This window comes from Collimonas sp. GW821-FHT02H07, from assembly GCF_059421505.1.
In genome coordinates this window covers 113539-170375 of the sequence record NZ_JBWKVC010000009.1, presented here as the reverse complement: position 1 = coordinate 170375, position 56837 = coordinate 113539, and the positions used below count along the sequence as shown (strand labels likewise).

Here is a 56837-nt window from a genome sequence, read left to right as displayed (position 1 = left end):
AACAGCGCGGCGGACGCGAAGGACAGCACGATGCCTATCAGCGAAAACAGCTGCAGCGGTACGATGGAAAAGCCGGTCACAAGGTCGAAGTTCAGGCGGATCAGGCTGTACAGCGAGTATTTCGATTCGCCGGCCGAGCGTTCTTCATGCTCGACCACGATTTCCGCCTGCTTGCGGGCGAAAGTGTAAGCCAGCGCCGGCACGAAAGTATTGACTTCCTTGCACTGGTTGATCAGGTCCACCACGTTGCGGCCATAGGCGCGCAGCATGTTGCCTTGGTCGGTCATCTTGATGCCGGTGATTTTCTCGCGCAGCAGGTTCATGGCCTTGGAAGCGACGGTGCGCCAGGCCGAATCCTGCCGCTTGCGGCGGATCGAGCCTACATAATCGTAGCCTTCGCGCATCTTGGCGACCAGGTTGCCGATTTCTTCCGGCGGGTTCTGCAGGTCGGCGTCGAGCGTCACGACGATGTCGCCGCGGGTCGCTTCAAAGCCGGCCAGGATCGCCATGTGCTGGCCGAAATTGCCGTTGAACAGGACCACGCGGGTGACGTCCGGCCGCAAGCGGAACTGTTCCGCCAGGATGGCCGCCGATTTGTCGCGGCTGCCGTCGTTGACGTACAGGATTTCATAGCTGATGCCAAGTGCATCGAGCGCCGGGTAGAGGCGCTCGAACAGTTTGGCGAGGCCCGATTCCTCGTTATATACCGGGATGACGACGGAAAGTTCTGGTTTCATCAAGCGAGAGTCAATTTATTGAAGCACGGATTTTACCGCGGACACAGCGCGTTCGACATCGTTCTTGGTCATGGCGTTGAACATAGGCAGCGAGACGATCAGGCGGCCGACCTTTTCGGCAACCGGGAACATGCCTTCCTTGAAGCCGCGCGCACGGTACATGCTCAACAGATGGATGGCCGGATAGTGATAGCCGATGCCGATGCCCAGCGCCTGCATCTGTTCCATGAAGGTGGCGCGCGCCGGTTTGCCGTCCGAGCGCTCCGGCAGCACCAGCTGGAACATGTGCCAGTTGCTGTTGCCGAAATCCGGCACCGGCAGCTGGGCACCGTACTTTGCTTCAAAGTCGCTGCCGAAGCAGCTGAAATAATATTGCGCCAGCTCGCGCCGATGGGCGGTGATGGCTTCAATGTGGGCAAACTGGCCGAGGCCGATGGCGGCGGCGACATCGGTCATGTTGAACTTGCCGCCGAGGACGTCAACATCGAGTCCGTCGAAGCCGCTGCGGGTCACGCCTTGCAAGCGGTATTTTTCCGCCAGCCGTGCTTCTTCGGCATTGTTCAGCACCAGGCAGCCGCCTTCGGAAGAGGTGATGTTCTTGTTGGCCTGGAAGCTGAACGAGGCAAAGTCGCCGAAGGCGCCGATGCGCTGGCCGTTCCAGGTCGATCCCAATGCCTGCGCTGCATCTTCCACCACGCGCAGATTGTGCTTCTTGGCCAGCGCATACAGGCGGTCCATGTCGACCGGCAGGCCGGACAGGTAGACCGGGATGATGGCCTTGGTGCGCGGCGTGATGGCGGCTTCGACCTGGGCTAGGTCGATATTGCGGGTGACCGGGTCGATGTCGGCAAATACCGGCGTGGCGCCGGTTTCAATGATGACGTTGGCGGTGGCGACCCAGGAAATCGGCGTGGTGATCACTTCGTCGCCAGCGCCGATGCCGGCGATGCGCAGGGCGATTTCCATGGTGCAGGTGCCGGAATTGAAGGTGCGCACCGGGCGGCCGCCGAAATATTCCGACAACTGCGCTTCGAATGCCTGCACCTTGGGGCCGCTGGTGATCCAGCCGGAGCGCAGCACATCGCCGACTGCGGCGATGGTGGCTTCATCGATGGTGGGCTTGGCGAACGGGAGGAATGGTTGTTGGCTCATATTGTTTTATAAGTATGGGTCTTGATGAGAGAGCAGCTTAACTGGGGCGGCTTAGCTGCGGGTTAGCAATACTACGCCGACTATGATGACGCCGATAGCCACCAGGCGCTGGGCGGATACCGCCTCGCCCAGGAAGTACCAGGCGCCGACGGCGCTGATGACGTAGCCGAGCGACAGCATCGGGTAGGCAATCGTGACGTCGACCCGCGACAGGCCGATGATCCAGACGATCAGCGAGATCACGTAGCAGGTCAGGCCGCCGAGGATCGGCAGCTGGGTGGCCAGCTTGATGCCGGTGGCGAACCAGTTTTGCGGCGTCAGGCTGATGACGCCGACCGCGTTGGTGCCGGCTTTCAGCAGGAGCTGCGCCACGGCGTTGAGGCAGACGCCGGTGATGATAAAAGCAAATGTGGTGAGATTCATGTCGGTGCAGGGTTAGTAAGGGGCGCCGGAAGTTGCCGGTGCGGACGATTCCGCCGGCGCTTCGGGGTTTGCCGCAGGAGCAGGCGGGGCCGGAGTCGGGGCGGGAGCAGATGCGGCGGCGGGAATGCCCTGGTTGGTCACTACCACGCGGCGCGGATCCTGGCCGATGACGCGCATCGGCACGCCTTGCTCGGCCATTTCCTTGTACTTCTCCGGACGGATGATGGCAATGTCCTTCTTGCCGGCGGCAGCGTCGGCATTCCATTTGACCACAAATGCTTCGATCGTCGGAATCCACAGCTGCGGTTCTTGTCCGAGGCCGAATTCCAGTTCGTCCATGTGCTTGACCATGGTCATGGTGCGGCGCAGGTAGAACGGCAGCGACTGCTCATACTTGTCGACCACGTATAGCGTGGTTTGCGGCGTCATCTCGGCGTTGATCGCCGGCACCAGGTCGATGCCGGCCGAGTAGCGGCCCTGCGGATCGTGGCCGTACATCAGCAGCTGGCCGCCGATGAAGCCGGCGGCGGCGAGGGCGACGATGGCCCATTCTTTCTGGCGGCGCGCCAGCAGCAGCGCCGCGACGGCGCCGGCAAAGGCGACCGCGGAAGCGGCGAATACCCAAGGCACATGCGCTTGCAGCAGCGGCAGCGAGTAGGCATCCTTGGCCAGCGCAGGGATTTTCCAGGACAAGGCCAGGCCTGCCACCGCCGGCAACAGCAGCAGCACGGCCGAAGCGGTGACCGCCTTGCTGGACGCCTTGTCCAGATGGCAGGCAATCAGCAGCGCCAGCGCCGGGAAGATCGGCAGGATGTAGGACGGCAGCTTGGAATCCGAGATGCTGAAGAACACGAAAATGAAGATGCTCCAGATCAGCAGCATTTTCTTCGGCTGGAAGCCGGATACGGTATGGCTTTCGCGCGCGGCATTCCACAAGCTCTGGAACATGACGCCCAGCCACGGCACGATGCCGAGGATCAGGATAGGCACGAAATAGTAGGGCGGGCCATAGCGGTTATGGATCTTGCTGGTGAAGCGCTGGAACTGTTCATGGATAAAGAAGAATTGCGGAAATTCAGGATTCTTCAGCGAAATCAGCACGAACCACGGCACCGTGATGGCAAAGAACAGGATCAGCCCAAGCACCAGGTGCAGGCGCTTCCAGATCGGCCAGTCGCGTGAAAACAGGGTATACAGCACCAGCACCGCGCCGGGAATCAGCAAACCGATCAAGCCTTTCGACAGCACTGACAAGGCCATGCCGGCCCAGCACAGCAGCATCCAGTTGCGTTGTTCGCTGTTGCTGATGTCGCTGCGCTGCGCCAGCAGCAGTGCGCATAGCGCAATCGTCATCATGCCGGACAAGCCCATGTCGAGCGTGTTGATGTGGCCGAGGCCAGCCCAGAGGAAGCTGGAGCCGAGCACCAGCGCCGCAAAAAAGCCGATGCGCGGCGAAAACACGCGGCTGCCGGTAAAGGCAGCCAGCACCACGCCCAGCAAACCGCAGAGGCCGGTCCACAAACGGGCTTGCCATTCGCCCAACCCGAACAGCTCGAAGGTCAGGGCATTCATCCAGGTTTGCAGCGGCGGCTTTTCAAAATACTTGATGCCGTTCAGGCGCAGGGTGATCCAGTCGCCGGTGGCGACCATTTCGCGCGCCATCTCGGCATAGCGTCCCTCATCGGTAGGCACCAGCGTGCGCGCGCCCAGCATATAGCACCAGACGATGCAGAACAGCAGGAACAGCAGCCAGACAAAAGTTTTTGATTTATGCAGTTCACGCATCTTGGGCGGTTTCCTTGTTGGTATCGAAAATCAGGGCGAGCACGACTTTGCGTCCTTCAGCCATCAAAATATTGTAGGTGCGACAAGCTGCCTGGTTATCCATGCATTCGACGCCGACGCGGCGCGCGGTCAGCACGGTGGTCAGTTTCGGATGTACAAAGCGTTGCCGCAGTCCGGTGCCGAGGATCACTACGTCCGGCCGGGTGCTGTCTATATGGGCAAAGTGCTCGGGGGTGAGAGCGTCGAAACTGCTGACCGGCCAGATCGCCGGCGTCGATTCGGGCAGCACCAGCAAGCTGTGCTCATAGCGGATCGCATTGATTTCCACGCCCTTGTCGTCGTAGGCAGTGACAGTCTGGTACTGCTGGGTAGAGGTGGTATGTAGCTTCATTGCTTTGTCTTTAAATAGCGGAGGGCCGAGAGCGACGCCCGGTCCTGCAATTAATTAACATGTCATGACCGGCGGGGTGACAATGGGAAAAACCAAAGGATAGACCGCAGACGGCGTGCAAATTCCCGAAAAATGGAAAATAAAGTGCTGCATTGTAGCGTTTTCCGTCCATAAGCTTGCGTTATTGATTGATAAAACCCCACGCTTTCGGCAAAATGGATGGTTCTGGCAGTGTTTTGTGCACCGCCGAAAAGCTGTCTGAAAAGTCGTGAAATGCTGGGGCGCATAGCTCCGGGGCGCCCTTACAAGGGGTAGCTGCAAGCATTTATTGCGGCGCACCTACTCCCGTGTGACGATACCCCAATTTTCCAGACAGCTTTTTAAAGCTGGATAATGTTGCGTAAAATACAAGGGATTGTGCTGTGCGACCGATTCAAAAATCGAAAAAACTGGATGATGTCTGTTATGACATTCGCGGCCCCGTGCTGGAAAAAGCGCGGCAGATGGAGGAAGAGGGCCATAAAATCATCAAGCTGAACATCGGCAACCTGGCCGTGTTCGGTTTCGAGCCGCCCGATGAAATCGTGCAGGACATGATCCTGAACATGGGCAACGCCTCCGGCTATACCGATTCCAAAGGCATGTTTGCGCCGCGCAAGTCGGTCATGCATTATTGCCAGCAGAAGCGGATCCAGGGCGTCACAATCGACGACATCTACCTGGGCAACGGCGCGTCCGAACTGATCGTGATGAGCATGAACGCGCTGCTCAACACCGGCGACGAGGTGCTGGTGCCGGCGCCGGACTATCCGCTCTGGACTGCCGCGGTCAGCCTGTCGGGCGGTACGCCGCGCCACTACGTCTGCGACGAGCAGGCCGGCTGGTTTCCCGATATCGAAGACATCAAGAAGAAGATCAACAGCAACACGCGGGCGATTGTCGTCATCAATCCGAACAACCCAACCGGCGCCCTCTATCCGGTCGAATTATTGCAGCAGATCGTCGACCTGGCGCGCCAGCACCAGCTGACCATCTTTGCCGACGAGATCTACGACAAGGTCTTGTACGACGGCGAAACCCACACCTCGCTGGCCGCGCTGGCGGATGATGTGCTGTTCATTACCTTCAACGGCTTGTCTAAAAATTACCGTTCCTGCGGCTACCGCGCCGGCTGGATGGTGGTGTCGGGCGAGAAAAAGCATGCTAAGGGCTATATCGAAGGCTTGAACATGCTGGCTTCGATGCGCCTGTGCGCCAATGCGCCGGGCCAGTACGCGATCCAGACTGCGCTGGGCGGCTATCAAAGCATCAACGACCTGGTCGGGCCGCATGGCCGCCTGACGCGCCAGCGCGATATGGCATACAAGCTGTTGACCGATATTCCGGGCGTGACCTGCGTCAAGCCGAAGGCCGCGCTGTACATGTTCCCGCGTCTCGATCCGAAGATGTACCCGATCGCCGACGATCAGGATTTCGCCTACGAATTGCTGGCTGAGCAGCGCGTGCTGATCGTGCAAGGAACGGGCTTCAACTGCCCGACGCCGGACCACTTCCGCGTGGTGTTCTTGCCGAATACCGATGACCTGGCGGAGTCGATGGGGCGTATCGCCAGTTTCCTGGAAGGTTATCGCCGGCGTCACGGCCACGCTTAAGGCAGAATTTTTACACGCCGGACAGGCGCGCTTGCCGGTCCGGTATCAGCAGATTTTTTCACAGACAGCAGAGATCATGAAATCCATCAAGGTAGGTTTGCTTGGCATAGGTACGGTCGGTTCCGGCACGTTCAACGTATTGAAGCGCAATCAGCAAGAGATTGCAGCGCGCGCAGGGAGAGCTATTGAAATTACCATGGTGGCCGATCTCGATACCGAGCGCGCCAGGCAACTGACCAACGGCGACATCACCGTGGTGAACGACGCCAAGCTGGTGGTCAACAATCCCGACATCGATATCGTGGTCGAATTGATCGGCGGCTACGGCATCGCCAAGGACCTGGTGTTGCAGGCGATCGCCAACGGCAAGCACGTGGTGACCGCCAACAAGGCGCTGATCGCTACCCACGGCAACGAGATCTTCAAGGCGGCGCAAGAGAAGGGCGTGATCGTGGCGTTTGAAGCGGCGGTAGCCGGCGGCATCCCGATCATCAAGGCGCTGCGTGAAGGCCTGACCGCCAACAGCATCCAGTGGATCGCCGGCATCATCAACGGCACCACCAATTTCATCCTGTCCGAAATGCGCGACAAGGGCCTGGACTTCGACGTCGTGCTGAAGGAAGCGCAGCGTTTGGGCTATGCCGAAGCCGACCCGACCTTCGATATCGAAGGCGTCGACGCCGCCCACAAGCTGACCATCATGGCCTCGATTGCATTCGGCATCCCGGTGCAGTTCAACAAGGCGCATGTGGAAGGCATCACCAAGCTGCAAGCCACCGACATCCGCTATGCCGAACAGCTGGGCTACCGCATCAAGCTGCTCGGCATCACCAAGCGCACTGCCGGCGGCATCGAGCTGCGTGTGCATCCGACCCTGATTCCGAGCAAGCGCCTGATCGCCAATGTCGAAGGCGCCATGAATGCGGTGCTGGTGCGCGGCGACGCCGTCGGCGACACGCTGTACTACGGCAAGGGCGCCGGCGCCGAGCCGACTGCTTCGGCCGTGATCGCCGACCTGGTCGACATCACCCGCCTGGCCACCGCCGATCCCGAACACCGTGTGCCGCACCTGGCGTTCCAGCCGAACGCCATGGCCGATACGCCGATCCTGCCGATGGCGGAAATCACCACCAGCTATTATTTGCGCATGCATGTTGCCGACCAGCCGGGCGTGCTGGCCGATGTGACGCGGATCCTGGCCGATTCCTCGATCTCGATCGATGCCATGCTGCAAAAAGAGCCTGCCGCAGACGAGATCCGTACTGATATCATCATGCTTACGCACCAGACCCAGGAAAAGAATGTGGAAGCGGCGATTGCCAAGATCGAAGCATTGAGCACCGTGGTTGGCAGCGTCACCAAGATTCGCCTGGAAGAACTGGGTTGATCGATGTACCGCTTCGCCTGTCTGCCGGCCCGCCGTGCGCCGGGCAGAGCGAAGCGACTCCAAGGAGAGTGTATGCGTAAGATGTTGATGGCATTTTGCCTGGCGGTGCCTGCGGCAGCGTTTGCCCAGGTTGATCCATGTCTGTCGCAGAGCAATACCGTTGAAATGAATACCTGCGCCAAGACCGCTTTCGACAAGGATGAAAAAACCTTGAACGAAACCTATCAGCAGCTGGTCAGGCAGATCACCAAGCCGGACCAGGATGGCGTGCGCTACGGCGAGGTCAAGAAAAAGCTGATCGAAGCGCAGCGCGCCTGGGTCGGTTTCCGCAAGAAGGATTGCGACGCCGTGTACACCTACAATGAAAGCGGGACCATTCGCGATATCGAATTCCTCGGATGCATGCGCGCCCACACGGAGCAACGCACCAAGGAGCTCAAGAACTTCATCGTCGAGAAATAATCTGCTCGCCCTGGGTCCATGGCCTGAGCGGGCGATAAAAAAGCCGCAGCAGAGTGCGATCTGCCGCGGCTTTTTTATCGCCCGCACTTTTGTCCCGCAAGCGGGCGCGGCGGAATGATGTATTTATCATGAGTTCGAGCCACCGATGCTAGGCAAGGATATTGGGTATTGCATTATTGCTAGTGCTAGTGCTAGTGCTAGTTAACTTTGCCTGTAGGACCAGGCGGGGAAGATGAGGCGTTTTTCCGGGAAGGGTAGAGGGCTGCAGAAACCCGGTTTCTGCAGCGGCAAGGCGGACAGCGGGCCGTGTTTTATTCCAGGTTTTGCACCTGTTCACGCATCTGGTCGATCAGCAGCTTCAGCTCCATGGAAGCGTCGGCCAGTTCCTTGATCGCTGCTTTCGAACCCACGGTATTGGCTTCGCGGTTGAGTTCTTGCATCATGAAATCCAGGCGCTTGCCGACCTGGCCGCCTTTTTTCAGGATGTGGCGGGTTTCATTGAGGTGGGCGGCGAGGCGCGACAGCTCTTCGGCGATATCGATGCGGATGCCGTACAGCGTGACTTCCTGGCGGATACGGTCCAAGGCTTCTTCGCGCGACAGGCCGGCATTGCCGGCATCCTGCTGCGCCAGGCCGAGCGCTTCCTGCATCCGCTCTATGGCTTTTTGCTGGAATTGCGCCACTACCTGCGGCACCAGCGGCGTGATCCGCTGTACGATGGCATCCATGGCGTCGATGCGGGTGATCAGCGTAGCCTGCAGCGCCGCGCCTTCGCGCGCACGCGATTCGACAAACGCTTCCAGCGCGGTGTGCATGGTGGCCTGGACATCGGCTTGCAGCGTGTCCTGGCTGATCACAGCTTCTTCGATGACGCCGGGCCAGCGCAACAGTTCGTTGACCGTCAGCGGCGCGGCTTCGATGAATTGCTGGCGCACCGCGCTTTGCAGGTCGGCCAGGGAGGCCAGCAGCTCGGTGTTCAAGGCTTGCGACGCGCCGGATGCCGCTTTACGGCCGAAACTCAGCCGGCATTCGACCTTGCCACGGGCAACGCGGCCGATAATGGCCTCGCGCAGCGCCGGTTCGAGCGAACGCAAGTCGTCGTTGATGCGGAATTGGAGGTCAAGAAAACGCGAATTGACGCTCTTGATCTCGATGGTAATCGTGCCTGCGGCCGTCTCGCGGTTGGCAACGGCATAACCTGTCATGCTACAGATAGTCAAAATGCTGTCCTTTGTTTCTGGTTTGCAAGGGTTTTTCTTTACAAATCAGCGATTTATCAAGACAATCCTTACACCATTTACTAGGGTAGGATCGCATGGCCGCACAAAACAATGCTCCATTGCCTGATGGGCTGAAAATTGCTGGATACCGCATTGTAAAGAAGATTGCTTCTGGCGGGTTCAGTATTGTCTATCTGGCATACGATGAGGATGGCAACGCAGTCGCCATCAAGGAATATCTGCCAAGCTCACTGGCCTTGCGCCAGTGGGGTGAACTGGCGCCGGCAATTTCGCCGGAAAACCTGCCGACCTTCAGGATCGGCTTGAAATGCTTTTTCGAGGAAGGGCGCGCGCTGGCGCGCATTGCACATCCGAACGTGGTGAGCGTGATCAATTTCTTCCGCGCCAATGAAACCGTCTACATGGTGATGGCTTACGAGTCCGGCCGCTCCCTGCAGGAACATATCCTGCGCCGGCGCGACAAGGGCGAAAAGCCGCTGGTGTCGGAAAAATTCATCCGCAAGATGTTCCGCCACGTGATGAACGGCTTGCGCGAAGTGCATACGCACAAGCTGCTGCACCTGGACCTGAAGCCGGCCAATATCTACCTGCGCGCCGACGGCACGCCGATCCTGCTGGATTTCGGCGCCGCCCGACAGACGCTGCGCTCGGATTCGCCCAAGCTGTATCCGATGTATACGCCGGGTTTTGCTCCGGCCGAATTGTATGAGCGCAATGGCAACCTCGGACCGTGGACCGATATCTACAGTATCGGCGCCTCGATTTTCGCCTGCATGGTTGGCGCGCCGCCGCAGCCGGTCGACCAGCGCAAGGTCAACGACAAGATGGAAGGCCATTTCCGCAAGCTGGAAGGCCTGTATTCGCCGGAACTGATCCAGGTGGTGCGCTGGTGCCTGATGATCGATCCCCTGCAGCGGCCGCAAAGCGTGTTCGCGGTGCAGCGGGCATTGATGGAGCCGGTGCAGGAAGAGGAAGTGAGCGTGCGCGACATGGTGACGCGCAAGATCCGCAGCGTCTTTTTCACGCATATCCAGTTCCGCCGCAAGGCCGAGAGCAATCCGGATACGACCATCCAGGAAAATACCCAGTAGGCTGCCGGCTGGGCGCTTGATGCCCGCGCCGGCCGTGTTTCAGTCTTTTTGTTAGTAAGAACACCACATAGAGAAGTCATGCGATTTTCTGTTTATCAAGAAAGCCATATCGGCGGCCGTAAGGTCAATCAGGACCGGATGGGTTATAGCTTCACGCGTGACGCTTTGCTGCTATTGCTGACCGATGGCATGGGCGGCCACCTGCACGGCGAGATCGCCGCCAACATCGCGATGCAAACCATCGGCTCGCTGTTCCAGAAGAATGCCCAGCCGTATATCAAGAAGCCGGAGCGCTTCCTGGAAGACAGTTTCTATGCCGCGCACATGGAAATCCATCGCTACCGCGAAGTGCACAAGCTGTCGGAAACGCCGCGCACCACGGTGGTGGCCTGCCTGATCCAGCACAACAGCGCTTTCTGGGCGCATTGCGGCGATTCGCGTCTGTACTGGATGCGCAACGGCCAGATCCTGGCGCGTACGCGCGACCACTCGCGCATCGAAAGCCTGATCGCCCAGGGCAAGGCCGATCCCTCGGAGCGCGCCACCCATCCTGACCGCAACAAGCTGTTCAACTGCCTCGGCGCCACCAATATGCCGATCGTCGAACTGTCGCGCCGCGTCAGCCTGCAGGCCGGCGACGTCATGCTGCTGTGCTCGGACGGACTGTGGTCGATGCTGCCAGACCACGTGCTGGCGCAGCGCCTGCAAACCAGCACCATTGTCCGCGCGGTGCCGGAGCTGGTGAATAATGCGCTTGGGATTGCCGGTAAAACCAGCGATAATATTACCGCTTTGGCAATGGCCTGGGGCAGCGATCCGAATATTGACGATCCGACCAGTTCCATCGTCACCCACACGCTGCCGATCGGCAGCCTGACCACCACCATCCAGGCGCCGCGCCTGGGCGCAGTGGATGTGCCGGACGGCTTCAGCGACGCCGACATTGAACAGGCGATCGCGGAAATCCGCGGCGCTATCGAGAAAAATATTTAAGGAACTGCATGTCTACAATTACCCGTCCTAGCGGACGCGCCGCCGATGCTTTGCGCACCGTGCGCCTGACCCGCAACTACACCAAGCACGCCGAGGGCTCGGTGCTGGTCGAGTTCGGCGACACCAAAGTGATCTGCACCGCCAGCCTGGAAGAAAAGGTTCCCGGTTTCCTCAAGGGCAAGGGGCAGGGCTGGCTGACCGCGGAATACGGCATGCTGCCGCGCTCCACCAATACCCGCATGGACCGCGAAGCCGCACGCGGCAAGCAATCCGGCCGCACCCAGGAAATCCAGCGCCTGATCGGACGTTCCTTGCGCGCCGCTTTCGATCTGGAGGCTTTCGGCGAACGCACCCTGCACCTGGATTGCGACGTCATCCAGGCCGACGGCGGCACCCGCACCGCAGCCATCACCGGCGCCATGGTCGCCGCTTACGATGCGTTTTCCCGGCTGCAGGAAAATAAAGCGATTGCGGCGATTCCGCTCAAGCACTTTGTCGCCGCGATTTCGGTCGGCGTCTACCAGGGCGCGCCGGTGCTGGACCTCGACTATGTCGAGGATTCCGGCTGCGATACCGACATGAACGTGGTGATGGCCGATACCGGCCATTTCATCGAAGTGCAGGGCACGGCGGAAGGCGTCGCCTTCGACCGTCCGACCCTGAACAGTCTGCTTGATCTGGCGCAAGGCGGCATCAGCGAACTGATCCAGCTGCAGAAACAAGCTTTGGGTCTGGCTGAGTAAATAACGGGCGGGCGCAAAAACGCGCCCAGCCATGCCTGCATGTCATCGATGGCGTCTGCAAGCGATATAATCCTGCCTATGTATATCGATTCCCACTGCCATATCAATTTTCCGGAACTGTCCGCCAGGATGCCGGAAATCCTCGCCAAGATGGCGCAAAACCAGGTGACCCATGCACTGTGCGTATCGGTCGATCTGCCGGATTTTCCGCAGGTGCTGGCGCTGGCCGAGACCTATCCGCATATCTATGCCTCGGTCGGCGTGCATCCCGATTATGAAGATACGCCGGAACCCAGCGTCGACGACCTGATCCGCCTGTCCGACCATCCGAAGATCATCGCCATCGGCGAAACCGGCCTCGACTATTACCGCCTGCAGGGCGATCTGGAATGGCAGCGCGAGCGCTTTCGCCGCCATATCCGCGCCTCGCGCGCTACCGGCAAGCCGCTCATCATCCATACCCGTGCCGCCTCGGCAGACACCATCCGCATCATGCAGGAAGAGGGCGCCGGCACCGATGCCGGCGGCGCCGGCGGCGTCATGCATTGCTTTACCGAGTCGCTGGAGGTGGCTGAAGCGGCAATCGCCATGGGTTTCTATATTTCCTTTTCCGGCATCGTCACCTTCAAGAGCGCCAAGGAGTTGCAGGCGGTGGCGCTGGCCGTGCCTTTGAGCAGCACATTGATCGAAACCGATTCGCCCTACCTGGCCCCGGTGCCGCATCGCGGCAAGATGAACGAGCCGGGCTGGGTCATGCATGTCGGCGAATTTCTGGCCAACCTGAAAGGCGTGCCGGCGAGCCAGGTGGCGCAGCAAACCACCGATAATTTTTTCAATCTGTTCAAACTGGCAAAGGATCAGGCCCATGTTTAACGTGCAAATCCGCAGTCGTTCTTGTTTTTCCGCTTTCTTGTTGCTGCTGGCGGCGCTGGCGTGGCTGCCGTCGACCGGCCGGGCCAGCAACAGCGACGACTTTTTCAAGGCGGCCCAACTGGACGACGAGCGCAGCATGAAGGCTTTGCTGGCTGCCGGCGTCAGTCCCAACCTGGTGCGGAAAGAGCGCGGCGAAACCGGCCTGATGGTGGCCGTGCGCGAAGATTCGAAGAAGGTTTTCAATGTCTTGCTGAATGCGCGCGGCATCGATCTGAATGCGCGCGCCCGCAACGGCGATACCGCGCTGATGATCGCTGCCTACAAGGGCGATGTGGCGACGGTGAAGGCCTTGCTGGACAAGGAAGCCGAGCCGAACAATACCGGCTGGACGGCGCTGCATTACGCGGCCGCGATAGGCAACGATGAAATCGTGCAGATGCTGCTGGACGCTTCCGCCTATATCGACGCCGGCTCGCCTAACAATACGACGCCGATCATGATGGCGGCGCGCGCCGGCAAGATCCAGACGGTCAAGCTGCTGCTCGACAGCGGCGCCGACGTCACACTGAAAAACGATGTCGGCATGAATGCGATCGACCTGGCCAAGAAATTCGATCACGACGACATCGCCGAAGGCTTGACGCAGCGCCTGAAAAAGGCCGGCAAGCTTTAATGGATTACCCGCAGATCAGCTCAGGATCTGCGGTCCCACATCTTTAATATCTTTGGTGCCGGTCAGCGCCATGCTGACATCCAGTTCCTGCTGCAGGATCTGCAGCATGCGGGTCACGCCGGCTTCGCCCATGGCGCCCAGGCTGTAGAGGAAAGCGCGGCCGATCATGGTGCCCTTGGCGCCCAGCGCAACAGCTTTCAAGACATCCTGGCCGCTGCGGATGCCGCCGTCGAACCAGACTTCGATCCGGTCGCCGACTGCGTCGACGATCGCCGGCAAGGCTGAAATCGACGACACCGCGCCGTCCAGCTGGCGGCCGCCGTGGTTGCTGACGACGATGGCGTCGGCGCCGGTGGTGGCGGCGATCTTGGCGTCTTCCACATCCAGGATCCCTTTCAGGATCAGCTTGCCACCCCATTGCTCCTTGATCCAGGCGATATCATCCCAGCACAAGGTCGGATCGAACTGGCTGGCAGTCCATTTGCTCAAGGTCATGATGCCGTCGGCGCCGGAGACGTGGCCGGCCAGGTTGCCGAAGGACTTGCGGCCGCTGAGCGCGCGCAGGGCCCAGCCGGGCTTGGTGGCGAGATCGAGCAGATTGGCGATGGTCATCTTGGGCGGCACCGACATGCCGTTCTTCAGGTCCTTGTGGCGCTGGCCGAGGATCTGCAGATCCAGCGTCAGCACCAGCGCTGAACACTTGGCGGCCTTGGCGCGTTCGATCAGCGACTTGATGAAGCCGCGGTCGCGCATCACATACAGCTGGAACCAGAATGGCTTGGTGGTCACGCTGGCGACGTCTTCGATAGAGCAGATGCTCATGGTCGACAAGGTGAACGGAATGCCGAATTTTTCCGCCGCGATGGCGCCCAGCATTTCGCCATTGGCCCATTGCATGCCGGTCAGTCCGGTCGGCGCAATTGCCACCGGCATGGTCACCTCTTCGCCGATCATGTTGCTGCGTGTGGAGCGCTGGTCGACGTTGATGGCGACCCGCTGGCGCAATTTCAGGGCCGCGAGGTCGGTGCTGTTGGCGCGATAGGTGCTCTCGGTGTAGGAGCCGCTGTCGGCATAGTCGTAGAAGGCTTTGGGGACGCGCTTCTTGGCCAGCAGGCGAAAATCTTCAACGCAGGTGATGACAGACATAGGGCTCTCCGCAAGTCTAATATTTATAGTGTGCCGCTATATTAGATGAAAAGAATGCAGCTGAAGTGCAATTCAATTGATGTCTGGCATGAAGCTTTTTCAACTGCCCGGCCGTTACAGCTCGCTAGCGCAGCTGCAGCAGCAATTCCCTGGCCGCCTGCTGGCCGCTGCGCACCGCCGATTCCAGGGTCGCAGGATAGTCGCTGGCGGTGTAGTCGCCCGCCAGCATCAGCCGTTCCAGGCCGCTGTCGTTGGCCGGCCGCGCCAGGCCCGGGGTGCAGGCGAAGGTGGCGCGTTTCTCTGAAATCACCTTGCTCCACAAGGGTTGCGCCAGCTGCGGCTGCTTGAATACGGCGGCAATCTGGGTTGCGACCGCGCTGCCCAAAGCCTGATGGCCGTCCTGGATCGCTTCGGACGATGCGCTGATGACCACTGCCAGCAGGCCGGCCTGAGCGGGATCGAGCTGGCCGCGGTCAAACACGAATTGCCCCCAGGCCGCGTCACCGCCGACGTTGTCCGGATCGTCGACCAGGGCGAAGAAGGGCTGCGGCAGGCGTGTCGCGCTGGCATATTGCAGATAGCAGGTGGTGATCGGTTCGTAGGTAAAGCTGCGCAATGTGGCCAGCAGTTCGGCATCGGCGCAGCCATCCAGCAGCGTGGCCGCGGTTTCGGGCGGCGTGGCGATGACGACGGCGTCGAAGTTCTGGCTGGCGTCGTTGCTTTGCAATTGCCATTGCTGGCCGTCGCGCCGCACTTGCCTGACGCTGCGGCCCGATTCCAGGCTGCCGCCGCGTTCTTCCATAAAGGCGGCGGCCTGTTGCGGAAACAGGCTGCTCAGGTCGCGCCGCGGCAGCAGCATGTCGGATGCGCTTCTGCGGGCGCCGAGGCTGTCGCGCAGCACCGCCAGGAAGACCTGGGCCGAGGCATGTTCAGGGCGGGTGTTGAGCGCGGCGATGCACAGGGGGCGCCACATCAGCTGGATCAGGCGATCGGTCTGGTCGAAGCGCTCCAGCAAGGTGCTGACGCTGCAGTCGTCATTCAGGCGCCAGTCCATCCAGCGCGCCGCCGAGGAAAAGCGCGCCAGCGCCAGCTTGTCCTCGCGCCCCAATCCGCGCGCGCGCCACAGCGCCACCAGCAGATGCAAGGGCGCCGGCAGGCGCGGTGCAGTAAAGGTCATGCCGCCGCTGCCGGCCGGATAGCACATTTGCAGCGGCAGGCGCAGCATGGCTTGTTCCGGAGCTATGCCGACCTTGCGCATCATCTGCAAGCTTTGCCTGTAGGCGCCGAGCAGGATGTGCTGGCCGTTGTCGAGCACGATGTCGTCGATGTCGACCCGGCGCGCGCGGCCGCCCAGCTGCCGGCTGGCTTCGAACAAGGTGACCTGGTGGCCCGCTAGCGTCAGTTCGACGGCGGCGGTGCAGCCGGCCCAGCCGGCGCCGATCACTGCAATATGCTGCGCTTGGACGGTCATCTCAAGAAATGGAAAAGAGGGGAGACGGGATCAGTTTAGCCGCGCACATAAGTCTTCCACGCCAGCCACAATTTACGGATAGGCGTGAGCGAAATACGCTGGTTCAGCACATGGAAGCCGTCGCGCTCGATCTCGTTGAGCAAGGCGCGGTAGATCGCTGCCATCATCAGGCCGGGACGCTGGGCCCGGCGGTCCTGCTTGGGCAACAGGGCAAAGGCGTCGTCGTAGGCCTGCTGGGCGCGCGCTACCTGGAAGCGCATCAGGTTGACGAAGTTCTCGCTGTAGCGGGCGTTGAGGATATCGGCGGCGGTGACATTGAACTGCTGCAGCTCGTTCACCGGCAGATAAATGCGGCCCTTGCGGCCGTCTTCGCCGACGTCGCGGATGATGTTGGTGAGCTGGAAAGCCAGGCCGAGCTTTTCGGCGAACTGCAGGGTTTGCGGCTGGCTTACGCCGAAGATGCTGGCCGAGAGGATGCCGACCACGCCGGCCACATGCCAGCAGTATTGCTTGAGGCCTGGGTAGTCCAGGTAACGGGTCTGGTTTAGATCCATTTCCATGCCGTCGACGATGGCTTGCAGGTGCTTGCCTTCCAGTCCATAGGTCAGCAAGTGCGGCTGCAGCGCCTGGGTCACCGGATGCGACGGATTGCCGGCCAGCATGGCGGCGATTTCCTTGCGCCACCACATGAGCTTGCTGCGCGCCACGCTTTCATCGGTGCATTCGTCGACGGTATCGTCCACTTCGCGGCAAAACGCGTACAGGGCGGTAATGGCGCGACGACGCTCGACCGGCAGGAACAGGAAGCTGTAGTAGAAACTGGAGCCGCTTTGGGCGGCCTTTTGCTGGCAGTAATCGTCTGGGGACATGGATATCGAAACGTAATGTGCGGTAATGAGCAGTAATGAATACTTGGATATTCTTGGCTGCAGGCAGCTTGAAAACAACTTGCCCGAAGTATACGTAAGAAATGCTGTCTGTTTGCTGATTTATCGGTTTTTATTGATTTTTGTTATGCCATGCGCAGGGCGCGCCAGGCCAGCAGCAGCCAGTCGGCTTTCCGCAGTTTCGGCCGCTGGCGGAACATATCGTATTGCGCTGCTTCCAGCATTTCCAGGATGCGCAAGCCGCCTTGCACCACCAGCCGCAGCTCCCAGCCGATCCGCCCGGGCAGCCGCAGCGCCAGGCCCTGGGCGCCCGTCATCATGGTGCGTGCGCGTTGCACTTCGAATTCCATCAGGCGGCGCCAGGCATGGTCGGTGGCGCCGTTGGCAAGCTGCGCCTGCGATACGCCGAAGCGCTGCATGTCTTCCAGCGGCAGGTAAATGCGCGCCTTGTCCCAGTCGATGGCGACGTCTTGCCAAAAATTAATCAGCTGCAGCGCCGAGCAGATCGCATCCGAGTCGCGCAGGTTTTGTTCGCTGGCCGCGCCATACAGGTGCAGCATCAACGCGCCGACCGGGTTGGCCGAGCGGCGGCAATAGTCGAGCAGGTCGGTAAACTGGCCGTAGCGGGTGGTGACCACATCCTGTTTGAATGCGGACAGCAGGTCGCGAAACGGCGCCAGCGGCAAGCGATATGCCATGATGACCTCCTGCAGCGCCTGGAACAGCGGGCTTTCGGCCGCTTGCCGCTGTTCTATCCGGTCCAGCGCGGCTTCATAGGCGCCCAGCTCGCGCAAACGCTGCTCAGGGCCGGCGTCGCCTTCATCGGCAATGTCGTCGGCGCTGCGGGCAAAGGCATAGATGGCCTTGACCGCGGGGCGCAAGCGGGCCGGCAAGAGTATGGATGCTACCGGGAAGTTTTCGTAATGATTAGTAGGCATGGGGCGCAAGCCGGTAAAACATTGATTAAAAAGATACTTTCACGCCTGTTGTCGGCAGGCGCAAAAAAGCCTTGAGCAAAATTGATCGCTCGCAATTATAATTACTGACTTTAGAGTTAGTAATTTTTTGAAGACGGGATAAAAGCTGTAGCAACAGCCCGCCTTCCCATAGCAATGTGTCCTGATGGCAATGCGCAAACCGGCAACAGCCCAGAATAGTAAAGGAAAAAACGTGTCGACCTCGATAAATCCGCGTTCTCTTGCCCCTGCCGACGGCTTGATGAGTGCTCCCCGGCGCGTTCCCGGGTTATTGCTTGTTTGTACATTATTCTTGCTGGCGGCTTGCTCCAAGGCGCCGGAAAAGGCCGAAGATATCCGCCCGGTGCGGGTGACTGTGCTGAGTCCGGCCAACGCCGACGTCACTTCAGAGCTTCCAGGCGCAGTGCAGGCGCGCTATGAATCGCAGCTGGGTTTTCGTGTCGGCGGCAAGATCGTCGCCCGCCAGGTAGACCTCGGCACAGTGGTCAAGCGCGGCCAGGTGCTGATGCGCCTGGACCCGAAGGATTTGCAGCTGGCGCAGGCGCAGGCGGTGGCGGCGGTGACCTCCGCCGCCAGCAACCGCGATACGGCCAAGGCCGACTTGAAGCGTTATCAGGAGCTGCGCGACAAGAATTTCGTCAGTCAGGCGGTGCTGGATGCGAAAGACACCGCTTTCAAGGCGGCGCAAGCGACTTATGACCAGGCCGAGGCGGCGTTCAAGGGGCAGTTGAATCAAACCGCTTATGCCACCCTGGAATCCGACGTCGATGGCGTGGTGACCGCCGTCAATGCAGAAGCGGGGCAGGTGGTGGCGGCCGGCACGCCGGTGGTCAGTGTGGCGCGCCAGGGCGCCAAGGAAGTCGTGGTGGGCGCGCCGGAAAACCAGGTCGATCAGTTGCGGCGCAGCAGCGACGTCCAGGTGCGCCTGTGGGCCGATCCCAAGCAGCTGATCCGCGGCACCGTGCGTGAAGTGTCGCCGATCGCCGATCCGGTGACGCGCACCTATGCCATCAAGATTGCGATTCCTGACGATACGCCCAACGTCAAGCTCGGCATGACGGCCTATGCCTCGTTCATCAGCAAGACCAGCGACGACGCCATCAAGGTGCCGCTCACCGCGCTGCTGCGCGTGCAGGAGCACAGCGTGGTGTGGGTGGTCGATGGCGGTGCAGTGCATCAAGTGCGTCAGGTGCCGGTGGAAATCACCGGCCAGCATGGCAATGAGGTATGGATCCAGGGCGCGCTGAAAGCCGGCCAGCAGGTGGTCACGGCAGGCGTCAATCAATTGAAACCCGGCCAGAAGGTCGCCATCCTGAATGCGCCGGAAGCCAGCCTGCCGGGCGCCAGGAGCGCGGCTGCCGGCGCCGCTGTCGCTGTGAGCGGAGCGGCCCGATGAGCGACGGTAAAAAGGGTGGTTTCAATCTGTCGCGATGGGCGCTTGAACATATTCCGCTGACGCGCTACCTGATGGTGGTGCTGGTGATCGGCGGCATCCTGAGTTACGGCCGGCTGGGGCAGGATGAAGACCCGCCGTTTACTTTCCGCGCCATGGTGGTGTCGGCGCAATGGCCGGGCGCCACCGCCTTGCAGATGGCCGACCAGGTGACCGACAAGCTGGAAAAGAAGCTGCAGGAAACGCCGCATATAGACACCATCCGCAGCTATTCCAAGCCGGGCGAAACGCTGATCATCCTGACCTTGCAGGAATCCGCCACACCCAAGGATACGGTGGACGCCTGGTATCAAGTGCGCAAGAAGGTCGGCGACATCAAGCTGACTTTGCCGCAGGGTGTGCTGGGTCCATTCTTCAACGATGAGTTCGGCGAAACCTACGGTTCCATCTTCGCAGTGTCCGGCGACGGTTTCAATTATGCCGATGTCAAGGACTACGCTGACTTCGTGCGTCAGCAGCTGCTGACCTTGCAGTCAGTCGCCAAGGTGGATTTGTTTGGCGTGCAGGATGAAAAGATCTTCATCGAATTTTCGCAGAAAAAATTCTCCCAGCTGGGCATCTCGGTGCAAGACATCGTCAACCAGCTGAGTGCGCAGAACGCCCTGCAAGCCAATGGCATATTGGTGACTGCCAGCGACAACCTGCAGATCCGCGTGAGCGGCGCGCTAGCCTCGCCCAAGGACCTGGAAAACCTGCAGCTGCGGGCCAATAACACCACCTTCCGGCTGGGCGATTTTGCCGCCGTCAAGCGCGAGTACATCGATCCGCCGTCGCAGAAGATGCGCTACAACGGCAAGGAAGTGATCGGGCTCGGGGTCTCGATGGTGAAGGGAGGCGACATCATTGCGCTGGGCAAGGACATGGCGCGCATCACCGCGGAAATCAAGGCCAAGCTGCCGGTCGGCATTAACCTGGAGCGGGTCTCCAACCAGCCGAAAATCGTCGCCGAATCGGTCGACGAATTCCTTAAGACCTTGATGGAAGCGGTACTGATCGTGCTGGCGGTGAGTTTCCTGTCGCTCGGATTCCATACCAAGCCGTTCCGTATCGATGTCTGGCCGGGCCTGGTGGTGGCGTTGACGATCCCGCTGGTGCTGGCGGTGACCTTCCTGTTCATGCGCATCTTCAGCATCGACCTGCACAAGATCTCGCTGGGCGCGCTGATCATCGCCCTCGGCTTGCTGGTCGACGATGCCATCATCGCGGTGGAAATGATGGTGCGCAAGATGGAGGAGGGCTTGTCGCGGCTGGAAGCGGCGACCTTTGCCTACACCTCGACCGCGATGCCGATGCTGACCGGCACCCTGATCACCGCCGCCGGCTTCCTGCCGATCGGCCTGGCCAAGTCCGCTGCCGGCGAATACACGTTTTCCATGTTTTCGGTAAACGCGCTGGCGCTGCTGATTTCCTGGCTGGTGGCGGTGCTGTTCACGCCGTATATCGGCTATCTGCTGCTGAAGGTCAAGCCGGCGGCCGGCGCCGACGGCCATCACGAACTGTTCAACACGCCGTTCTATTCGCGCGTGCGGCGGGCCGTCAACTGGTGCGTCGAGTGGCGCAAGACCACCATCGCCCTGACGCTGATGGTGTTTGCGCTGGGCGTGTTCGGCTTCAAGTTCATCGAGGAGCAGTTCTTTCCCGATTCCAGCCGGCCGGAACTGATGATCGAGCTGTGGCTGCCGGAAGGTTCTTCCTTTGCCGCCACCGAAGCGCAGGCCAAGAAGTTCGAGGCGTTTATCCACAATGCGCCGGAGCTGGAAAGCATGACCACCTATGTCGGCAGCGGCAGTCCGCGCTTTTACCTGCCGCTGGACCAGATCCTGCCGCAGACCAATGTGGCGCAGCTGGTGCTGCTGACCAAGGACCTGGCCTCGCGCGACGCCTTGCGCCTGAAGATCACCGACGCTTTCAAGCATGGTTTCCCCGAAGTGCGTGGAAGGGTCAAGCTGCTGCCGAGCGGACCGCCGGTGCCGTATGCGGTGCAGTTCCGCGTCAGTGGCACCGATGCCGCCAAGGTCCGGGTAATCGCCGACCAGGTCAAGGGCGTGATGAACGGCAATCCGAACATCATCGGCCTGAACGACAACTGGAATGAATCGGTCAAGGTGCTGCGGGTCGATCTCGACCAGGATAAATTGCGCACGCTGGGGATCGGTTCGCAAACCGTCATGCAGACCGTCAATACCCTGCTGACCGGCAGCACCATCGGCCAGTATCGCGAGCACGATCGCCTGATCGATATCGTGGTGCGCCAGCCGCTGGACGAGCGCGCCACCATCGACGCCTTGAGCCAGGCCAATATCCCGACCGCCAGCGGCAAGTCAGTGCCGCTGGCGCAGGTCGCCACGGTCAAGCTGGTATGGGAGCCGGGGGTGGTCTGGCGCGAGTGGCGCAACTGGGCGATCACCGTGCAGGCCGATGTCATCGATGGCGTGCAGGGACCGACCGTGACCGACCAGATCAATCCGCAGCTGGACAAGATCCGCGCGCAGCTGCCGCCGGGCTATGTGATCGATATCGCCGGCGCCGCCCACGATGCGGGCAAGGCGCAGGATTCGATCGCCGCCAACGTGCCGTTGGTGATTTTCATCATCTTCACTTTGCTGATGCTGCAGTTGCATAGCTTCTCGCGTTCGCTGCTGGTGTTCCTCACCGGGCCGCTGGGAATCGCTGGCGCCGCTGCCGCGCTGCTGATCCTGCACCGGCCGTTCGGCTTTGTCGCCCAGCTCGGGGTGATCGCGCTGTTTGGTATGATCATCCGCAACTCGGTGATCCTGATCGACCAGATCGAGCACGATATCGCCAGCGGCGTGGCGCCCTGGGATGCGATCGTCGAATCGGCGGTGCGCCGTTGCCGGCCTATCATGCTGACCGCGGCGGCGGCCGTGCTGGCCATGATCCCCTTGTCGCACTCGGTGTTCTGGGGGCCGATGGCGGTGGCGATCATGGGCGGCCTGATTGTCGCTACCGGCCTGACTCTGCTGTTTTTGCCGGCTTTGTATGCGGCCTGGTTCCGGGTCAAGAAACCGCAGTAGTGAAAGGATAACCGGGGATGCCCGCGAGGGCAGAATTTTGTCAGGAAAACAGCCTTTCCTCTCGCCATATCGGGCAGCTTGCAGTAGAATAGCGGGCTGCCCGATATTGCTAAGCCGTATCGGGCGGGAGTAAGGCAAATGCAAGCAAATGCGACCGTGGCGAAATTGGTAGACGCAACAGGTTTAGGTCCTGTCGAGAGCAATCTTGTGGAGGTTCGAGTCCTCTCGGTCGCACCAGCTCTGCCGGTATTCAATTACTGAATTACTGTCTGGCTGAATATTCAAGAACCCTCTGCCGAGGGTTTTTTTACGTCCCTGCATTTTGTATCGGGGCCTGGTAAAAAAAGCAGGCGCTTCGGCATACAATCGGATTTTTCGAATTTCTCTTTCTTGGAATAACTATGCCTACAACATCCCGCTGCCTGGCGGTCTTGCTTGGTTTTGCTGCCGTTGCCGCAGCTTCGGCGCCGGTGCAGGCCGCATCGGAGCAGGTCGGCGAGGTCAGCACCGCCTTTCGCTGGCTCGGTAGCAACGACCGGGTCGTGGTGGAGGCTTACGACGATCCCAAGGTGCAGGGCGTGACCTGCTATGTTTCGCGCGCCCGGACCGGCGGCGTCAAGGGCACGGTAGGCCTGGCGGAAGACCGGGCCGAGGCTTCGATCGCCTGCCGCCAAGTTGCCGCTACGGTGCAATTCACCGGCAAATTGCCGTTGCAGGAAGATGTATTCACCGAGCGCATGTCGATATTGTTCAAGCGTCTACATATTGTGCGCCTGGTCGATCCGAAGCGGAATACGCTGGTTTATCTTACCTATTCGGATAAGCTGGTGGATGGCAGTCCGCAAAACAGCGTGACCGCCGTGCCGGTGCCGGCCAGCAGCCCGATTCCGCTGAAATAAGCTGGCCTGGCCGGCTTTTGCCGTCTAAATAGCTTGCTTATATAGGCGCGTGGCGATGCGTTTTGGCGCAACCGGCTGTTTTACGTATAGAATATCGGACTTTAGCGCGACGGGGTTGGGGTGAAAATGACAATATTTAACCTGTTTACCCTGGTCGCACCACGGAATTTTTAATTTTTGGACGATCCACATGGCAACTGCAGTCGAAACTCTGGATAAACTTGAACGCCGCCTTACCCTCACTATCGCGATCAGCGAAGTGCAAACCGAAGTCGAGAAACGCCTGAAGGTTCGCGCTCGCACCGCTAAAGCGCCTGGCTTCCGCCCAGGTAAAGTGCCGATGAAGATGGTCGCCGCACAATACGGCTATCAGGTGGAAACCGAAGTGTTGAACGACAAGGTCGGCAATGCTTTCAACACTGCAGCCAACGAAAACAATCTGCGCGTCGCCGGCTATCCGAAGATCGAGCCAAAGAACAGCGAAGGCGTGGCTGAAGGCACGCTGGCCTTCGATGCTACTTTCGAAATCTACCCTGAAGTCAAGATCGGCGATCTGACCGCAGTGGAAGTCGAGCGCACCAAAGCTGAAGTCAGCGATGCGGAAATCGACAAGACCATCGACATCCTGCGCAAGCAGCGCGTGCACTACCACGTCAAGGGCGAGCAAGGCGCGCACGGCGACGGCGGCAGCGACCTGACAGCCAAGAACGGCGACCGCGTGACGGTCGACTTCGTCGGCAAGATCGACGGCGTTGAATTCCAGGGCGGCAAGGCTGATGACTACGCTTACGTTCTGGGCGAAGGCCGCATGTTGCCTGAGTTCGAAGCCGCGACCATCGGTCTGAAGGTCGGCGAAGCCAAGACTTTCGAACTGGCTTTCCCAGCGGATTACCACGGCAAGGATGTGGCCGGCAAGACTGCCGAGTTCACCATCACGCTGAAGAAGCTGGAATGGGCGCACCTGCCGGAAGTCGACGCGGAATTCGCCAAGACCTTGGGCATCGATGACGGCGACCTGACAAAAATGCGCGCTGACATCAAGCTCAACCTGGAGCGCGAAGTCGGTTCCCGCGTCAAGGCCAAGAACAAGGACAGCGTGATGGATGCGCTGATCAAGGTCAGCGAACTGGAAGTGCCTAAGGCGCTGGTTGACCAGGACGTCGAGCGTCTGGTCGAAATGACACGCCAGGACATGGCGCAACGCGGCATGAAGGTCAACGACATGCCTTTCCCGCCTGAGCTGTTCACAGCGCAAGCCGAGCGTCGCGTCCGTCTGGGTCTGATCCTGGCCGAAGTGGTCAAGGAAAACAAATTGCAGGCAACACCGGAGCAGGTCAAGGCGCAAGTCGAAGACTTCGCTCAGAGCTACGAAGACCCGCAACAAGTCCTGAAGTATTATTTCAGCGATCGTCGCCGTCTGGCAGAGGTCGAAGCCCTTGTTTTGGAAGAAAACGTCGTTAACTACGTGTTGGGCAAATCGAAAGTGACTGAAAAGTCGGTTGCATTCGATGAATTGATGAGCAACAACGGGCAACAGGCTTAATCAGCCTGCATAACCGGAGTCAGGCGGCAAGCCTGGCCCCGGTCAGTGGATTGATTGGGTTTTGAGCGCTCTCCATAAGGAATGCTATGACAGGCTTTAATCGTAGTTCGGCACTGGATACTGACATGCTCGGCATGGTGCCTATCGTGATTGAGCAAAGCGGCCGCGGTGAGCGGTCGTATGATATTTATTCGCGCTTATTGCGTGAGCGCGTAATTTTCCTGGTGGGTCCGGTCAATGACCAGACCGCTAACCTGATCGTGGCGCAATTGCTGTTCCTGGAAAGCGAAAATCCTGAGAAGGATATTTCCTTGTACATCAATTCTCCCGGCGGTTCGGTTTCAGCCGGCATGGCGATTTTTGACACCATGCAGTTCATCAAGCCGGATGTCTCGACGCTGTGCACCGGGATGGCTGCTTCGATGGGCGCTTTCCTGCTGGCCGCTGGCGCCAAGGGCAAGCGTTTCTCGCTGCCGAATTCACGCATCATGATTCACCAGCCTTTGGGCGGCGCCCAAGGACAAGCTTCGGACATCGAAATCCAGGCGCGCGAAATCCTGTATTTGCGCGAGCGCCTGAACGGTATCCTGGCCGACAAGACCGGCAGAAGCATCGAGCAGATCAGCAAGGATACGGATCGGGACAACTTCATGTCGGCGGATGCCGCGGTGGAATATGGTCTGATTGATAAAGTCCTGGCGACGCGCGCTTGATTACTGCGTAATTGAAGGAATTGCTGAGCGCCCGGCCATAAGGTACGGGCGTTTTGCTTTTCAAAAATGGCCTGCGCGTGACGAATCTTGATTTCGCGGGTAATATAAAATCAATGTTCGTCATGTGCCCCCTTTAATGCGCCACTCTAGTTTTAATTAAATACTGCCTTTATGCCTGATAAAAAATCTTCCAGCGGCGAAAAACTGCTTTACTGCTCCTTTTGCGGCAAAAGCCAGCACGAGGTGAAAAAACTCATCGCCGGGCCATCGGTATTCATCTGCGATGAATGTATCGATCTCTGCAATGACATCATTACCGATGAAGCTTCGAACGTCGAAACGCTGGATGGTCAGAAATCGGAATTGCCGACCCCGCAGGAAATCAGCGAGCTGCTCGACCAGTACGTGATCGGCCAGGAACCGGCCAAGCGCATCTTGTCGGTGGCGGTATATAACCACTACAAGCGTCTCAAGCATCTCGGCAAGAAGGACGACATCGAGCTGGCCAAGAGCAATATCCTGCTGGTTGGCCCGACCGGTTCCGGCAAGACCCTGCTGGCGCAGACGCTGGCGCGCATGTTGAACGTGCCTTTCGTGATCGCTGATGCGACTACCCTGACCGAAGCCGGCTACGTCGGCGAGGACGTCGAGAACATCATCCAGAAGCTGCTGCAGAACTGCAATTACGAAGTCGACAAGGCGCAGCGCGGCATCGTGTATATCGATGAGATCGACAAGATCTCGCGCAAGTCCGACAATCCGTCGATCACCCGCGATGTCTCGGGCGAGGGCGTGCAGCAGGCCTTGCTGAAACTGATCGAAGGCACCATGGCGTCGGTGCCGCCGCAGGGTGGCCGCAAGCATCCGAACCAGGACTTCGTGCAGATCGACACCACCAATATCCTGTTCATTTGCGGCGGCGCCTTCGACGGCCTGGCGAAGATCATCTCCGAGCGTTCGGAAAAGAGCGGCATTGGTTTTTCGGCAAATGTGAAGAGCCAGAGCCAGCGTACTTCCAGCGAAGTCTTGCTGGATGCCGAACCTGAGGATCTGACGCGTTTCGGCCTGATCCCCGAATTGGTCGGCCGTTTGCCGGTGATCGCTACTTTGGCGGAGTTGAACGAAGCCGCCCTGATCGAGATCCTGATCGCGCCGAAGAACGCGCTGGTCAAGCAATATTCGAAACTGCTGCAGATGGAAGGCGCGGAGCTGGAAATTCGTCCAGCCGCCTTGCAGGCCATCGCCAAGCGCGCGCTGGCCCGTAAAACCGGCGCCCGCGGCCTGCGTTCGATCCTGGAGCACGTCTTGCTTGACGTTATGTACGATTTGCCAAGCCAGCAGAACGTTGCCAAGGTGGTGGTCGATGAAAATACCGTCAACAGCGGCGCCAAGCCCTTGTTGATTTACCATGAGCAGCCAAAGGTCTCCGGCGCCAAGTAAGCGTCAGGGTTCCGCAGGCGCTGGCCGGAGCCGATTCGGGACGGCCGGCGCCTGGCGGGCAAAACCTGCGGATTTGTAAAGCCTTGTAAAAAGCAGGGGTTTAAGCAGGATTTTGAGCCAAAAGTAGTACAATTTCCCAAAATATACGATTTGGCTTCAATCGCAAAGCCACCCGAAGTCAGCTTCGCGTGTGGCTTTTTTATTGCCCCACGCACAAACCGGGGGCTTTCTCGAAGGCTCCCATAGAAGTGGTGATTTATTGTTGAAACCGGGGCTTGAGTTTCGGCCACTCGTGCCAACATCATTAGTAAGTTTTTTTGATAAGGCTCGCCATGACGACTTCTACATTTACTGAACAGACTCAGTTGCCTCTCTTGCCTTTGCGGGACGTGGTTGTATTTCCGCATATGGTGATCCCATTGTTCGTCGGTCGCCCTAAATCTATCAAGGCGCTGGAAGCTGCTATGGAGCAGGGCAAGAGCATCATGCTGGCAGCGCAGAAAGCCGCCGCCAAGGATGAGCCGTCGCCGGACGACATCTATGAAATCGGCTGCGTCGCCAACATCCTGCAAATGCTGAAACTGCCCGACGGCACCGTCAAGGTATTGGTGGAAGGTGCGCAGCGCGCCCGCATCCATCACATCAGCGAACTCGACACGCATTTCGTTGCCGACCTGACGCCGCTGGAATCCGAACTGGGCGACGAAGCTGAGGTGGAGGCGATGCGCCGCGCCATCGTCCAGCAGTTCGACCAGTACGTCAAACTCAACAAGAAAATCCCGCCAGAGATCCTGACTTCGCTGTCCGGCATCGATGACGCTGGCCGCCTGGCCGACACCATCGCCGCCCATTTGCCGCTGAAGCTGGAGCAAAAGCAGGTAATCCTGGAAATCTTCAATATCGCCAAGCGCTACGAGCACCTGCTGGGCCAGCTCGAAGGCGAGCTGGACATCCTGCAGGTGGAAAAGCGCATCCGCGGCCGCGTCAAGCGCCAGATGGAAAAATCGCAGCGCGAATACTACCTGAACGAACAGGTCAAGGCGATCCAGAAGGAATTGGGCGAAGGCGAAGAAGGCGCCGATCTGGAAGAGCTGGAAAAGAAGATCCTGGCTGCCAAGATGCCGAAGGAAGCGCTGGAAAAAGCCCAGAGCGAACTGAAGAAGCTCAAGCTGATGTCGCCGATGTCGGCCGAAGCGACCGTGGTGCGCAACTACATCGATACGCTGGTCGGTTTGCCATGGAAGAAAAAATCCAAGGTCAACAACGAGCTCGGCAACGCTGAAAAAGTTCTGGAGGGCGATCACTATGGCCTGGACAAGGTCAAGGAACGTATCCTGGAATACCTCGCCGTGCAACAACGCGTCGACAAGCTGAAAGCGCCGATCCTGTGTTTCGTCGGCCCTCCGGGCGTGGGTAAAACCTCGCTGGGGCAATCGATCGCCCGCGCCACCAATCGCAAATTCGTGCGCATGGCTTTGGGTGGCGTGCGCGACGAGGCTGAGATCCGCGGCCATCGCCGTACCTACATTGGCTCGATGCCTGGCAAGATCCTGCAAAGCCTGACCAAGGTCGGCGTGCGCAATCCGCTGTTCCTGCTGGACGAGATCGACAAGCTCGGCATGGATTTCCGCGGCGATCCGTCTTCGGCTCTGCTGGAGGTGCTGGATCCTGAACAGAACCACACTTTCTCGGATCACTACATCGAAGTCGATTTCGACTTGTCGGACGTGATGTTCGTGGCGACCTCGAACTCCTTCAACATCCCGCCGGCATTGCTGGACCGGATGGAAGTGATCCGCTTGTCCGGCTACACCGAAGATGAAAAGACCAACATCGCGCAACGCTACCTGCTGCCCAAGCAAATCAAGAACAATGGTTTGAAGGCTGAGGAAATCACCGTGGCCGAAGGCGCGATCCGAGACATCATTCGTTACTACACGCGTGAAGCCGGTGTGCGTTCGCTGGAACGTGAAATCTCCAAGATCTGCCGCAAGGTGGTCAAGCTGCTGCTGTTGAAGAAGCAAGAGAAGAAAGTGGCCGTCACCTCCAAGAACATCGACAAGTTCCTCGGTGTGCGGCGCTTCGACTACGGCGTTGCCGAGAAAGAGAACCAGATCGGCCAGGTCGTCGGCCTGGCGTGGACTGAAGTCGGCGGCGAATTGCTGACCATCGAAGCGGTCAAGATGCCTGGCAAGGGCGCCATCATCCGTACCGGCACCCTGGGCGATGTGATGAAGGAATCGATCGAGGCAGCCCGTACCGTGATGCGCAGCCGCGCAGCGAAACTGGGCATCAAGGGCGAAGCTTTCGAGAAGAGCGACATCCACATCCACGTGCCGGAAGGCGCGACGCCGAAGGATGGACCGTCGGCCGGCGTCGGCATGACCACGGCGCTGGTGTCTATCTTTACCGGCATCCCTGTGCGTGCCGATGTGGCGATGACGGGTGAGATCACCCTGCGCGGTGAAGTCTTGCCGATCGGCGGCTTGAAAGAAAAGCTGCTGGCGGCGCATCGCGGCGGCATCAAGACCGTGCTGATTCCAGAGCAGAACGTGAAGGACTTGGCCGAGATTCCGGACAACGTCAAGAACAAGCTGGAAATCGTGCCGGTGCGCTGGATCGACAAGGTGCTGGAAATTGCACTGGAGCGTCAGCCGGTGCCGTTGACTGAGGAAGAGGCAGTGCTGGATGCGGCTACGGTCGGCAAGACCGGCGAGAAGAGCGACCCGAGCGTGGTCAAGCACTAAGTCTCTTGTAGGGCGGGCACTTGTGCCCACGTGGACCGTCGATCATTCGAGGGACGCATTCAGCGTGGGCAGAAAATCTGCCCACCCTACGACTCGCTAAGCCGTTGAATTCACGGCCTTAATTTTCGTGATTTAAAAAAGCGTCCGCAAGGGCGCTTTTTTTTTGTGCGCGCATTCATTTGGTGTTGAATCTATCAAGTTTGTAAAATCAGGTTAAACCTGCCGCATAATGCCGGGAAGGCGCTTGACACAAGGCTTTGCGGCTTGTTTAATACCAGCTTGCAGATTTCTTCTGCACTCCGCCCGCGATGTTTTCGCAGTCGATGCCAGCTTCGCTTGCATCCCGAAAACCGCTTCTCGAATTTCCATTCATATGAGGGGACCTAAGTGAATAAAACCGAATTGATCGATCATATTGCCAAGTCGGCAGACATTTCCAAGGCGGCATCCACACGCGCGCTCGACGCGATGATCGCGGCAGTAAAAACCACGCTGAAGAAGAACGGCAGCGTGACGCTGGTTGGTTTCGGCACCTTTTCCGTGGGTAAGCGCGCGGCCCGCACCGGCCGTAATCCACGCACCGGGGAAGCAATCAAGATCAAGGCAGCGAAAGTTCCTAAATTTAAGCCTGGCAAAGCTTTGAAAGATGCTGTAAACTAGCGTTCTTTGGCGTGGTGACAAACGCCAAAATGTTCGACCGGCTGGGTTGTCGTGTTTTTTTACGATGTGGTCGAGCAGGAAATGCGAATTTGTTTTATAAGATTTGCGAGCAGTTTTAGGAGTGGTAGTTCAGCTGGTTAGAATACCGGCCTGTCACGCCGGGGGTCGCGGGTTCGAGTCCCGTCCACTCCGCCAAAATACAAGAAAGGCGAACGAAAGTTCGCCTTTTTTCTTATGTGCATTTGATTTATATTGTTGCCTCATATGAAGTATTCCTATATGTTGCAGCTTTATTTATTAGCCGCTTGATCTCGATTGGCCGACCATGTTTGAATTTGTCCGTACCCATCAGCGCTTGATGCAGTTCTTGCTGCTGCTGTTGATCATCCCTTCCTTTGCTCTAGTCGGTCTGCAAAGCTACAGCAGCTTTGGCGACGGCGCCAACACGGTAGCGAAAGTCGCCGGCCAGCCTATCACCCAGCAAGAGCTGGATGGCGCCTTGCGCCAGCAGATGGAGCGCATGCGCCAGGCGTTTGGCGACCGTTTCGATCCGAAAATGATGGAGACGCCGGAAGCCAAGCAGGGTGTGCTGGACAATCTGATTTCGCAACGGGTGCTGGCGGCAACTGCCAACAGCGAGCATTTGACAGTCACTGACCCGGCCATACAGCAAATCATCCTTAGCCAGTTTCCAAACCTGGTTGGAGCGGACGGAAAATTCGACAGCAAGACATTCGATCAATTGCTGGCAATGCAGGGCATGACGCAGGTTTCCTACGCTGCCCGCTTGCGCCAGGACATGGCCATGCAGCAGTTGAACGGCGCTGTGCAGTCGACCGCATTCACGCCGAAGACCGTCGCCACCCGCTTGTCTGATATCAACGACCAGGAGCGCGAGGTGCAGGAGCTGCTGTTCAAGGCCGCCGATTATGCGGCTCAAGTCAAGGTTACGGACGCCATGCTGCAGGACTATTACAGCAAGAATTCGAAGGAATTCGAGATTCCGGAACAGATCAAGGCTGAATACGTGGTGCTCGACAGCGCCGCCGTGGCAGGCCAGATCACGGTCAGCGATGCCGATATCAAATCCTATTACGATCAGAACGTCAGTCGCTATACAGAGGCCGAAGAACGCCGCGCCAGCCACATCCTGATCGCGGTGAAAAAAGATGCGCCGGCCGCAGAGCAAGCTGCAGCCAAGGCCAAGGCGGAAAGCCTGCTGGCGGAAGTACGCAAGACGCCGGCCGATTTTGCGAAAGTCGCCAAGGCGAATTCGCAGGATACCGCTTCTGCTGAACTGGGCGGCGATCTTGGTTATTTCGGCGCCGGCAGCATGGTCAAGCCTTTTGAAGACGCTACGAACAAACTGAAGCAAGGCGAGATCAGCGATCTGGTGCAATCCGATTTCGGTTACCACATCATCGAACTGACCGGCATCAAGCCGGCCAAGGTCAAGCCGCTGGATGAAGTCAAGACGGAAGTCGCCGGTGAAATCAAGAAGCAGCTGGCTGCACGCAAATTCACTGAAATGGCTGAAGCCTTCAGCAATACCGTGTATGAGCAGGCGGACAGTCTGAAGGCAGTTGCCGACAAATTGCATCTGCAAATCCAGACCGCGGCGAATCTGGGCCGCCAGCCTAACCCTGCTGCCGCGCCTGCCGCTCCGTACAACAATCAGAAATTTCTGACCGCACTGTATTCCGACGAGGCGTTGAAGAACAAGCACAACACCGAGGCAATCGAAATTGCGCCGAGCACCTTTATCGCCGGCCACGTCCTCGAATACAAGGCTGTGACCAAGCGGCCGTTTGAAGAAGTCCAGGCAGTCATCCGCGACAAGGTGACACGCACTGAAGAAGCCGCACTGGCCAAGAAGGCTGGCGAAGAGAAGCTGGCAGCCTTGAAGGCGCAAGACAACGCCAGCGGTTTCGCTGCTGCGCAAACCGTATCGCGCAGCAAGAACCAAGGCGTCAATCCACTGGCGTTTGAAGCGGTGATGAAGGCTGATGCCAATAAACTGCCAGCCTATGTCGGCGTCACTTTGCCGCAGCAAGGCTACGTCCTGTATCGCATCGGCAAGGTCGGGCAGCCGGCTGCCCAGGATCAGGCTCGCCGCGCCGCCGAACAGGAGCAGATCACCGGCATCCTGGCGCAACAGGAAATGCTGGCTTACGTGGATGTCTTGAAAGAGAAAGCCAAGGTCAAGATCCTCAAGCCGATAGTAGCGGCGCCAGTGGACGGCGACGGCAGCAGCAAGTAAAGTCAGGCGCGCTAGCGGAATAAGAAAAGCCCGTGCAACGCAAGTTGCACGGGCTTTTTGCATATCTGCCTGGGCGGCAGGGCGTGAGCGTGTAAACTATTCTTCGCTGGCCGGGCGATGACCTTGGTGCCGGCGCTTGATCGCGCGCCCAATGCAAGGAGCCAGGCCTCACGCTATTTCACCAGCAGCGGCTTCAATCCAGACCAGACGTTATTCAAGATGATCGGATGTGCCTGGGCAAGCGGGTGGATCCGGTCCGCCTGGAACATATCCGCTTTGTCGGGGACGCCGTCCAGCAGAAAGGGCACCAGCGGCACCTTGGTTTGTTTCGCTACCGTGGCATATTGCGAAAAGAATTTTTCGGTGTAGTCGCGGCCGTAATTCGGCGGAATCCGCATGCCAACCAACAGCACTCTCGACTTTGCCTGTTGCGCGGCGCTGATCATGGCCTTCAGGTTGCTTTCGGTAGCGCTCAACTGCAGGCCGCGCAAGGCATCGTTGCCGCCCAGCTCGATGATGACGATGTCAGGCTTTTGCTGCAGCAAAGCCGGCAGGCGCGTCTTGCCGCCGCTGGTGGTCTCGCCGCTGATGCTGGCATTGGTGATGGTGGCGTCGATTTTTTCCGCCTGCAGCCGCTGCTGCAGCAACGCCACCCAGCCGCTGCCGCGCGCCAGTCCGTATTCGGCGGAAAGGCTGTCGCCTAACACCAGGATCGATTTTGATGCAGAATAGGCACTGTTCGTCCATACTAGAGCCAGCAGGCCAAGCAGCAAGAGCGCCCGCCGCGAACTGCTGACGATCTTGCGGGTCATACGCTCAGTCCGTTTCTGACAACCATTCCCCAATCCGGAGTCGATAATCTGCATGCCTCAGTCCTCTTCTGTTAATCCTGCAGCGGTCAATGCCAGGGCGCCTGCCATCGATGTCCAGCACTTGAGCAAGCGGGTCGCTGACGCCAGCGGCGAGCTGGTGATTCTTGATGATATCAATTTTAACGTCCAGGGCGGCACCACGCTGGCGATTGTCGGCGCCTCGGGTTCCGGCAAGTCGACTTTGCTGGGCTTGCTGGCTGGCCTGGATACGCCGTCCGCGGGTACGGTGCGCATCGACGGCAGCGATATTTTTGCGCTGGACGAAGACGGCCGCGCCGGATTGCGCAAGGAAAAACTTGGTTTCGTGTTCCAGTCTTTCCAGTTGCTGAGCCATCTGAGCGCGCTGGAAAACGTCATGCTGCCGCTTGAACTGCGTGGCGACAAAGATGCGCGGCAAAAGGCGCAAGCCAAGCTGGAGCGGGTGGGGCTGGGCAGCCGCTTGCAGCATTATCCTAGATACCTGTCGGGCGGCGAACAGCAGCGCGTGGCGCTGGCGCGCGCTTTCGTCACTGAGCCGCCGCTGCTGTTTGCCGACGAGCCTACCGGCAGCCTTGACGCTGCTACCGGCGATGCGGTGATCCAGCTGATGTTCGATCTGAACCAGGAGCGCGGCTCTACCTTGGTGCTGGTGACGCACGACGCCTCGATTGCCGAGCTGTGCCGCCAGACCATTACCATCGCCGCCGGACGTTTGCTGCGGCCGGGCGATACGGCAGCGACGGATAAGCAGATATTTCAGTAGCCCGGATCAGCCCGGAGTCGCAGTACAGAATAAGCAGGCAATTGGAGGTTGGTGGATGTCAGCATGGGTTTCGGTAACAAAGGCGATACTTCCGTATGTGAGCGACATTATTTCAGTGGCGGTGCCGGTATTTACCCGCCGCAAAGGGAATACGGAGGAGAGCCAGATTCAGATTCTGCAGCAGCAGGTGGCAGAGGTGCAGGGAGCGTCTTTGCAGAACGCCGGCGACATCAAGGCGCTGGCGGAGCAGCTGGGTGCGGCTCTGCCCATGCTGGAGCGGGAGGTGCAGGCGGTTGACGCCAAACTGGCGCGCGCCAGCCTGTTGTGCGGGGCAAGCATCGGTGTCGCCGTACTGGCATTGGTGGTCAGTTTCATGGCTTTGCTGAGCAAATGATCAGACAATAAGGAAAATTCAGATGGACCGCTTGCAATCCATGCGTGTATTTGCAAAAGTGGTGGAGCAGGGCAGCTTTGTCGCTGCCGCTCAGGTGCTGGATATGTCGAACGCGGTCGTTACGCGCCTGGTCGCCGATCTTGAAAATCATCTCGGGATCCGCCTGCTGCACCGTTCGACCCGCCGCATGGCCTTGACCGAGCCGGGCCAGGCCTACCTGGAGCGGGTGCGCCAGATTCTCGACGAAATCGACGAGGCCGAGGCCGCCGCCTCGGTGCTGTCGACCAATCCTGCCGGCACGCTGCACATCTATTCGCAGATCGGCTTTGGCCAGACCCAGCTGGCGCGCTTGCTGCCGCTGTACTCGAAGCAGTATCCGGACGTCCAGCTCGACGTGACGCTGTCGGACCGCACCGCGGATCTGATCGAAGAAGGTTTTGATGTCGGGATCTTCTCCGTCAACCAGAAATTCGATGTCAGCATGGTGGCGCGCCAGCTGGGCATCGCCGAAGTGCTGCTGTGCGCTTCGCCAGCCTATATCGCCCAGCATGGCGAGCCGCAGGCACCGGAGGATCTGGCGCGGCATGCCTGCCTGAATTTTTCACTGGAACACTTGCGCCATCACTGGACTTTCCAGTCGGCGGAAGGCACCTCGGTGGTCCCGATTGCCAGCAAGGTGATGTCGAACAACACGGAACTGCTGCGCCATTGCCTGCTGGCGGGGATGGGAATCGCCATGCGCAGTTCGTACACGCTGGGCGACGACATGGCGGCGGGCCGGGTAGTGCGGGTGCTGCCGGACCATCAGATCAACAAGGTGGCGGTGCGCCTGGTGTACCCTAGCCGGCGGCTGCTGTCGGCCAAGGTGCGCAGTTTTGTCGACTTCATGATGGCGCAGTTTCCGCATCCGGATTGCGATCCCTGGCTGGTGTCCTGAGCAGGCTGGCTTCAGCTGTTCGTCAGCCGCCGCAGCAGATTGCCTTCCTGCTGCCACAGGCGGCGTTCTTCGCTGCTCTGGGCTTCGCTCTGCAATTCTTCCACGCTCTTGCTCATCTGCGCCAGCAGGATGCGCTCGGCCAGGCGCAAATCCATTTCCACCGGGGCCAGGAAAGTCACGATATCGCCACGCTGGATCAGCAAGGTGGGAAAATTATCGATGTCCAGATCGCCGACCAGTTCTGCCTGGTCTTCGATGTCGATCCAGGCGAACTGCACTTGCGGATGGCGTTGCGCCAGTGCCGTGAAGTTCGCGAAGTATTCCCGGCAGCTGCCGCACCAGGCGGCGCACAGGCAAGCCACCACCCAGCCGTCTTCGCTGAGGATGCCGGCGAGTTGCGAGTGATTGTGGTGGTCGAGAGTGAGGATCCGCATACGCGGTATTTTACCGTGACTGCGCCTGATTCTGGTTGAATAGCAATCCGGGCCGCGTCCGGCGCGGTAAAATACTGCCCATGCAGACCATTCTTGCCATCGAAACATCTACCGAACTGGCCTCCGCCGCCTTATTGCGCGGCGGCCAGGTGACTACCCGCGAATCGGCGGGCGTTCAAACACATTCCCTCGCTATCTTGCCGATGGTGCAAAGCTTGCTGGCTGAAGCCGGCATCAGTCTGGCGCAGTGCGACGCGCTGGCCTTTGGCGTCGGTCCCGGTTCGTTTACCGGCGTGCGCACCGCCTGCGGCATCGTCCAGGGCCTGGCGTTCGGCGCCGGCCTGCCGGTGCTGCCGGTGGTGACCCTGACCGCCATGGCGCAGGCCTGCCGCGATCTCAACGGCGCCGACGACGTGCTAGCGGTGCTGGATGCGCGCATGGGCGAGGTCTATTGGGCGCAATATCGCTTTGCCGACGATCAGTGGCAAGTCATTGTCGAGCCGACTTTGTCGGCGCCGGCAGCCGTGCTGCCCCTGTCTTTGAATTCCGGCGCCAAGGCCTTGCAGGCCTGCGGCAACGGTTTGTCGGCATATGCCGAGGCGTTTGCGGCGGCGCCGTTTGCCGCGGCGAGTTTGCCGGATGTGATGCCGAATGCGCGCCAGATCGCTGCTTTGGGCAGCAGCGCTTTTTCTCAAGGAAAAGGCTTGAGTGCGGTAGAGGCCCAGCCTTTGTATTTGCGTAACAAAGTCGCACTCACTACCGCCGAGCGCGCGGCCAAGGTGCAGCCATGAACGCCAGCGTGCAAGAGTTCCCCGGTTTGCGGCGGCCGCTGGCCTTCGCCGAGATGCGTGTCGAAGATCTGGATGAAGTGGTCGCGATCGAAAAGAGCGTGTATTCCCATCCATGGACCCATGGCAATTTTGTCGATTCGATTCAGAGCGGCTACCAATGCTGGGTGCTGCGCGATGCCGGCGGCGTCTTGCTGGGATATTTTTTCATGATGGCGGCGCTGGACGAAGCGCATTTGCTGAATATCAGCGTGCATGGCGACATGCACCGGCGCGGCATCGGCAAAATGATGCTGGATAAGGTATGCGTCCTCGCGCATCAGCAGCAGATGCAGTCGGTGCTGCTTGAGGTGCGGCCGTCGAATACGCGCGCGATCGAGATTTATCAGCGCTATGGTTTTGCCGAGATCGGCCGCCGCCGCGATTATTATCCGGCCGCCGACGACAAGCGCGAAGAAGCTATTGTCATGAGGCTGCCCTTATGAGCGAAATGACCCGGCGCAGCGTTTTCCTTGATGAAATCGGCTTGGGGCCGATCTGGCTGCGGCGTGAGGGCGTTGTTGCCTTGTTCGAGGAAGCGCCCGAATCGATTGATGTTGCGCAGCCGGAGAATACGGCCGCGGAGACTCCAGTTTCTCCGATGAGCGATCCGGCTCCGCAAGCCGACACCGCAGCTGCGCCGGCGGCGAATGCCGTGCCAGTGCATGACGCATCCTCCTCGGCCTGGAATGACGATGACGTCGTCGTCTCTGCACCGCCGGCGCCGGCTGTCTCGATACAGTCGCTACACTCGCCGATGGCGATGGACTGGCCGCAGCTGCAGAAAGCCGTGGCGGAATGCACCGCATGCGGACTATGCCGCGGACGCAAAAATACCGTGTTCGGCGTCGGCGACAGCAAGGCCAGATGGCTGTTTATCGGCGAAGGCCCGGGACGCAACGAGGATATCCAGGGCGAACCGTTTGTCGGCCCGGCCGGCAAGCTGCTCGACAATATCCTGCTGGCGATGGGCCTGGCGCGCGGCGAAAACGCCTACATCGCCAACATCGTCAAATGCCGTCCGACCGATGAAAACGGCCGCGACCGGCCGCCTGCCGCCGATGAGGTGGCGGCCTGCCTGCCGTATCTGCAGCGTCAGATCGAACTGATCCAGCCCACCGTGCTGGTGGCGCTGGGCAAGACCGCTGCCTTGTCTCTGCTCGGACTGGATCCGTCCACGCCGGTTTCCAAGCTGCGCGGCAGCGTCCATCGTTATGCAGAACGGCCTCTGATAGTGACCTATCACCCGGCCTACCTGCTGCGGCAGCTGGCGGACAAGGGCAAGATCTGGAGCGACCTCTGCCTGGCCATGAGCACCTATGCCAACATCCCCGAATGAGGCAGCAGGGATTGTGGCGCTGACGCCTGGCGGTACTTGCCAGGAACAGTTTCACCGCCGCTGGAATCACTTGCGCGATCCCCACGTCCGTGCGCTGGCATGGCTGCTGGATGCTCCCGACCTGCTCGATCCGCAGGCAGCGCAATGGCAGGGCCGGATCGCCACCTATGTCGATGCGGATCTGGCGACATGGCTCAATGAGCTGGATCAGCAGCCGCAAAAACTCCAGGATTTGCACGGTTATATAGGCAGCTTGCCCTCGACCCGCCTCGGCCTGTATGCGGAAAAACTGCTGGCGTTCTATTTCGAGCGGCGGCAGCTGCTGGTGGCGCACAGCGTGCAGGTGCGGGCCAGCAAGAACGATACGGTCGGCGAATTCGATTTCCTGCTGCGCCTCAATGGCGGCCTGGTCCACTGGGAGTTCGCCAGCAAGTTCTATCTGCTGGAAACCAGCGGCGCCAGCCTGCAGGCGGACGATTTCATCGGCCGCGACATGGCGGATTCGCTGGGGTCGAAAATGCAGAAGCTTTTGCAGCATCAGCTGGCTTTGTCGCAGCATCCCGCCGCCCAGGTCCATTTGAGCGAGCCGATCGTGGCGGCCCAGGCCCTGGTGAAAGGCTGGCTGTTCTATCCTGATGAGCAACTGCGTCTGCCGGCAGCGCTTGGCGTATCAGCCAAGGCTTGCCGCGGTTACTGGAGCAGCCTGTCCGCCTTGCAGCTGGATCCGGCAGCGATGTACCGGATACTGCCTCGGCAGAGCTGGCTGGCGCCGGCGAAAGTGGCGCTTGACCATGCGCTGTCCCCGGTTGACGCAAGACTGGCCCTGGCGCAGCATTTTGCGAGCAATCCCGGGCCGGTGCTGCTGGCAACCCTGCGCCTGGAAGATGGTTGTGGCTTAGAAACTTGCAGAGGCTTCGTGGTGCCGGATGACTGGGCCGGCCGGGCCGCAGCCCAGCGGCGCCTCAGGACGGGGGCAGCGGGGTAGGCCGGCGGCATTGCCGGCAGATCTAATGCTTGACTTCGCCAATCAAGGCCAGCGAATCATGCTCGCGCTGGTTGGCGGCATGCTTGCGCATGATGAGCAGCATGATGCAGGCCACAAACGAGCCGAACATCAGGATGACGATATTCACGTCCAGATCGATCTTGATCATCAAGGCGTACAGCACCAGCATGGTCAGCACTGACAGGTTCTCATTGAAATTTTGCACCGCGATCGAATGGCCGGCGCTCATCAGCACGTGGCCGCGATGTTGCAATAGCGCATTCATTGGCACTACGAAATAGCCTGAAAGGGCGCCGATGATGATCAGCAGCGGGTAGGCCACCCAGATCGAGTGCACCACGGTCATGGCCATTACGACTATGCCCATGATGATGCCCATGGGCATCACCGTCAGCGATTTTTTCAAGGGAATCATGCGCGCCGCGGCGCCGGCGCCGATGGCGACCCCAAACGCCACCACGCCTTGCAGGATCGCGGCCTTGTCGAGCGGCATGCCGAGCGACTTCTCCGCCCATTTCAAGACAATGAACTGCAGGGTGGCGCCGGCGCCCCAGAACAGGGTGGTGACGGCTAGCGAGATTTGTCCCAGCTTGTCTTTCCACAGGATCGCGCAGCAGTTGGCGAAGTCGGCGATCAGCTTGCTCGGCCGGTGCTGCTGGTGCGGGTAGCGGGCGCCGGTGTCAGGGATCTTCAGGTTGAAGATGGTGGCGATCACATACAGCGCGCCGATCACCATCAGCGCGGCATGGGTTGGGGTGTTCAGGTGCCAGTTGATGATGGGTATGTGCCACTGCAGCAGTATCGAGACTACGTGCGGGCTGACCAGGGCGCCGCCGAGGACCGTGCCGAGGATGATGGAGGCCATGGTCAGGCCTTCGATCCAGCCGTTGGCGGCAACTAGTTTCTCTGCCGGCAATAATTCTGTCAGGATACCGTACTTGGCCGGCGAATATGCTGCCGCGCCGAAGCCGACGACGGCATAGGCAATCAATGGATGGACATCGGCGAACATCATCAGGCAGCCGGCGATCTTGATCATGTTGGTGATGAACATGACTTTGCCTTTTGGCAAAGAATCGGCGAAAGCGCCGACAAAAGCGGCTAACAGCACGTAAGAGAGGACAAAAAACAACTTCAGTAAGGGGGTCATCCAGTCCGGCGAGGACATTTCCGCCAGTAAGGCGATGGCCGCTATAAGTAGGGCGTTGTCGGCTAGCGAAGAAAAAAACTGCGCTGCCATGATGGTGTAAAAACCGCGATTCATCCGCATCCCAGAATGTAACAATGTGTCCCCGGCCTGCTTTATACCATGAAAATATGACCGGTCCGTGATTATGACGGATGCAAAAGCCAAAACGTTCAGGCGTATTATTGAAAAATTGCCAAGCCTTTGCCGCACTTGCTTCCGGTAAAATAGAGCGCTCTACGAAACTTCAGCATTTCTGCCATTCATGCCCAGACCCCTCGTTGCTTCCATAGACATTTCCGCGCTACAACATAACCTGCGTATTGCCAAATCGCATGCCCCGCAGGCGAAAATCTGGGCAGTGGTCAAGGCCAATGCCTACGGCCATGGCCTGGAGCGCGCCATGCGCGGCTTTGCCGAAGCCGATGGACTGGCCCTGATCGAACCCGAAAACGCTTTGCGTTTGCGCGAACTGGGCTGGCAAAAGCCGATTTTGTTGCTGGAAGGTATTTTTGATGCCGCCGATCTGGAAACTGCGGTGCAGGCCAAGCTCGATTTCGCGGTGCACTCCTCGGACCAGATCCTGCTGCTGGAGCGCGCTGCCTTGAAAGGGACGCTGGACGTCCACCTGAAAATGAACAGCGGCATGAACCGCCTGGGTTTCAAGTCCGAGCTCTACCGTGCGGCCTATCAGCGGCTGCGGGCGATTCCCGCCGTTCGCAAGATCACGTTGATGACGCATTTCGCCAATGCCGACGATCCGCTCAATCCCGGCTTGCCATTGCAGCAACAAGTGCAGCTGTTCGAGCAGGGCACGGCCGGCATCGAGGAAGAGCGCAGCATCGCCAATTCTGCGGCGGACCTGATGCATCCTGAGCTGAAGTCGGACTGGGTGCGGCCCGGCATCATGCTGTACGGCGCCAGCCCCGGCGGCGCCAGCGCCGAGCAGTTCGGCCTGAAGCCGGCGATGACGCTGACCAGCAAGATCATCGGCATCCAGCGCATAGGCGCAGGCGAGGCGATCGGTTACGGCAGCCGTTTTGTCGCCGCCGCGCCGATGCTGGTGGGCGCGGTGGCCTGTGGCTACGCCGACGGTTATCCGCGCCACGCCCCCAACGGCACGCCGGTGCTGGTCGATGGCGTCCGCACCGTCACTGTCGGCCGGGTGTCGATGGACATGTTCTCGGTCGACCTGACCAATGTGCCGGGCGCGGCGGTCGGCAGCAATGTGACCTTGTGGGGCGCCGGCTTGCCTATAGATGAAGTGGCCCATGCTGCCGGCACGATAGGCTATGAATTGATGTGTGCTTTGGCCGCGCGGGTTAAAGTGCTGGAGTCTTGAGCGCGAGGCAATAAAAAGCGTCCATAAAAATCGAAAAATGCGTCGACAAATAAGCGGACAAATCAGTGATGTATGCACCTTATGAAACTATAGAAGCGAATGGCCAAAGCTAAAACCAACTACACCTGCACCGAATGCGGCGGCGTCGCTAATAAATGGACTGGCCAGTGCCCCTCGTGCGGGCAATGGAATACGCTGGTGGAAACCATCGTGGAAGCCGTCGGCAACCGTTTTTCAAACCAGCACCAAGGCTTGGCGCAGACCGCGCCGGTGATGACCCTGGCAGATATCGAGGCGATCGATGTGCCGCGCTTCGGCACCGGCATCGAGGAATTCGACCGTGTGCTCGGCGGCGGCCTGGTGGCCGGCGGCGTGGTGCTGATCGGCGGCGATCCGGGCATCGGCAAATCGACCTTGCTGCTGCAGGCGCTGGCCAACCTGTCGAAAGTCAAGAAGGTGCTGTACGTCAGCGGTGAAGAGTCAGGCGCGCAGATCGCCTTGCGCGCCAAGCGCCTGGCGGTGGATGCCGGCGACCTGCGGCTGCAGGCGGAAATCCAGCTGGAAAAAATCCTCAACACGCTGGTCGAGCACAAGCCGGAGGTGGCGGTGATCGATTCGATCCAGACCGTGTATTCCGATGCGCTCAGTTCCGCCCCCGGTTCGGTGGCGCAGGTGCGCGAATGCGCTGCGCAGCTGACGCGGGTCGCCAAGCAGTCCGGCATCACCATCATCATGGTCGGCCACGTCACCAAGGAAGGCGCGCTGGCCGGGCCGCGCGTGCTGGAGCATATCGTCGATACCGTGCTGTACTTCGAAGGCGACACCCATTCCAGTTTCCGCCTGGTGCGGGCGTTCAAGAACCGCTTCGGCGCCGTCAACGAACTCGGCGTGTTCGCCATGACCGAAAAAGGTCTGAAGGGCGTGTCGAATCCGTCGGCGCTGTTCCTGTCGCAGCATGACAGCCAGGTGCCGGGCTCCTGCGTGATGGTGACGCAGGAAGGCACGCGCCCTTTGCTGGTCGAAATCCAGGCCCTGGTAGATGCTTCGCACGTGCCGAACGCGCGGCGCTTGTCGGTCGGACTGGAGCAGAACCGCCTGGCGATGCTGCTGGCAGTGCTGCACCGGCATGCCGGCATCGCGGCGTTCGACCAGGACGTGTTCATCAACGCCGTCGGCGGCGTCAAGATCACCGAACCGGCGGCCGATCTGGCGGTGCTGCTGGCGATCAATTCCTCCATGCGCAACCGGCCGCTGCCGCGCGGGCTGGTGGTGTTCGGCGAAGTCGGCCTGGCGGGCGAGATCCGGCCGGCGCCGCGCGGCCAGGAGCGTTTGCGGGAAGCCGCCAAGCTGGGCTTTTCGATCGCCATGATTCCCAAGTCGAATGCGCCGAAACAAGAGATCGAAGGCTTGAAAGTGATCCCGGTGGAGCGCATCGATGACGCCCTGAGCAAGATACGTGACGCTGAGTAAACGGCAGGCTTGCCATCTTTAGCGAATAATCCTGTAGTTCCGAATACATCCTGACATCCTGGTAAAGGTCAATCAAATGAAAACCAAAGCAGCTATCGCATGGAAAGCCGGTCAGCCACTGACCATCGAAGAAGTCGAACTGGGCGGCCCGCGCGCCGGCGAAGTGCTGGTGGAGATCAAGGCCACCGGGATTTGCCATACTGATTACTACACCCTGTCCGGCGCCGATCCGGAAGGCATCTTCCCATCCATCCTGGGCCACGAAGGGGCAGGCGTGGTGGTCGATGTCGGCCCTGACGTCAAGAGCCTGAAAAAGAACGATCACGTGATCCCGCTCTACACGCCGGAATGCCGCCAGTGCAAATTCTGCCTGTCGCAGAAAACCAACCTGTGCCAGTCGATCCGCTCGACCCAGGGCCGCGGCCTGATGCCGGACGCCACCAGCCGCTTTTCGATCGACGGCAAGCCGATCTATCACTACATGGGCACCTCGACCTTTTCCAACTACATCGTGGTGCCGGAAATCGCCCTGGCCAAGATCCGCGAAGATGCGCCGTTCGACAAGGTTTGCTACATCGGCTGCGGCGTCACCACCGGCGTCGGCGCGGTGCTGTTCACCGCCAAGGTGGAGGCGGGCGCCAATGTCGTGGTGTTCGGTCTCGGCGGCATCGGCCTCAACGTGATCCAGGCGGCGCGCATGGTGGGCGCCGACAAGATCATCGGGGTTGACATCAATCCAGCGCGTGAAGCGATGGCGCGCAAGTTCGGCATGATGCATTTCATCAATCCGACCGAAGTAGAGAACGTGGTCGACGCTATCGTGCAACTAACCGATGGCGGCGCCGATTACAGCTTTGAATGCATCGGCAACGTCACCACCATGCGCCAGGCGCTGGAATGCTGCCACAAGGGCTGGGGCCAGTCGATCGTGATCGGCGTCGCCGCCGCCGGCCAGGAAATCAGCACCCGGCCGTTCCAGCTGGTGACTGGCAGGGTCTGGAAGGGCTCGGCTTTCGGCGGCGCTCGCGGCCGTACCGACGTGCCGAAAATCGTCGACTGGTATATGGATGGCAAGCTCAATATCGACGACCTGATCACACACCGTTTGCCGCTGGAGCGCATCAATGAAGGCTTCGATCTGATGAAGAGCGGCGAGTCGATCCGTTCGGTGGTGATCTACTGATGGAAATCATCAGCGAACATGCCTGTTTCGGCGGTACGCAGGGATTCTACCGTCATGCGTCGGCCGAGATCGGCCTGCCCATGCGGTTTTCCGTGTATCAGCCGCCGCAGGCCAGGCTGGGGCCGGTGCCGCTGCTGTTTTTCCTGGCTGGGCTGACCTGCACTGAAGAGACTTTCATGATCAAGGCCGGGGCGCAGCGCTATGCGGCGCAGCACGGCATCATGCTGGTGGCGCCGGACACCAGCCCGCGCGACACCGGCATAGACGGCGCTGGCGACAGCTGGGACTTCGGCAATGGCGCCGGCTTCTACCTGGACGCGACGCAGGCGCCTTGGGCGCAGCATTTCAGGATGTACTCCTATATATTGCATGAGCTGCGGCAAACCGTGATCCAGGAGTTTCCGGCGCAGGCCGGCAATATCGGCGTCTTTGGCCACTCGATGGGCGGCCATGGCGCGCTGGTGCTGGCGCTGCGCAATCCGGACGTGTTTCGCTCAGTATCGGCATTTGCGCCGATTGCCGCGCCCAGCCAATGTCCGTGGGGGCAAAAGGCGTTCGGCAATTATCTGGGAGCGGAGCAGGCCGGCTGGCGCGACTATGATGCGACGCAGCTGATGCTGGGTTTGCAGCGGCCGTTTCCGCAAGAGATATTGATCGATCAGGGCCTGGGGGACAAATTCCTGGCCGAGCAACTGCTGCCGGAACAGTTTGAAGCAGCCTGCGCGCAGGCGGGACAGCGCCTGACGCTGCGCCGTCATGCAGGGTACGACCACGGTTACTACTTCATCTCGACCTTGATCGAGGATCATCTGGCTTTCCACCAGCGGATACTGTCGGCAGATTCCTGAGCCGAAAAAAATCCCGCCTGGCGCTCCGGCGGGATTTTCATGTTGTACTTCTTAATTCGTACTTCTCAATTCCAGGACTTTACTCAGCGGCCTTGACACCGTCGCGTCGCTTCGAAACCATCCAGCCGCCGCCCAGCACCACCACAAAACCCAGCACGTAAGCCGCATAGTTCAGCCCGGGCAGGCTATCCCAGAATGGCTGCAGGACCGGTTCCGTAACGATCATGTGCATCGCGGTGTAGACCAGGATCGCTGCGCCGATGAAGATCGTCAGCGGGAAGCGTTCGATCAGCTTCAGCGCCAGGGTCGAACCCCAGACCATGATAGGCACAGAAATCAGCAAGCCGATAATCACCAGCGCCATGCTGCCTTTGGCGGCGCCGGCGACACCCAGGACATTGTCGATGCCCATGACGGTGTCGGCGATGATGATGGTTTTCAATGCGGCCGCCATGGTGGTGGCTTTCACGCCATGCGCTTCGCCGTCATCCGACTGCGTCAGCAGGCGGTAGGCGATCCACAGCAAGGCCAGGCCGCCGACCAGCAGCAGGCCAGGGATCTTGAGCAGCCAGACCACGCCGATAGTCATCAGCACACGCATGACGACCGCACCCGCCGTGCCCCAGATGATGGCCTTGCGGCGCAGGTGGTCGGGCAGGCTGCGCGCCGCCATCGCGATCACGATGGCGTTATCGCCGGCCAGCACCAGGTCGATCACGACGATGGCGGCGAGTGCGGCGAAGAAGGCGCCGGCATTCCAGTCCGCCATGCCTAGCATTGAAAGTAAACCAGAAAAATCCATAAAGTAGTCTCCAACAGGGTTAACAAATAACCTCACGCATGGATAACGACAGGAGTGGCGGGAAGTCAACGCGACACATTGCCTGCATGGAATCCATGCTGACAAAGGTCTTGCTCAACAGCGCTGCTGCCAAGGTAACCGGGCGCAGGCGTTGTGCCTGTTCCGTGATGACGACTACCTTGCAGAACATTGTGCAGCGAATTAAGGCGCCGTACCGATGTTCAGGAGCTACTCCCCTTTGAGAGGGTGCTGCACGCAGAATGCCGTGCAACTGGGCGCCATTGTACATCAGCCCAAAAAAAGTGGGAAGGGCAGTCAGCCGTGGCGCCAATATTCGGGCTGGGCATAGGCGCGCCGCAAGAAATCGACAAATACCCGGATCCGCAAAGGCAAATGCCGTCGTTGCGCGAAAACGGCATAGATATCGTTGCCCGGCGCGGCGAATTCATCAAGCACCGTCACCAGCTTGCCGGATTCGATTTCGCTGCCGACTTCCCACATCGAGCGCCACGCCAGTCCTTTGCCCGCCAACGCCCAGTCGTGCAGCACCTGGCCGTCGTTGCAGACCATGTTGCCGGCTACCCTGACGGTGACGATCTTGCCGTTCTGGCGGAAGCTCCAGCCGCGCTGGCTGCCTTCGCTGCTGATCGCCAGGCAGTTGTGCTTTTGCAGGTCGTCCACGGTGAGCGGCTTGCCGTGACGTTTGATATAAGCCGGCGAGGCCACCACGATACGCTTGTTGTCCGCCAGCTTGGCGCCGATCAGCGAGGAGTCGGACAAGGAGGCGATGCGGATGGCGACGTCGATGCCTTCGCCGATCAGGTCAACCACGCGGTCGTTCAGGTTGAGGGTCAGGGTGACGTCGCGGTGTTCGGTGAGAAAGGAGGGCATCAGCGGCGCCACGTGCTGCCGCCCGAAGCCGGCCGGCGCCGAGATCAGCAGATGGCCGCTGGCGTGGGCGCTGCGCTCCGAGACGGCGGATTCGGCATTTTCCAGGTCGGACAGGATGCGCTGGCAGTCTTCAAGGAAGGCTTCGCCCTCGTTGGTCAGGGCGATCTTGCGGGTGGTGCGTTGCAAAAGCTTTACACCGAGGCGTTCCTCTAATGCATCCAGCCGCCTTCCTATCATGGCCGGGGCGATCCCCTCGGCGCGCGCGGCGGCCGACAGGCTGCCTTTGGCGGCCACTTCGACGAAGGTAGAAATCTGCTTGAATTGGTCCAATGCGTTGATCCAATGCGCTGCGGCCTCAGGTTTTGGGGAGAGGGAGCTGTGATAAGCTCACTTGTGACTAAAACGCATAGATCAAATGATAATTCGTTCAACCTATGATGATTTAGTTTAAATATACTATATAGCGTAAAAATTAGATAATGCCATTCGGGTTTATGCATAGCCGACATGGTAAAAAGCGGAATGTAGCACTGCACCATGGCACCATGGTGCAGTCTGTAGAAGACACTGATCAATTCATAGAACAAACAGGAGTAGAGCATGACGCAACTGACACTGCCCGCAGGAATGGAAATCAACGGCGCGATCGAAGCCGGCTACGCCGAAATTCTGACCCCCGATGCGCTGGCCCTGGTGGCCAAGCTGAGCCGCGCTTTCGAAGCGCGCCGTCAGGAATTGCTGGCAGTGCGCGTCGAGCGCGCCAAGCGCCTGGACGCCGGCGAGCGCCCCGACTTCCTGCCGGAAACTGCGCATATCCGTAACGGCGACTGGAAGATCGCGCCGATCCCGGCCGCGCTTGAATGCCGCCGCGTCGAAATCACCGGCCCGGTCGAACGCAAGATGGTGATCAACGCCTTCAACTCCGGCGCTGACAGTTATATGACCGACTTCGAGGATTCCAACTCGCCAGTCTGGGATAACCAGATCAGCGGCCAGATCAACCTGCGCGACGCGATTCGCAAAACCATTTCGCTGGAACAGAACGGCAAGTCCTACAAGCTGAACGACAAGGTCGCCACCCTGGTGGTCCGCCCGCGCGGCTGGCACCTGGATGAGAAGCATGTGCTGGTCGACGGCAAGCGTGTCTCCGGCGGCATTTTCGACTTCGCCCTGTTCATGTTCCACAATGCCAAGGAGCAGCTGGCGCGCGGCGCCGGTCCTTATTTCTACCTGCCGAAGATGGAATCGCACCTGGAAGCGCGTTTGTGGAACGACATCTTCGTGATGACGCAAAACGAACTCGGCCTGCCGCAGGGGACCATCAAGGCCACCGTACTGATCGAAACCATCCTGGCCGCTTTCGAAATGGATGAAATCCTGTACGAACTGCGCGAGCACAGCTCAGGCCTCAACGCCGGCCGCTGGGATTACATCTTCTCCTGCATCAAGAAATTCAAGCTGGACAAGGACTTCTGCCTGGCCGACCGCGCCAAGGTCACCATGACAGCGCCGTTCATGCGCTCCTACGCACTGCTGTTGCTGAAGACCTGCCACAAGCGCAACGCGCCGGCGATCGGCGGCATGGCGGCACTGATCCCGATCAAGAACGATCCGGAAAAGAACGAGATCGCCATGGGCGGCGTACGTACCGACAAGGCGCGCGATGCGACCGACGGCTACGACGGCGGCTGGGTTGCCCATCCAGGCCTGGTCGAGCTCGCCATGACCGAGTTCACGAAAGTATTGGGCGACAAGCCGAACCAGATCAGCAAGCAGCGCGAGGACGTCAACGTCAGCGCCGCCGATCTGCTCGATTTCAAGCCGGAAGCGCCGATCACCGAAGCCGGCCTGCGCTACAACATCAACGTCGGCATCCATTACCTGGGCGCCTGGCTGGCCGGCAATGGTTGCGTGCCTATCCACAACCTGATGGAAGATGCAGCCACCGCGGAAATTAGCCGCGCGCAAGTATGGCAATGGATACGCTCGGCCAAGGGCGTGCTGGAAGACGGCAAGAAGGTGACTGCCGAGATGGTGGTCGCGATGATTCCGGAAGAGCTGGCCAAGGTCAAGGCGCTGGTCGGCGATGGCGCTACCTACGACCGCGCCGCCAGGATATTTGAAGAAATGTCGACATCGGCTTCGTTCGCCGAATTCCTGACACTGCCGCTGTACGAGGAAATTTAAGTCTGGCTGGCGGCGGATGCGCCGCTCGCTCGCAGAGAGATAAAAAGGCCGGTCGCAAGATCGGCCTTTTTTATGCTCGCTGGCAGTTGACGTGATAGCGGCGCCGGCGGCGGTCCGGCGCTATTCAAATCGCATAGATGCGCATGAAGGCATCGATGGCGCGCTCTGTCGATGCCTTTATCTTGTCCGGCGTCGCCCCCGTGACCACGCCCAGCATCCTGATTTCCATCCACTCGGTTTCCACCAGCCCGCGCAACTGCAGGGCAGCCACCCAGGCGTCGGCTGTGCGCAACTGCCGCTTGTCCATTGCCTGCTTCAGGAAATTGGCCACCCGGGTCCAGCCCAGTTTCGGACCGCGTTCATACAGCATCTTGCCGATATCCCAGCGCTCGGCGTGGGACAGCACCAGGCGCTTGACCGCCACCACTTCCGGCATCAGGATCACTTGCAGGTACTTGGCGCCCAGGCGTTGCAGTGTCAGGCGCAGATCGTCGCTCTCGACCAGCTGCTCGAATACTGCTTCATAGTGCTGGCCGATCTGCTGGCGCATGGTTTCGACAAAGATCTCTTCTTTTGACGAAAAGTAGTTGTACAAGGTCGCCTTCGATCCCCCCAGGCGCGCCGATATTTCCGACATCGATGCTCGTTCAAATCCTATTTCATTAAAGATCGCTGCCGCGACATCGATGATGGCCTGCCGTCGTTCCTCGCTTTTCTTGCGCATGTGTCAATTTTTCCTGTTTTACGGCATCAAAAGCGCCGTATTTGTGCGTTGCTTTTTGGGCTTGTTGGCGCCTAGTTTTACTTGACGACGTTCAAAAGTCAATACTATACTGTACCGTACAGTTCAGTTATGAATGGATTTTCTCATGCAAGGCTCTCGCTTTTCCCCTCATTTCTCGCCATATCTGGCGCCTGCTCTGCGCGGGATCGCCAGCCTGTGCGCGCTGGCGTTCACCCTCAGCGGCTGCGCGCAATTCTCGGAAATCGGCCCGCGTGCCGAACTGAAAGACATCGCTGCTTACCAGACTTCGGAACAGCTGGCCGGCAATGCAATCGCCTGGCCGGACGACAAGTGGTGGACCGTCTACGGCGACAAGCAGCTCGATGCGCTGATCGGCGAAGGCTTGCAAGGCGCGCCATCGCTGGCCGCGGCGCAGGCGCGGCTGCTGAAAGCGGAGGGCAGTGCGCAGCAGCAGGGCGCCGCCTTGCTGCCGCAAGTCAGCGCGAATGCCTCGGTCAACCATATGAAGCAGAGCTACAACAATGGCGTGCCGGCAGAGTTCGTGCCACAGGGCTATAACAATGAAGGCAGCGCCACGCTCAATTTCAGCTACGAAATCGATTTCTGGGGCAAGAACCGCGCGGCGCTGGCCGTCGCCACCTCGGAGCTGGAAGCAGCGCGCGCCGATGCGGCCCAGGCCAGGATCACCTTGTCGACCTCGATTGCCGCCGCCTATGCCGAATTCGAACGGCTGCTGAGCCAGCGCGATACCGCCGAGGCGGCGCTGCAGGTGCGCCGCGAAACCTACGATCTGTTCGAGCAACGGCGTATCAATGGCCTGGAAACCCAGGGCAGCGTCAAGCAAGTGCTGGCAAGGCGCGCCATGGCGGAAGCCGATTTGCTGAGCGTGACCGAATCCATCAATCTGCAACGCAACAAGCTGGCCACGCTGGTTGGCGCCGGACCGGACCGCGGCTTGCGCCTGCTGCGCCCGGATATCGACATGTCGCATCCGTTCGGCATGCCGCAGCAGTTGCCGGTGAATCTGCTGGGCCGGCGCCCGGACGTGGTGGCGTCGCGCTTGCGGGTGGAAGCCGCGGCCAAGCAGATCAAGGTGGCCAAGGCGCAGTTTTATCCGAATGTGAACCTGACCGCCTACCTGGGTTTGCAGGCGCTGGGCCTGGGCATGCTGAGCAAGGCCGGTTCCGACGTCGGCAGCATCAGCCCGGCGATTTCGCTGCCGATTTTTGAAGGCGGCCGCCTGCGCGGTCAGTACCGTTCCGCCAGCGGCAGCTATGACGAGGCAGTCGCCAATTACGACAGTGCGGTGACGCAAGCCTTGCAGGACGTCGCCGATGTGGCGGTCAGCGAAAAAGCCTTGACGGGCCGGCTCGACAAGACGCAAGAGGCGGTCGCTGCGGCCGAGGATGCTTACCGCATCGCCCGCAATCGCTATGAAGGCGGCCTGGCCACCTATCTCGACGTGCTCAATGCCCAGGACACCCTGCTGACCAACCAGCGCGAGCTGTCGACGCTGCGCTCGCGCCTGTTCGCGCTCGACGTCGCGCTGGTGCGGGCGCTGGGCGGCGGCTATCAGCACGATGGGCACGATGGTCGCAATGCACGCGCCGCCGGCTGAGCAAACATTCAAAACATATTCTAAGGATAGCAACATGTCACACAGCGATTCACAAGTCATCAAGGACCTGGCTTCGGAAGAAGTCATCGCCAAGGCAGAGGCCAAGGCAACTACGCAAAAGCGCAAGAAACTGTTCGGCGCCTTGGCCGGCGTGATCCTGATTGCCGGCGTCGGCTACACCGCCTACTGGCATTTCATCGGTTCGCGCTATGTCAGCACCGACAATGCCTATACCGCGGTGGAAATCTCGCAGCTGACGCCGGCCATCAATGGCATCGTCGCCGACGTCAAGGTGGTTGACACCCAGGCTGTCAAGCAAGGGCAGGTGCTGGTGGTGATCGACGACAGCGATACCAGGCTGGCGCTGGCCCAGGCCGAAGCCGACCTGGGCCGGGCGCAGCGCCGGGTGCAGGGATATTTCGCCAATGACAGCGGGCTGGCGGCGCAGGTGCTGGCGCGCGAAGCGGAGCAGAAGCGGGCGGCGGCGCAGACCATTTCGGCGCAGGCCGACCTGCAGCGCGCCGAGCTGGATTTCCGCCGGCGCGAAGCCTTGTCCAAATCGGGCTCGGTATCGGGCGAAGAACTGAGCAATGCGCGCAGCGCCTTGCTGACCACGCAAGCCAACCTGAAAGTGGCGGAAGCCGGCGAAGTGCAGGCCAAGGCCAATCGCTTTGCTACCGTGGGCGCGCAAAAAGCCAGCACGGTCCTGACCGCCGACACGACTGTCGACACCAATCCGGAAGTGGCGCTGGCGCGCGCCAAGCGCGACCAGGCCAGGCTGGACCTGGAGCGCACCGTGCTGCGGGCGCCGGTGGATGGCGTGATCGCGCGGCGCCAGGTGCAGATCGGCCAGCGGGTGCAGGCCGGCACCGTGTTGCTATCGATTGTGCCGACCCAGCTGATGCACGTCGACGCCAATTTCAAGGAAGGCCAGCTGACCCAGGTCAAGATCGGACAGCCGGTCAGCATGAAGGCTGATCTCTACGGCGCTTCGGTGGAATACCATGGCACGGTCGAGGGCATGTCCGGCGGCAGCGGCTCGGCATTCGCCGTGATCCCGGCGCAGAACGCGACCGGCAACTGGATCAAGGTGGTGCAGCGGCTGCCGGTGCGGATCTCGGTCGATCCCAAGCAGCTGCAACAGCAGCCGCTGAGCGTCGGCCTGTCGATGGAAGTCGAGATCGATACCCGCGCCGCCAAGTCAGCCCCTTCCGCGAACATGTAAGAAAGCGGCATCATGTCATCCACTTCGTCTTCCGAACTGCCGCTACAGCCGCTGCAGGGCGCGCAGCTGATCGGCGTCGGCCTGCTGCTGGCCGCCGCCAACTTCATGGCGGTGCTCGATACCACCATCGCCAACGTCTCGGTCTCCACCATCTCCGGCGCCCTCGGCGCATCCTCCAGCCAGGGCACTTACGTGATCACCTCCTATGCGGTGGCCGAGGCCATCACCGTGCCGCTCACCGGCTGGCTGGCCAACCGCTTCGGCGCGGTGCGCGTGTTCATCACGTCGATGATCATGTTCGGCATTTTTTCCGCACTGTGCGGACTGGCGAATTCGCTCGGCTTGCTGATCGCCTTCCGCGTCATGCAAGGGCTGGCCGGCGGCCCGCTGATCCCCTTGTCGCAAACCTTGCTGCTGCGGGTTTTTCCGAAAGAGAAAGCGCCGGCGGCGGTCGGCTTATGGGCCATGACCACCCTGATCGCACCGATCGCCGGGCCGATACTGGGCGGCGTCCTGTGCGACCAGTACAGCTGGCCCTACATCTTCTACATCAATGTGCCGGTGGCGCTGATCTGCGGCTATATCGGTTGGAAAATGCTGAAGCGTTTCGAGTCGCCGCTGACCAGGCTGCCGATCGACAAGGTCGGACTGGGGCTGATGATCGTCTGGGTCGCGGCCTTGCAGCTGATGCTGGACAAAGGCAAGGAACTCGACTGGTTCGCCTCGACTGAAATCGTGGTGCTGGCGCTGACCGCCGCCATCGGTTTCATCGCTTTCCTGATCTGGGAGCTGACCGAGCGCAATCCGATTGTCGACCTGCGCGTGTTCCGCCATCGCGGCTACTCGGCTAGCGTCACCACCATCTGCCTGGCCTTCGGCGCTTTCTTCGGCGCGACTGTACTGACACCGCTGTGGCTGCAAGGCTATATGGGCTATACCGCGACGCATTCAGGCCAGACCACGGCCCTGTCCGGCATCCTGGCGGTGTTGACCGCGCCGTTCGTGGCCAAGCTGTCGACCAAGGTCGACCCGCGCAAGCTGGTCTGCTGCGGCGTGCTGTGGCTGGGCATGGTGACTTTGTTTCGTAGTTTTAACAGCACCGACATGACTACTTTCCAGATCGGCTGGCCGCTGTTGATGCAGGGGATAGGCATGCCGCTGTTCTTCGTGCCGCTGACAGCGCTGGCGCTGAGCAGCGTGAGTCCCTCCGAAACCGCCTCGGCAGCCGGCCTGATGAGTTTCTGCCGCACCATGTCCGGCGCGATCGCGACTTCGCTGGTCAATACCGGCTGGGAAAACAACGCCACCCGCTATCATGCGGAACTGGCCGGACTGGTGGACCAGGCCGGCGACGCCGTCAACAGCCTGATGCAGTCCGGCATGTCGATCGACCGGGCGCGCGCCAGCATCGAGCAGACGCTGCAGTCGCAAAGCATCATGCTGTCGACCAATCACATGTTCGTGATGGCGGCGCTGTCCTTCCTGCTGGCGGCGATCGCGGTGTGGTTTGCGCCCAAGCCGACGCGCATTGCGGATACCTCCGCAGCGCACTAGGACCTGAAGAAGCCGGGATGAGCCTGCTAGTAAGTGATGGTGACGGTTACCGTGTCGGTATAAGTTCCTGCCGGTTTGTTTTGAGCGCCCGGGACGCGGCCGTACGGCGTGTAGTGGCGAGTCGTGGGCGTCAACAGAATCAGATAACTGTCTGATTCTGTTTGCGTGGTGCCGGAGCCGTCGCCCCAGACGATGCTGCGGGCGGTATCAGTGTAGATGTTGTAGCTGAGAGAGTTGCCACCAGATATTAACGTTCGATTGGCAAAAGTGCCGCTACCCGCATTAATGGCGATGGTATAGCTGCCAGTGCCGATCACCAGCGTGGCGGTGCAAGTGACGGCAACGTCGCCGGTACTGTCGGCGTTGCCGCCACCGGGAGAGGTATAAGCAGGAAACGTAATTCCGGTCGTGCTTACGGTGCATGTTGCAAGCAGGGCATGGGCGCACAGCGGCAGCGCCAGCATGCCCAGGGAAACCAGACATTGCCAGCAGCGTCTCATTTCGTCTCCTGGCCGCAGGAAAACGGCCCCAGCACGGGGAAGGCCTCTGCCTTGGCAGGTGCGGGAATGTCGAAACTGCATAACGGCCGGGCCGCATTGTCGGTAACTGCAATCCTGGCCGGATACGCCATCGCCGGAATAAAGACCTGCCCGCGCAAGGCCACTTCCTGTGCTTCCGTACTGCCGTTCAAATACACAAGGCTGCCGGTCGCCAGCGGCGTTCCTTGCCTGTCCGTCAGCACCAGCGTTGCGCTCTGGTTCTGCTGGGCGCTGAATTTCAGCAGGCTGCCGCTGCGCGGCCCCGGGGTGACGGATTTCTGGTTCAGGTCCAGCGTCATCGACAAGGGCAGGCCGGCAGTATCCAGGTAGACGTTGTTCGGTTCGTAAGGAACCAGGCGGGGAATGAAGCCGACGCCATCCTTGTCGGTGTGCCCGACCTTGACATTGTTGGCGTAGATATCGATAGGCTGGGACACCGGCACTTCCACCATGGCGAAGCTTTCGTCCATCCAGCGCGTCGCCCGGGCGTGGCCGCCGAGCAGGGCGATGCCGCCGCGCGCCTCCAGCTGCAGGTTGCTTTGGCCATCGGCATGATTCGCGCTCATCATATATTCGCCGGTGGCGCCGAGGTAATTGACGCCGATATCTTCGCCGCCATTGTCGAAGAACGCCTTGCGTGCGCGGTAGCCCCAGCCGCCTTCCTGCGGCGCGGTTTGCTGGTATCCGGCGCTGAAGGATTTGCTGCCCGGCTGGCCGGTGGCCACCACCTGGGCGAAACTCTGGTGTTCCAGCGGAATCACCCAGACCACGTTGGCCGACAGCGGCCGGTCTTGCGTCAGCGATTTGAGGAAGCCGACGCTGACGGTGCCGTAGCGGCGCAAGTTGAAATTGATGCCGGCATTCACGGCCCGCACATTGTCCTGGCCGCGGTTGACCTGGCTCAAATAGCCTAATGCCAGGTTGGTGCGCGCGCTCAGCGATAAATTGGCCTGGGCCTGGATCTGTTGCGCCGGCGCCAGGATATCGTCGCCCAGGCCAAGCTGCCAAAAGCGTGCGCCGGCTGTCTGTACGCGCACGGTCAAGGCGTATTGGCTGCCCTGGCGGTCGAACTGCAGGTATTGCAAGCTGTCGTTGCCACGCTCCGAATTGCTGGCGGCGACGCCGCCGCTCAGCAGGCCGATATCCGTCAGCGCCACGGCGCCGCCGATGCCCAGCGACTCCCGTCCGCGCATCACCTCGCCATGGCTTTCGACGGTGCTGCTGTTGCTGACGCCGTAGCGTACGGTGGCGGAACTGAAGGCCTGGCCATAGTCGCTGTCCCTGCTGCCGAAATTATTGCGCAAGGCCCCGACTTCATAGGAAACATCCTTGCTGCCTTGCCGCAGCAGCCGGGCGCTGGTGATATAGCTTTGGGTGTAGACCTGCTGCCGTCCCAGCACATCGTGCACCACCATCTGCACATTGCCCTGGCCGGCATACACCGGCAGGTTGTTGATGGTGAACGGGCCGGTGTCGACCGGCTGCTTGAGGCGCAGGATATTGTCGACATAGATGTCGACCACCGATGGCGCTGCCGCCGTGCCGCTGAATGCCGGCAGCGGTATCGCCTGATAGCCGGGAATGGTGGAGAATTTGGTGTGCCATTGAATGCCGCCGAAATACACCTGGCGCGAAAGGGCGCTGCTGCCGGTGACGCTGTCGCCCAGCACCAGGGTGGCCTGCTGTGCCGGGAAATCCCGGGTGTACTGGCTGTCGAGCCGGAACACCGAGCGCTTGCCGGTCAGGTCCTGGCCGACAAAGCGGCTGGTGTAGGTGCCGCCGCCGCTGAACACGCCGACTTCCGTCACCGCGGAAAGATTGTTTTGACCCTGGCCCTTGGCGTAATTGATGTCGTAGTTCAG

Annotated in this window: 50 protein-coding genes and 2 tRNA genes (2 of these 52 only partly in view); 34 read left to right on the top strand and 18 right to left on the bottom strand. The window is 60.1% G+C overall.

Annotated features, from left to right (window positions below; translation table 11 throughout):
• The 5 genes in view from AC07V8_RS15700 to AC07V8_RS15680 are tightly spaced (at most 51 nt apart) and all read right to left on the bottom strand, a layout consistent with a single transcriptional unit that may run on beyond the window.
• Positions 1 to 737 carry the 5' portion of a glycosyltransferase gene (locus AC07V8_RS15700; protein ID WP_211474049.1) on the bottom strand. 220 nt of this gene lie to the left of the window's left edge, so only the first 737 of its 957 coding nucleotides appear in the window; it begins with the start codon at positions 735 to 737; its stop codon lies off the left edge, out of view.
• Positions 738 to 752: 15 nt separating this feature from the next.
• The gene (locus tag AC07V8_RS15695; protein ID WP_494679134.1) at positions 753 to 1889 is read right to left on the bottom strand and encodes a DegT/DnrJ/EryC1/StrS family aminotransferase; all 1137 of its coding nucleotides are present in this window, start codon (positions 1887 to 1889) and stop codon (positions 753 to 755) included.
• A gap of 51 nt (positions 1890 to 1940) precedes the next feature.
• Positions 1941 to 2312, bottom strand: a complete 372-nt coding sequence (locus tag AC07V8_RS15690; protein ID WP_494679135.1) for a DMT family transporter — start codon at positions 2310 to 2312, stop codon at positions 1941 to 1943.
• A gap of 12 nt (positions 2313 to 2324) precedes the next feature.
• A complete protein-coding gene (locus AC07V8_RS15685; RefSeq protein WP_494679136.1) occupies positions 2325 to 4097 on the bottom strand; it encodes a glycosyltransferase family 39 protein in 1773 nt (590 codons plus the stop codon).
• Entirely contained in the window at positions 4090 to 4488 is a 399-nt protein-coding gene (locus tag AC07V8_RS15680; RefSeq protein ID WP_494679137.1) for an Mth938-like domain-containing protein, read from the bottom strand. Before AC07V8_RS15680 ends, AC07V8_RS15685 begins: the two co-directional genes overlap by 8 nt.
• Before the next feature lie 422 nt (positions 4489 to 4910).
• On the opposite strand from AC07V8_RS15680, the gene AC07V8_RS15675 reads away from it, so the two are divergent.
• From AC07V8_RS15675 to AC07V8_RS15665, 3 genes are all read left to right on the top strand, one after another.
• Positions 4911 to 6140, top strand: a complete 1230-nt coding sequence (locus AC07V8_RS15675; protein ID WP_494679138.1) for a pyridoxal phosphate-dependent aminotransferase — start codon at positions 4911 to 4913, stop codon at positions 6138 to 6140.
• 76 nt (positions 6141 to 6216) lie between these two features.
• The gene (locus AC07V8_RS15670; RefSeq protein ID WP_494679139.1) at positions 6217 to 7527 is read left to right on the top strand and encodes a homoserine dehydrogenase; all 1311 of its coding nucleotides are present in this window, start codon (positions 6217 to 6219) and stop codon (positions 7525 to 7527) included.
• A gap of 72 nt (positions 7528 to 7599) precedes the next feature.
• Entirely contained in the window at positions 7600 to 7989 is a 390-nt protein-coding gene (locus tag AC07V8_RS15665; RefSeq protein WP_494679140.1) for a lysozyme inhibitor LprI family protein, read from the top strand.
• Positions 7990 to 8300: 311 nt separating this feature from the next.
• Here AC07V8_RS15665 and AC07V8_RS15660 read toward each other — a convergent pair whose 3' ends face one another.
• Positions 8301 to 9209 carry a YicC/YloC family endoribonuclease gene (locus AC07V8_RS15660; RefSeq protein ID WP_494679141.1) on the bottom strand — a complete coding sequence of 303 codons (909 nt, stop codon included), beginning with the start codon at positions 9207 to 9209 and terminating at the stop codon, positions 8301 to 8303.
• A gap of 95 nt (positions 9210 to 9304) precedes the next feature.
• Here AC07V8_RS15660 and AC07V8_RS15655 point away from each other — a divergent pair, with 95 nt between their 5' ends.
• The 5 genes from AC07V8_RS15655 to AC07V8_RS15635 all read left to right on the top strand — a co-directional run bounded on the left by AC07V8_RS15655 (position 9305) and on the right by AC07V8_RS15635 (position 13603).
• Positions 9305 to 10321: a serine/threonine protein kinase gene (locus AC07V8_RS15655; protein ID WP_211441590.1), complete on the top strand. Its 1017-nt coding sequence runs from the start codon at positions 9305 to 9307 to the stop codon at positions 10319 to 10321.
• A gap of 78 nt (positions 10322 to 10399) precedes the next feature.
• Complete coding sequence (locus AC07V8_RS15650) at positions 10400 to 11314, top strand: PP2C family protein-serine/threonine phosphatase (RefSeq protein ID WP_494679142.1); 915 nt, start codon at positions 10400 to 10402, stop codon at positions 11312 to 11314.
• Positions 11315 to 11322: 8 nt separating this feature from the next.
• Positions 11323 to 12057, top strand: coding sequence for a ribonuclease PH (rph, locus tag AC07V8_RS15645; RefSeq protein WP_494679143.1), 735 nt, complete (start codon positions 11323 to 11325; stop codon positions 12055 to 12057).
• Positions 12058 to 12135: 78 nt separating this feature from the next.
• The gene (locus AC07V8_RS15640) at positions 12136 to 12930 is read left to right on the top strand and encodes a TatD family hydrolase (RefSeq protein WP_494679144.1); all 795 of its coding nucleotides are present in this window, start codon (positions 12136 to 12138) and stop codon (positions 12928 to 12930) included.
• Positions 12923 to 13603 carry an ankyrin repeat domain-containing protein gene (locus tag AC07V8_RS15635; RefSeq protein WP_494679145.1) on the top strand — a complete coding sequence of 227 codons (681 nt, stop codon included), beginning with the start codon at positions 12923 to 12925 and terminating at the stop codon, positions 13601 to 13603. Before AC07V8_RS15640 ends, AC07V8_RS15635 begins: the two co-directional genes overlap by 8 nt.
• A gap of 15 nt (positions 13604 to 13618) precedes the next feature.
• Here AC07V8_RS15635 and AC07V8_RS15630 read toward each other — a convergent pair whose 3' ends face one another.
• The 4 genes from AC07V8_RS15630 to hpnC form a co-directional block, all read right to left on the bottom strand.
• Positions 13619 to 14749, bottom strand: coding sequence for an alpha-hydroxy acid oxidase (locus AC07V8_RS15630; RefSeq protein ID WP_494679146.1), 1131 nt, complete (start codon positions 14747 to 14749; stop codon positions 13619 to 13621).
• Positions 14750 to 14873: 124 nt separating this feature from the next.
• On the bottom strand, positions 14874 to 16220 hold the full coding sequence (gene hpnE, locus AC07V8_RS15625) for a hydroxysqualene dehydroxylase HpnE (RefSeq protein WP_494679147.1): 1347 nt from the start codon (positions 16218 to 16220) through the stop codon (positions 14874 to 14876).
• Between the two features lie 35 nt (positions 16221 to 16255).
• Positions 16256 to 17089 (bottom strand): presqualene diphosphate synthase HpnD, encoded by an 834-nt coding sequence (hpnD, locus tag AC07V8_RS15620; RefSeq protein WP_494679148.1) that lies wholly within the window; start codon positions 17087 to 17089, stop codon positions 16256 to 16258.
• A gap of 143 nt (positions 17090 to 17232) precedes the next feature.
• A complete protein-coding gene (gene hpnC / locus AC07V8_RS15615; protein WP_494679149.1) occupies positions 17233 to 18045 on the bottom strand; it encodes a squalene synthase HpnC in 813 nt (270 codons plus the stop codon).
• A 232-nt stretch (positions 18046 to 18277) separates the two neighbouring features.
• On the opposite strand from hpnC, the gene AC07V8_RS15610 reads away from it, so the two are divergent.
• The 11 genes from AC07V8_RS15610 (at position 18278) to AC07V8_RS15560 (ending at position 32834) form a co-directional block, all read left to right on the top strand.
• A complete protein-coding gene (locus AC07V8_RS15610) occupies positions 18278 to 19480 on the top strand; it encodes an efflux RND transporter periplasmic adaptor subunit (protein WP_494679150.1) in 1203 nt (400 codons plus the stop codon).
• Positions 19477 to 22572, top strand: coding sequence for an efflux RND transporter permease subunit (locus tag AC07V8_RS15605; RefSeq protein WP_494679151.1), 3096 nt, complete (start codon positions 19477 to 19479; stop codon positions 22570 to 22572). The genes AC07V8_RS15610 and AC07V8_RS15605 overlap by 4 nt, the downstream gene beginning before the upstream one ends.
• Positions 22573 to 22722: 150 nt before the next feature.
• Positions 22723 to 22809 (top strand) — tRNA-Leu (locus AC07V8_RS15600).
• Positions 22810 to 22973: 164 nt separating this feature from the next.
• Positions 22974 to 23471 (top strand): CreA family protein, encoded by a 498-nt coding sequence (locus AC07V8_RS15595; protein ID WP_494679152.1) that lies wholly within the window; start codon positions 22974 to 22976, stop codon positions 23469 to 23471.
• 190 nt (positions 23472 to 23661) lie between these two features.
• Positions 23662 to 25014 carry a trigger factor gene (tig, locus tag AC07V8_RS15590; protein ID WP_061941516.1) on the top strand — a complete coding sequence of 451 codons (1353 nt, stop codon included), beginning with the start codon at positions 23662 to 23664 and terminating at the stop codon, positions 25012 to 25014.
• Positions 25015 to 25100: 86 nt separating this feature from the next.
• On the top strand, positions 25101 to 25727 hold the full coding sequence (gene clpP / locus AC07V8_RS15585) for an ATP-dependent Clp endopeptidase proteolytic subunit ClpP (RefSeq protein WP_494679153.1): 627 nt from the start codon (positions 25101 to 25103) through the stop codon (positions 25725 to 25727).
• Between the two features lie 171 nt (positions 25728 to 25898).
• Positions 25899 to 27167, top strand: a complete 1269-nt coding sequence (clpX, locus tag AC07V8_RS15580; RefSeq protein ID WP_211441579.1) for an ATP-dependent Clp protease ATP-binding subunit ClpX — start codon at positions 25899 to 25901, stop codon at positions 27165 to 27167.
• Between the two features lie 332 nt (positions 27168 to 27499).
• Complete coding sequence (lon, locus tag AC07V8_RS15575; protein ID WP_494679154.1) at positions 27500 to 29914, top strand: endopeptidase La; 2415 nt, start codon at positions 27500 to 27502, stop codon at positions 29912 to 29914.
• Between the two features lie 387 nt (positions 29915 to 30301).
• Positions 30302 to 30574: an HU family DNA-binding protein gene (locus AC07V8_RS15570; protein ID WP_062114624.1), complete on the top strand. Its 273-nt coding sequence runs from the start codon at positions 30302 to 30304 to the stop codon at positions 30572 to 30574.
• Positions 30575 to 30692: 118 nt separating this feature from the next.
• A tRNA-Asp gene (locus AC07V8_RS15565) sits at positions 30693 to 30769 on the top strand.
• A 130-nt stretch (positions 30770 to 30899) separates the two neighbouring features.
• A complete protein-coding gene (locus AC07V8_RS15560) occupies positions 30900 to 32834 on the top strand; it encodes a SurA N-terminal domain-containing protein (RefSeq protein WP_494679155.1) in 1935 nt (644 codons plus the stop codon).
• A gap of 173 nt (positions 32835 to 33007) precedes the next feature.
• Here the strand turns inward: AC07V8_RS15560 and AC07V8_RS15555 are convergent, their stop codons facing one another.
• Positions 33008 to 33646, bottom strand: coding sequence for an arylesterase (locus AC07V8_RS15555; protein ID WP_494679156.1), 639 nt, complete (start codon positions 33644 to 33646; stop codon positions 33008 to 33010).
• Positions 33647 to 33698: 52 nt separating this feature from the next.
• Here AC07V8_RS15555 and AC07V8_RS15550 point away from each other — a divergent pair, with 52 nt between their 5' ends.
• The 3 genes from AC07V8_RS15550 to AC07V8_RS15540 are packed head-to-tail and all read left to right on the top strand — an operon-like array spanning position 33699 to position 35779.
• On the top strand, positions 33699 to 34448 hold the full coding sequence (locus AC07V8_RS15550) for an ABC transporter ATP-binding protein (protein ID WP_494679157.1): 750 nt from the start codon (positions 33699 to 33701) through the stop codon (positions 34446 to 34448).
• Positions 34449 to 34503: 55 nt separating this feature from the next.
• Positions 34504 to 34842, top strand: coding sequence for a hypothetical protein (locus tag AC07V8_RS15545; protein WP_494721470.1), 339 nt, complete (start codon positions 34504 to 34506; stop codon positions 34840 to 34842).
• A 22-nt stretch (positions 34843 to 34864) separates the two neighbouring features.
• Positions 34865 to 35779, top strand: a complete 915-nt coding sequence (locus AC07V8_RS15540; protein WP_494679159.1) for a LysR family transcriptional regulator — start codon at positions 34865 to 34867, stop codon at positions 35777 to 35779.
• An 11-nt stretch (positions 35780 to 35790) separates the two neighbouring features.
• On the opposite strand, the gene AC07V8_RS15535 is transcribed toward AC07V8_RS15540, so the two are convergent.
• Positions 35791 to 36213 carry a thioredoxin family protein gene (locus AC07V8_RS15535; protein ID WP_494679160.1) on the bottom strand — a complete coding sequence of 141 codons (423 nt, stop codon included), beginning with the start codon at positions 36211 to 36213 and terminating at the stop codon, positions 35791 to 35793.
• Positions 36214 to 36293: 80 nt separating this feature from the next.
• Between AC07V8_RS15535 and tsaB the strand changes: the two genes are divergently transcribed.
• The 4 genes from tsaB to AC07V8_RS15515 are packed head-to-tail and all read left to right on the top strand — an operon-like array spanning position 36294 to position 39364.
• Complete coding sequence (tsaB, locus tag AC07V8_RS15530) at positions 36294 to 37004, top strand: tRNA (adenosine(37)-N6)-threonylcarbamoyltransferase complex dimerization subunit type 1 TsaB (protein WP_494679161.1); 711 nt, start codon at positions 36294 to 36296, stop codon at positions 37002 to 37004.
• Positions 37001 to 37486, top strand: coding sequence for a ribosomal protein S18-alanine N-acetyltransferase (gene rimI / locus AC07V8_RS15525; RefSeq protein ID WP_494679162.1), 486 nt, complete (start codon positions 37001 to 37003; stop codon positions 37484 to 37486). The genes tsaB and rimI overlap by 4 nt, the downstream gene beginning before the upstream one ends.
• A complete protein-coding gene (locus AC07V8_RS15520; RefSeq protein WP_494679163.1) occupies positions 37483 to 38379 on the top strand; it encodes a uracil-DNA glycosylase in 897 nt (298 codons plus the stop codon). The genes rimI and AC07V8_RS15520 overlap by 4 nt, the downstream gene beginning before the upstream one ends.
• Positions 38360 to 39364, top strand: coding sequence for a DUF1853 family protein (locus AC07V8_RS15515; RefSeq protein ID WP_494679164.1), 1005 nt, complete (start codon positions 38360 to 38362; stop codon positions 39362 to 39364). The genes AC07V8_RS15520 and AC07V8_RS15515 overlap by 20 nt, the downstream gene beginning before the upstream one ends.
• Before the next feature lie 22 nt (positions 39365 to 39386).
• Here the strand turns inward: AC07V8_RS15515 and lplT are convergent, their stop codons facing one another.
• Entirely contained in the window at positions 39387 to 40649 is a 1263-nt protein-coding gene (gene lplT / locus AC07V8_RS15510; protein ID WP_494679165.1) for a lysophospholipid transporter LplT, read from the bottom strand.
• 187 nt (positions 40650 to 40836) lie between these two features.
• Here lplT and alr point away from each other — a divergent pair, with 187 nt between their 5' ends.
• The 4 genes from alr (at position 40837) to fghA (ending at position 45414) form a co-directional block, all read left to right on the top strand.
• On the top strand, positions 40837 to 41913 hold the full coding sequence (alr, locus tag AC07V8_RS15505; RefSeq protein ID WP_494679166.1) for an alanine racemase: 1077 nt from the start codon (positions 40837 to 40839) through the stop codon (positions 41911 to 41913).
• A 99-nt stretch (positions 41914 to 42012) separates the two neighbouring features.
• Positions 42013 to 43383 carry a DNA repair protein RadA gene (gene radA, locus AC07V8_RS15500; RefSeq protein ID WP_211474021.1) on the top strand — a complete coding sequence of 457 codons (1371 nt, stop codon included), beginning with the start codon at positions 42013 to 42015 and terminating at the stop codon, positions 43381 to 43383.
• Between the two features lie 76 nt (positions 43384 to 43459).
• Entirely contained in the window at positions 43460 to 44566 is a 1107-nt protein-coding gene (locus AC07V8_RS15495) for an S-(hydroxymethyl)glutathione dehydrogenase/class III alcohol dehydrogenase (protein ID WP_494679167.1), read from the top strand.
• On the top strand, positions 44563 to 45414 hold the full coding sequence (gene fghA / locus AC07V8_RS15490; RefSeq protein ID WP_494679270.1) for an S-formylglutathione hydrolase: 852 nt from the start codon (positions 44563 to 44565) through the stop codon (positions 45412 to 45414). Before AC07V8_RS15495 ends, fghA begins: the two co-directional genes overlap by 4 nt.
• Before the next feature lie 79 nt (positions 45415 to 45493).
• Here the strand turns inward: fghA and AC07V8_RS15485 are convergent, their stop codons facing one another.
• Both AC07V8_RS15485 and AC07V8_RS15480 read right to left on the bottom strand, forming a co-directional pair.
• Positions 45494 to 46192 carry a TerC family protein gene (locus AC07V8_RS15485; RefSeq protein WP_494679168.1) on the bottom strand — a complete coding sequence of 233 codons (699 nt, stop codon included), beginning with the start codon at positions 46190 to 46192 and terminating at the stop codon, positions 45494 to 45496.
• 339 nt (positions 46193 to 46531) lie between these two features.
• A complete protein-coding gene (locus AC07V8_RS15480; RefSeq protein WP_098496740.1) occupies positions 46532 to 47437 on the bottom strand; it encodes a LysR family transcriptional regulator in 906 nt (301 codons plus the stop codon).
• Positions 47438 to 47707: 270 nt separating this feature from the next.
• On the opposite strand from AC07V8_RS15480, the gene aceB reads away from it, so the two are divergent.
• Complete coding sequence (gene aceB / locus AC07V8_RS15475) at positions 47708 to 49294, top strand: malate synthase A (protein WP_494679169.1); 1587 nt, start codon at positions 47708 to 47710, stop codon at positions 49292 to 49294.
• Between the two features lie 124 nt (positions 49295 to 49418).
• Here the strand turns inward: aceB and AC07V8_RS15470 are convergent, their stop codons facing one another.
• Complete coding sequence (locus AC07V8_RS15470) at positions 49419 to 50018, bottom strand: TetR/AcrR family transcriptional regulator (RefSeq protein ID WP_494679170.1); 600 nt, start codon at positions 50016 to 50018, stop codon at positions 49419 to 49421.
• A 145-nt stretch (positions 50019 to 50163) separates the two neighbouring features.
• Between AC07V8_RS15470 and AC07V8_RS15465 the strand changes: the two genes are divergently transcribed.
• From AC07V8_RS15465 to AC07V8_RS15455, 3 genes are read left to right on the top strand one after another with little or no spacing between them, the layout of a single operon-like run.
• Positions 50164 to 51657 carry an efflux transporter outer membrane subunit gene (locus AC07V8_RS15465; RefSeq protein ID WP_494679171.1) on the top strand — a complete coding sequence of 498 codons (1494 nt, stop codon included), beginning with the start codon at positions 50164 to 50166 and terminating at the stop codon, positions 51655 to 51657.
• Between the two features lie 34 nt (positions 51658 to 51691).
• Positions 51692 to 52882, top strand: a complete 1191-nt coding sequence (locus tag AC07V8_RS15460; RefSeq protein WP_494679172.1) for an HlyD family secretion protein — start codon at positions 51692 to 51694, stop codon at positions 52880 to 52882.
• Positions 52883 to 52894: 12 nt separating this feature from the next.
• Entirely contained in the window at positions 52895 to 54436 is a 1542-nt protein-coding gene (locus AC07V8_RS15455; RefSeq protein ID WP_494679173.1) for a DHA2 family efflux MFS transporter permease subunit, read from the top strand.
• 26 nt (positions 54437 to 54462) lie between these two features.
• On the opposite strand, the gene AC07V8_RS15450 is transcribed toward AC07V8_RS15455, so the two are convergent.
• Positions 54463 to 54936, bottom strand: a complete 474-nt coding sequence (locus AC07V8_RS15450; protein WP_494679174.1) for a Csu type fimbrial protein — start codon at positions 54934 to 54936, stop codon at positions 54463 to 54465.
• Positions 54933 to 56837, bottom strand: partial view of a fimbria/pilus outer membrane usher protein gene (locus AC07V8_RS15445; protein ID WP_494679175.1) — the 3' portion only. 309 nt of this gene lie beyond the right edge of the window; the window shows 1905 of its 2214 coding nt (coding positions 310-2214); the start codon falls outside the window, past its right edge — the gene reads right to left on this strand; the stop codon is at positions 54933 to 54935. The genes AC07V8_RS15450 and AC07V8_RS15445 overlap by 4 nt, the downstream gene beginning before the upstream one ends.

Bases quoted from the DNA above. Each gene is read 5' to 3' on its own strand.
- AC07V8_RS15695 (WP_494679134.1), bottom strand. From the start codon at position 1,889: ATGAGCCAACAACCATTCCTCCCGTTCGCCAAGCCCACCATCGATGAA.
- AC07V8_RS15690 (WP_494679135.1), bottom strand. From the start codon at position 2,312: ATGAATCTCACCACATTTGCTTTTATCATCACCGGCGTCTGCCTCAAC.
- AC07V8_RS15685 (WP_494679136.1), bottom strand. From the start codon at position 4,097: ATGCGTGAACTGCATAAATCAAAAACTTTTGTCTGGCTGCTGTTCCTG.
- AC07V8_RS15680 (WP_494679137.1), bottom strand. From the start codon at position 4,488: ATGAAGCTACATACCACCTCTACCCAGCAGTACCAGACTGTCACTGCC.
- AC07V8_RS15670 (WP_494679139.1), top strand. From the start codon at position 6,217: ATGAAATCCATCAAGGTAGGTTTGCTTGGCATAGGTACGGTCGGTTCC.
- AC07V8_RS15665 (WP_494679140.1), top strand. From the start codon at position 7,600: ATGCGTAAGATGTTGATGGCATTTTGCCTGGCGGTGCCTGCGGCAGCG.
- AC07V8_RS15655 (WP_211441590.1), top strand. From the start codon at position 9,305: ATGGCCGCACAAAACAATGCTCCATTGCCTGATGGGCTGAAAATTGCT.
- AC07V8_RS15650 (WP_494679142.1), top strand. From the start codon at position 10,400: ATGCGATTTTCTGTTTATCAAGAAAGCCATATCGGCGGCCGTAAGGTC.
- rph (WP_494679143.1), top strand. From the start codon at position 11,323: ATGTCTACAATTACCCGTCCTAGCGGACGCGCCGCCGATGCTTTGCGC.
- AC07V8_RS15640 (WP_494679144.1), top strand. From the start codon at position 12,136: ATGTATATCGATTCCCACTGCCATATCAATTTTCCGGAACTGTCCGCC.
- AC07V8_RS15635 (WP_494679145.1), top strand. From the start codon at position 12,923: ATGTTTAACGTGCAAATCCGCAGTCGTTCTTGTTTTTCCGCTTTCTTG.
- AC07V8_RS15630 (WP_494679146.1), bottom strand. From the start codon at position 14,749: ATGTCTGTCATCACCTGCGTTGAAGATTTTCGCCTGCTGGCCAAGAAG.
- hpnE (WP_494679147.1), bottom strand. From the start codon at position 16,220: ATGACCGTCCAAGCGCAGCATATTGCAGTGATCGGCGCCGGCTGGGCC.
- hpnD (WP_494679148.1), bottom strand. From the start codon at position 17,089: ATGTCCCCAGACGATTACTGCCAGCAAAAGGCCGCCCAAAGCGGCTCC.
- hpnC (WP_494679149.1), bottom strand. From the start codon at position 18,045: ATGCCTACTAATCATTACGAAAACTTCCCGGTAGCATCCATACTCTTG.
- AC07V8_RS15605 (WP_494679151.1), top strand. From the start codon at position 19,477: ATGAGCGACGGTAAAAAGGGTGGTTTCAATCTGTCGCGATGGGCGCTT.
- AC07V8_RS15595 (WP_494679152.1), top strand. From the start codon at position 22,974: ATGCCTACAACATCCCGCTGCCTGGCGGTCTTGCTTGGTTTTGCTGCC.
- tig (WP_061941516.1), top strand. From the start codon at position 23,662: ATGGCAACTGCAGTCGAAACTCTGGATAAACTTGAACGCCGCCTTACC.
- clpP (WP_494679153.1), top strand. From the start codon at position 25,101: ATGACAGGCTTTAATCGTAGTTCGGCACTGGATACTGACATGCTCGGC.
- clpX (WP_211441579.1), top strand. From the start codon at position 25,899: ATGCCTGATAAAAAATCTTCCAGCGGCGAAAAACTGCTTTACTGCTCC.
- lon (WP_494679154.1), top strand. From the start codon at position 27,500: ATGACGACTTCTACATTTACTGAACAGACTCAGTTGCCTCTCTTGCCT.
- AC07V8_RS15560 (WP_494679155.1), top strand. From the start codon at position 30,900: ATGTTTGAATTTGTCCGTACCCATCAGCGCTTGATGCAGTTCTTGCTG.
- AC07V8_RS15555 (WP_494679156.1), bottom strand. From the start codon at position 33,646: ATGACCCGCAAGATCGTCAGCAGTTCGCGGCGGGCGCTCTTGCTGCTT.
- AC07V8_RS15550 (WP_494679157.1), top strand. From the start codon at position 33,699: ATGCCTCAGTCCTCTTCTGTTAATCCTGCAGCGGTCAATGCCAGGGCG.
- AC07V8_RS15545 (WP_494721470.1), top strand. From the start codon at position 34,504: ATGTCAGCATGGGTTTCGGTAACAAAGGCGATACTTCCGTATGTGAGC.
- AC07V8_RS15540 (WP_494679159.1), top strand. From the start codon at position 34,865: ATGGACCGCTTGCAATCCATGCGTGTATTTGCAAAAGTGGTGGAGCAG.
- AC07V8_RS15535 (WP_494679160.1), bottom strand. From the start codon at position 36,213: ATGCGGATCCTCACTCTCGACCACCACAATCACTCGCAACTCGCCGGC.
- tsaB (WP_494679161.1), top strand. From the start codon at position 36,294: ATGCAGACCATTCTTGCCATCGAAACATCTACCGAACTGGCCTCCGCC.
- rimI (WP_494679162.1), top strand. From the start codon at position 37,001: ATGAACGCCAGCGTGCAAGAGTTCCCCGGTTTGCGGCGGCCGCTGGCC.
- AC07V8_RS15520 (WP_494679163.1), top strand. From the start codon at position 37,483: ATGAGCGAAATGACCCGGCGCAGCGTTTTCCTTGATGAAATCGGCTTG.
- AC07V8_RS15515 (WP_494679164.1), top strand. From the start codon at position 38,360: ATGCCAACATCCCCGAATGAGGCAGCAGGGATTGTGGCGCTGACGCCT.
- lplT (WP_494679165.1), bottom strand. From the start codon at position 40,649: ATGAATCGCGGTTTTTACACCATCATGGCAGCGCAGTTTTTTTCTTCG.
- alr (WP_494679166.1), top strand. From the start codon at position 40,837: ATGCCCAGACCCCTCGTTGCTTCCATAGACATTTCCGCGCTACAACAT.
- radA (WP_211474021.1), top strand. From the start codon at position 42,013: ATGGCCAAAGCTAAAACCAACTACACCTGCACCGAATGCGGCGGCGTC.
- AC07V8_RS15495 (WP_494679167.1), top strand. From the start codon at position 43,460: ATGAAAACCAAAGCAGCTATCGCATGGAAAGCCGGTCAGCCACTGACC.
- AC07V8_RS15485 (WP_494679168.1), bottom strand. From the start codon at position 46,192: ATGCTAGGCATGGCGGACTGGAATGCCGGCGCCTTCTTCGCCGCACTC.
- aceB (WP_494679169.1), top strand. From the start codon at position 47,708: ATGACGCAACTGACACTGCCCGCAGGAATGGAAATCAACGGCGCGATC.
- AC07V8_RS15470 (WP_494679170.1), bottom strand. From the start codon at position 50,018: ATGCGCAAGAAAAGCGAGGAACGACGGCAGGCCATCATCGATGTCGCG.
- AC07V8_RS15465 (WP_494679171.1), top strand. From the start codon at position 50,164: ATGCAAGGCTCTCGCTTTTCCCCTCATTTCTCGCCATATCTGGCGCCT.
- AC07V8_RS15460 (WP_494679172.1), top strand. From the start codon at position 51,692: ATGTCACACAGCGATTCACAAGTCATCAAGGACCTGGCTTCGGAAGAA.
- AC07V8_RS15455 (WP_494679173.1), top strand. From the start codon at position 52,895: ATGTCATCCACTTCGTCTTCCGAACTGCCGCTACAGCCGCTGCAGGGC.
- AC07V8_RS15450 (WP_494679174.1), bottom strand. From the start codon at position 54,936: ATGAGACGCTGCTGGCAATGTCTGGTTTCCCTGGGCATGCTGGCGCTG.